The 41639-nt window shown below is 41.0% G+C and carries 39 protein-coding genes and 3 other annotated features (1 of these 42 running past the window's edge); of the genes, 35 read left to right on the top strand and 4 right to left on the bottom strand.

Annotation, left to right across the window (positions count from 1 at the left end; all coding sequences use genetic code 11):
• From GJS40_RS07245 to ytxC, 23 genes are all read left to right on the top strand, one after another.
• Window positions 1–224 carry the 3' end of an NAD(P)-dependent malic enzyme gene (locus GJS40_RS07245; protein WP_270897215.1) on the top strand. Its footprint begins 1039 nt before the window's first position, so only the last 224 of its 1263 coding nucleotides appear in the window; the start codon falls outside the window, past its left edge; the stop codon is at window positions 222–224.
• A 45-nt stretch (window positions 225–269) separates the two neighbouring features.
• Entirely contained in the window at window positions 270–1148 is an 879-nt protein-coding gene (gene accD / locus GJS40_RS07250; RefSeq protein WP_270897216.1) for an acetyl-CoA carboxylase, carboxyltransferase subunit beta, read from the top strand.
• Window positions 1141–2097, top strand: a complete 957-nt coding sequence (gene accA / locus GJS40_RS07255; RefSeq protein ID WP_270897217.1) for an acetyl-CoA carboxylase carboxyl transferase subunit alpha — start codon at window positions 1141–1143, stop codon at window positions 2095–2097. The genes accD and accA overlap by 8 nt, the downstream gene beginning before the upstream one ends.
• Window positions 2098–2187: 90 nt before the next feature.
• The gene (gene pfkA / locus GJS40_RS07260) at window positions 2188–3147 is read left to right on the top strand and encodes a 6-phosphofructokinase (RefSeq protein WP_270897218.1); all 960 of its coding nucleotides are present in this window, start codon (window positions 2188–2190) and stop codon (window positions 3145–3147) included.
• A gap of 212 nt (window positions 3148–3359) precedes the next feature.
• The gene (pyk, locus tag GJS40_RS07265; RefSeq protein WP_270897219.1) at window positions 3360–5114 is read left to right on the top strand and encodes a pyruvate kinase; all 1755 of its coding nucleotides are present in this window, start codon (window positions 3360–3362) and stop codon (window positions 5112–5114) included.
• Window positions 5115–5175: 61 nt separating this feature from the next.
• Window positions 5176–5571, top strand: a complete 396-nt coding sequence (locus GJS40_RS07270) for an FxsA family protein (RefSeq protein WP_270897220.1) — start codon at window positions 5176–5178, stop codon at window positions 5569–5571.
• A gap of 714 nt (window positions 5572–6285) precedes the next feature.
• Window positions 6286–7401, top strand: coding sequence for a citrate synthase (citZ, locus tag GJS40_RS07275; RefSeq protein WP_270897221.1), 1116 nt, complete (start codon window positions 6286–6288; stop codon window positions 7399–7401).
• 232 nt (window positions 7402–7633) lie between these two features.
• The gene (icd, locus tag GJS40_RS07280; RefSeq protein ID WP_270897222.1) at window positions 7634–8902 is read left to right on the top strand and encodes an NADP-dependent isocitrate dehydrogenase; all 1269 of its coding nucleotides are present in this window, start codon (window positions 7634–7636) and stop codon (window positions 8900–8902) included.
• A gap of 27 nt (window positions 8903–8929) precedes the next feature.
• On the top strand, window positions 8930–9874 hold the full coding sequence (gene mdh / locus GJS40_RS07285; protein WP_270897223.1) for a malate dehydrogenase: 945 nt from the start codon (window positions 8930–8932) through the stop codon (window positions 9872–9874).
• Between the two features lie 157 nt (window positions 9875–10031).
• Entirely contained in the window at window positions 10032–10736 is a 705-nt protein-coding gene (locus tag GJS40_RS07290) for a response regulator transcription factor (protein WP_270897224.1), read from the top strand.
• Entirely contained in the window at window positions 10733–12409 is a 1677-nt protein-coding gene (pnpS, locus tag GJS40_RS07295; protein ID WP_270897225.1) for a two-component system histidine kinase PnpS, read from the top strand. Before GJS40_RS07290 ends, pnpS begins: the two co-directional genes overlap by 4 nt.
• A gap of 71 nt (window positions 12410–12480) precedes the next feature.
• The gene (hflK, locus tag GJS40_RS07300; RefSeq protein ID WP_270897226.1) at window positions 12481–13500 is read left to right on the top strand and encodes an FtsH protease activity modulator HflK; all 1020 of its coding nucleotides are present in this window, start codon (window positions 12481–12483) and stop codon (window positions 13498–13500) included.
• Window positions 13490–14422 carry a protease modulator HflC gene (gene hflC / locus GJS40_RS07305; protein WP_270897227.1) on the top strand — a complete coding sequence of 311 codons (933 nt, stop codon included), beginning with the start codon at window positions 13490–13492 and terminating at the stop codon, window positions 14420–14422. The genes hflK and hflC overlap by 11 nt, the downstream gene beginning before the upstream one ends.
• Window positions 14423–14524: 102 nt before the next feature.
• Window positions 14525–17149: a DNA polymerase I gene (polA, locus tag GJS40_RS07310; protein WP_270897228.1), complete on the top strand. Its 2625-nt coding sequence runs from the start codon at window positions 14525–14527 to the stop codon at window positions 17147–17149.
• 18 nt (window positions 17150–17167) lie between these two features.
• The gene (mutM, locus tag GJS40_RS07315) at window positions 17168–17995 is read left to right on the top strand and encodes a DNA-formamidopyrimidine glycosylase (protein WP_270897229.1); all 828 of its coding nucleotides are present in this window, start codon (window positions 17168–17170) and stop codon (window positions 17993–17995) included.
• 59 nt (window positions 17996–18054) lie between these two features.
• A complete protein-coding gene (gene ytaF / locus GJS40_RS07320; protein ID WP_270897230.1) occupies window positions 18055–18666 on the top strand; it encodes a sporulation membrane protein YtaF in 612 nt (203 codons plus the stop codon).
• 71 nt (window positions 18667–18737) lie between these two features.
• The gene (coaE, locus tag GJS40_RS07325; RefSeq protein WP_270897231.1) at window positions 18738–19331 is read left to right on the top strand and encodes a dephospho-CoA kinase; all 594 of its coding nucleotides are present in this window, start codon (window positions 18738–18740) and stop codon (window positions 19329–19331) included.
• A 126-nt stretch (window positions 19332–19457) separates the two neighbouring features.
• The gene (locus GJS40_RS07330; RefSeq protein ID WP_270897232.1) at window positions 19458–20477 is read left to right on the top strand and encodes a glyceraldehyde-3-phosphate dehydrogenase; all 1020 of its coding nucleotides are present in this window, start codon (window positions 19458–19460) and stop codon (window positions 20475–20477) included.
• 708 nt (window positions 20478–21185) lie between these two features.
• Window positions 21186–21653: a transcriptional regulator NrdR gene (gene nrdR, locus GJS40_RS07335; RefSeq protein ID WP_270897233.1), complete on the top strand. Its 468-nt coding sequence runs from the start codon at window positions 21186–21188 to the stop codon at window positions 21651–21653.
• A 75-nt stretch (window positions 21654–21728) separates the two neighbouring features.
• Window positions 21729–23132 (top strand): replication initiation and membrane attachment family protein, encoded by a 1404-nt coding sequence (locus GJS40_RS07340; RefSeq protein ID WP_270897234.1) that lies wholly within the window; start codon window positions 21729–21731, stop codon window positions 23130–23132.
• 13 nt (window positions 23133–23145) lie between these two features.
• Entirely contained in the window at window positions 23146–24081 is a 936-nt protein-coding gene (gene dnaI / locus GJS40_RS07345; protein WP_270897235.1) for a primosomal protein DnaI, read from the top strand.
• Window positions 24082–24279: 198 nt separating this feature from the next.
• Window positions 24280–25389 carry a cyclic dehypoxanthinyl futalosine synthase gene (mqnC, locus tag GJS40_RS07350; protein ID WP_270897236.1) on the top strand — a complete coding sequence of 370 codons (1110 nt, stop codon included), beginning with the start codon at window positions 24280–24282 and terminating at the stop codon, window positions 25387–25389.
• A 153-nt stretch (window positions 25390–25542) separates the two neighbouring features.
• Window positions 25543–26394, top strand: coding sequence for a putative sporulation protein YtxC (ytxC, locus tag GJS40_RS07355; protein WP_270897237.1), 852 nt, complete (start codon window positions 25543–25545; stop codon window positions 26392–26394).
• A gap of 44 nt (window positions 26395–26438) precedes the next feature.
• Here ytxC and GJS40_RS07360 read toward each other — a convergent pair whose 3' ends face one another.
• A complete protein-coding gene (locus GJS40_RS07360; protein ID WP_270897238.1) occupies window positions 26439–26936 on the bottom strand; it encodes a YusW family protein in 498 nt (165 codons plus the stop codon).
• Window positions 26937–27169: 233 nt separating this feature from the next.
• Here GJS40_RS07360 and GJS40_RS07365 point away from each other — a divergent pair, with 233 nt between their 5' ends.
• From GJS40_RS07365 to rplT, 7 genes are all read left to right on the top strand, one after another.
• The gene (locus GJS40_RS07365; RefSeq protein ID WP_270897239.1) at window positions 27170–28180 is read left to right on the top strand and encodes a quinone oxidoreductase family protein; all 1011 of its coding nucleotides are present in this window, start codon (window positions 27170–27172) and stop codon (window positions 28178–28180) included.
• Between the two features lie 180 nt (window positions 28181–28360).
• Window positions 28361–28708 (top strand): bacillithiol system redox-active protein YtxJ, encoded by a 348-nt coding sequence (ytxJ, locus tag GJS40_RS07370; protein WP_270897240.1) that lies wholly within the window; start codon window positions 28361–28363, stop codon window positions 28706–28708.
• Between the two features lie 10 nt (window positions 28709–28718).
• A complete protein-coding gene (locus GJS40_RS07375) occupies window positions 28719–29270 on the top strand; it encodes an O-acetyl-ADP-ribose deacetylase (RefSeq protein ID WP_270897241.1) in 552 nt (183 codons plus the stop codon).
• Window positions 29271–29326: 56 nt separating this feature from the next.
• Window positions 29327–29555: a binding site (T-box leader), on the top strand.
• A gap of 51 nt (window positions 29556–29606) precedes the next feature.
• Window positions 29607–31553 carry a threonine--tRNA ligase gene (gene thrS, locus GJS40_RS07380; RefSeq protein ID WP_270897242.1) on the top strand — a complete coding sequence of 649 codons (1947 nt, stop codon included), beginning with the start codon at window positions 29607–29609 and terminating at the stop codon, window positions 31551–31553.
• A gap of 366 nt (window positions 31554–31919) precedes the next feature.
• Window positions 31920–32051 (top strand) — a sequence feature (ribosomal protein L20 leader region).
• An 87-nt stretch (window positions 32052–32138) separates the two neighbouring features.
• The gene (infC, locus tag GJS40_RS07385; protein ID WP_270897243.1) at window positions 32139–32660 is read left to right on the top strand and encodes a translation initiation factor IF-3; all 522 of its coding nucleotides are present in this window, start codon (window positions 32139–32141) and stop codon (window positions 32658–32660) included.
• Window positions 32661–32690: 30 nt separating this feature from the next.
• Window positions 32691–32891, top strand: a complete 201-nt coding sequence (gene rpmI, locus GJS40_RS07390) for a 50S ribosomal protein L35 (protein WP_270897244.1) — start codon at window positions 32691–32693, stop codon at window positions 32889–32891.
• 33 nt (window positions 32892–32924) lie between these two features.
• Entirely contained in the window at window positions 32925–33281 is a 357-nt protein-coding gene (gene rplT / locus GJS40_RS07395) for a 50S ribosomal protein L20 (RefSeq protein WP_270897245.1), read from the top strand.
• A gap of 265 nt (window positions 33282–33546) precedes the next feature.
• On the opposite strand, the gene GJS40_RS07400 is transcribed toward rplT, so the two are convergent.
• Window positions 33547–33957: a sigma-w pathway protein ysdB gene (locus tag GJS40_RS07400; RefSeq protein ID WP_270897246.1), complete on the bottom strand. Its 411-nt coding sequence runs from the start codon at window positions 33955–33957 to the stop codon at window positions 33547–33549.
• Window positions 33958–34045: 88 nt separating this feature from the next.
• On the opposite strand from GJS40_RS07400, the gene GJS40_RS07405 reads away from it, so the two are divergent.
• Together GJS40_RS07405 and GJS40_RS07410 are read left to right on the top strand one after the other, a co-directional pair.
• A complete protein-coding gene (locus tag GJS40_RS07405) occupies window positions 34046–34537 on the top strand; it encodes a dUTP diphosphatase (RefSeq protein WP_377902109.1) in 492 nt (163 codons plus the stop codon).
• A 73-nt stretch (window positions 34538–34610) separates the two neighbouring features.
• Window positions 34611–35687, top strand: coding sequence for a M42 family metallopeptidase (locus tag GJS40_RS07410; protein ID WP_270897248.1), 1077 nt, complete (start codon window positions 34611–34613; stop codon window positions 35685–35687).
• Between the two features lie 266 nt (window positions 35688–35953).
• Here the strand turns inward: GJS40_RS07410 and sspI are convergent, their stop codons facing one another.
• Window positions 35954–36163: a small acid-soluble spore protein SspI gene (sspI, locus tag GJS40_RS07415; RefSeq protein WP_270897249.1), complete on the bottom strand. Its 210-nt coding sequence runs from the start codon at window positions 36161–36163 to the stop codon at window positions 35954–35956.
• Between the two features lie 150 nt (window positions 36164–36313).
• Here sspI and GJS40_RS07420 point away from each other — a divergent pair, with 150 nt between their 5' ends.
• The 3 genes from GJS40_RS07420 (at window position 36314) to pheT (ending at window position 40890) form a co-directional block, all read left to right on the top strand.
• The gene (locus tag GJS40_RS07420) at window positions 36314–37078 is read left to right on the top strand and encodes a TrmH family RNA methyltransferase (protein WP_270897250.1); all 765 of its coding nucleotides are present in this window, start codon (window positions 36314–36316) and stop codon (window positions 37076–37078) included.
• A gap of 71 nt (window positions 37079–37149) precedes the next feature.
• Window positions 37150–37372: a binding site (T-box leader), on the top strand.
• Window positions 37373–37425: 53 nt separating this feature from the next.
• A complete protein-coding gene (pheS, locus tag GJS40_RS07425; protein ID WP_270897251.1) occupies window positions 37426–38460 on the top strand; it encodes a phenylalanine--tRNA ligase subunit alpha in 1035 nt (344 codons plus the stop codon).
• A 12-nt stretch (window positions 38461–38472) separates the two neighbouring features.
• A complete protein-coding gene (gene pheT / locus GJS40_RS07430; RefSeq protein WP_270897252.1) occupies window positions 38473–40890 on the top strand; it encodes a phenylalanine--tRNA ligase subunit beta in 2418 nt (805 codons plus the stop codon).
• A gap of 62 nt (window positions 40891–40952) precedes the next feature.
• On the opposite strand, the gene GJS40_RS07435 is transcribed toward pheT, so the two are convergent.
• Window positions 40953–41129: a hypothetical protein gene (locus tag GJS40_RS07435; protein WP_270897253.1), complete on the bottom strand. Its 177-nt coding sequence runs from the start codon at window positions 41127–41129 to the stop codon at window positions 40953–40955.
• Window positions 41130–41639: the final 510 nt, after the last annotated feature.

Below are 41639 nucleotides of genomic sequence, written 5' to 3' on the forward strand. Positions count from 1 at the left end.
TTAATGAGGAAATGAAAAAAGCAGCGGTACACGCGATTGCCGATTTAATTGATGAAAAAGATTTAACAGAAGATTATGTGATTCCCTCTCCGTTTGATGCAAGGGTAGCTCCAGCGGTAGCGAAAGCAGTAGCAAAAGCTGCGATGGAAACCGGAGTTGCTCGAAAAGAAGTTGATCCAGAAGAAGTAGCTGCAAAAACGAAGAAACTCGCGGTGATTGATTAAATAAATCAAACGAAGCGACTATGATGAAGTAAAGAAGGTGTGCTCGTGTTAAAAGATTTTTTTAGTAGAAGGAGAAGATACGCGACAATCCCCTCTGAACGAAAACAACAAGTAAATACAAAGGAAGGGGTGATGACAAAATGCCCCGAATGTAAAACGATCATGTATACGAAAGAATTACAAAAGCATCACAACGTCTGTTTTCGTTGCGATCATCATTTACCAATGACTGCATATGAGCGTATTCATTCTCTTATAGAAGAAGACACATTTGTGGAATACGATCGAAATCTTATTTCAGGAGACCCTCTTTCCTTTCCGGAATATAAAGAGAAGTTAGCGACAGATAGAGAGAAAACGAATCTCAATGAAGCAGTTGTCACTGGAGAAGGAAAGTTAGACGGCATCCCGATTGTTATCGGTGTCATGGATGGTCGTTTTCGCATGGGAAGTATGGGGGTCGCTGTAGGGGAAAAAATCACTCGAGCAATTGAAAAAGCGATTGAGAAAGAACGCCCTTTTATTCTTTTTTCTGCTTCTGGTGGAGCGCGCATGCAAGAAGGAATGTTAAGCTTAATGCAAATGGCAAAAACAAGTGCTGCTTTGCATCGGCTTGACGAGGCAGGTTTGTTATTTATTTCAGTCATGACTCATCCGACCACAGGGGGCGTCTCAGCAAGTTTTGCATCATTAGGAGATTACAATTTTGCCGAACCGAAAGCTCTCATCGGCTTTGCGGGAAGACGCATTATTGAACAGACCATTCGTCAAGAGTTACCAGAGAACTTTCAAACAGCCGAGTTTTTGCTGGAACACGGTCAGCTCGATCGGGTTGTTCACCGCCATGAAATGAAATCGACTTTAAAAACAGTTCTTCGCATCCATGGTTATCACCGAGAAGAAGGAGGGGAAGAACTTGTCTAATCACCTCTCATTTGAGAAGCCATTGGTGGAACTTCGGGAAAAAATTGCAGAATTAAAATCGTTTGCGAAAGAAAAAGGAATTGACTTAAGTGAAGAAATCCAGACGTTAGAAGGCCGTCTTGCTCAGCTGGAAGAAGATATTTACGGCAACCTTCATCCGTGGCAAAGAGTACAAATTGCCCGATTTTCCGAGCGACCTACCACTCTTGATTACATCGAGCATTTATTTAACGACTTTTTAGAAATGCACGGGGATCGGTTATTTGCGGACGATCCTGCTATTGTGGGAGGCATTGCTTTATATAAAGGGAACCCGGTCACGGTCATTGGTCATCAACGGGGGAAAGACACGAAAGATAATATTTATCGCAATTTCGGCATGCCCCATCCCGAAGGTTATCGTAAAGCGTTACGTCTCATGAAACAAGCAGAAAAATTTTCCCGCCCTGTCATCTGTTTTATTGATACGAAAGGGGCATATCCAGGAAAAGCGGCAGAAGAAAGAGGTCAAAGTGAAGCAATCGCAAGAAATCTTCGTGAAATGGCAGGCTTAAAAGTTCCGATTGTTAGCATCGTTATCGGAGAAGGTGGAAGCGGGGGCGCGCTTGCTTTAGGAGTGGGAAATTACATCCATATGCTCGAAAATTCTACGTATTCGGTCATCTCTCCGGAAGGTGCAGCAGCACTTTTATGGAAAGATGCGAGCTATGCGAAACAAGCAGCGGAAACGATGCAAATCACTGCCCCGGATTTAAAAAAATTAGGGGTGGTTGATACGGTGATTGAAGAAGTGCGTGGCGGTGCTCATAAAGATGTTAAAAAACAAGCGATGCTGATTGATCAAGTATTGGAAGAGTCTTTACATACATTAACTCGGAAATCGGCATCTGAATTGGTAAAAGAACGATACGAAAAATATAAAGAAATTGGAGAGATTATTACTTTATAGGAATGTCAGCGAATACTTTCTGTTGCAATGACAGGAAGTATTTTCTTTTACTTAAAATTTGAATGAAAAATAATAAAGGGGGAGTCCAGGTTGAAAAAAATTGCTGTGTTAACCAGTGGGGGCGATGCACCAGGAATGAACGCGGCCATTCGTGCTGTCGTTCGAAAAGCAATTTATCATGGTGTGGAAGTAATCGGGATCGAGTATGGATATAATGGGTTGATTCAAAATCAACAACGAACGGTTAATATTGGAGATGTTGGGGATATGATTCACCGCGGGGGCACGATGTTGTACACCGCTCGTTCGGAAGCATTTAAAACGGAAACGGGGAGACAAGAAGCGCTGCAACATTTGCAAAACGAAGGAATTGAAGGATTGGTTGTTATTGGAGGAGATGGATCTTTTCGTGGAGCAAATGAACTACATCGGCTTGGGTTTCCAACAGTTGGAGTACCGGCCACGATTGATAATGACATTCCCGGAACGGATTTTACCATTGGTTTTGATACCGCCCTTCATACGATTATTGAAGCGATTGATAAAATCCGCGATACAGCCACTTCCCACGAAAGAACCTATGTGATTGAAGTAATGGGGCGTGACGCGGGTGACCTTGCTTTGTGGGCGGCTGTAGCCGGAGGTGCCGAGTCGGTCATCATCCCAGAGAAAGAATGGGACTTAGATGACATTACGAGCCGTTTATTACGAGGGTATGAACGTGGAAAAAAACATAGTATTATTTTAATCGCAGAAGGTGCCGGGAGCGGTTTGACGTTAGGTAAAGAAATAGAGAAAAAAACGGGCTTAGAAACTCGTGTTACCGTTCTTGGCCATGTCCAAAGAGGCGGCGCTCCGACAGTAAATGATAGAGTATTAGCTAGCCGTCTTGGTGCTCATGCCGTTTCGCTTCTCTTAGATGGAAAGAGTGGTGTCATGACCGGCATTGAACATCATCGCGTCGTGACTCACCCATTTTCTCATCAGTTTGATACGAAACAAATGAGTCATAACGAACTCTACGAACTTTCCCAACAACTATCTATTTAATCAACTGAACCGGCTATTCTCAAAGAGTAGCCGGTTTAGATGTCTCAAATAAGGTTATTTTTCGTCTCCATGTGTTACAATAAATGGAGACATCCTATTTCATTCGTTTACTTCAAAACAATATGAAAAATAAATAAAGTATGTGTAAAATTGGAACGATATCACGAAAAAACGGGTATATATTGGAAGTATGAAGTAGGGAGGCTTGAAAATTGCGAAGAACAAAAATTGTTTGTACTATTGGACCAGCCAGTGAATCTTTATCAATGTTGAAGCAATTAATGGAAGCGGGAATGAATGTCGCCCGTTTAAATTTTTCTCATGGGGATTATGAAGAACATAAACGACGCATTGAAACAATTCGGCAAGCGGAAAAAGAAACAGGAAAGAAAGTCGGTATTTTGTTAGATACAAAAGGTCCGGAAATTCGTACGCACAAAATGAAAAACGGAAAGATTTATCTGCAAAAAAATCAAGAATTAATGATAACTGGCGAAGAAGTCGAAGGAACGGAAGAAAAAATTTCCGTGACTTATAAGGATTTAGCCAAAGATGTTCAACTCGGGGATAAAATTCTTTTAGATGATGGACTCATTGAATTAGAAGTCATAGATATTCTCGGTACAGATATAAAGACGAAAGTGTTGAATCATGGAGAGTTATCCGATCGTAAAGGAGTAAACGTCCCAAATGTGTCGTTAAATCTTCCCGGCATGACGGAAAAAGATGCGTCGGATATACGCTTTGGAATTGAACAAGGAATTGATTTTATCGCTGCCTCTTTCGTGCGAAGAAGTGCCGATGTCTTGGAAATAAGAGAATTACTCGAACAGTTAGGAGCCGAGGATATTCAAATTATTCCTAAAATCGAGAATCAAGAAGGAATTAATAACATCGATGCCATTTTAGAAGTGTCAGACGGACTGATGGTGGCAAGGGGGGATTTAGGAGTCGAGATACCGGCAGAAGAAGTTCCCCTTGTTCAAAAACAACTCATTCAACAATGTAACGCTCACGCCAAACCTGTCATTACCGCAACGCAAATGCTTGATTCCATGACCCGCAACCCACGTCCGACCCGAGCAGAAGCAAGCGATGTCTTTAATGCTATTATTGATGGGACCGACGCCATTATGTTATCGGGCGAAACAGCCATCGGTCACTATCCATTAGAAACCGTAAAAACGATGAGCAATATCGCAAAAAAAGCCGAGTCTGCTTTGAAATATGAAAATATTTATATGAAAAGATCAAAAGAAAGTAAGCGTTCCATTACGAATTCAATTAGTCAAGCAGTTTCGCACACCGCTTATGATTTGAACGCTGCTGCCATTTTAACAGCGACAGAAAGTGGTTACACTGCCAAAGTCGTTTCGCAGTACCGTCCGGACTCTCCGATTATTGCCGTCACAAGCCAAGAAAAAGTACTACGCCGCTTATCTATCGTTTGGGGAGTCACTCCACTTCTTGGTATTTCCGCAAAAACAACCGATGAAATGTTAGACAATGCTGTGCAAACCTCCTTGAAATCTGGTCTCGTGCGTCACGGGGATCTTGTGATTATCACTGCCGGTGTACCAGTTGGAGAAACAGGAACGACAAATATTATGAAAGTCCATGTGATTGGTGAAATTATCGGAAAAGGACAAGGAATCGGAAGAAAAACGGCAACAGGGAAAGTCGTACTTGCCAAAACAGCAGAAGAAGCAAATGAAAAGATGGGACAAGGAAATATTTTAGTCACTTATGGTACCGATAAAGACATGATTTCTGCTTTTGAGAAAGCTGCAGCAGTGATTACGGAAGAAGGAGGACTTACTTCTCACGCCGCTGTCGTCGGTTTAAGTTTAGGCATCCCGGTCATTGTTGGAGTTTCAGGCGCCATGGAAAAACTAAAAGACGGAGAAGAAGTCACCGTCGATGGAATCCGTGGTGACATATACCGTGGTCACGCAAGCGTGTTATAAAGATAACCGTAGCTGCTTCAAAGGGAAGCAGCTTATCCCTTTTACGGAAAGGAGAGGCAACATGGGAAAATGGCTTATCCCTTTATTCATTGTTGTACCGTTACTTGAAGTGGTCTTTTTTATCGTTTCGGGTAACACAATTGGTATTTGGCCAACGATTTTATTGATTGTTTTGACCGGAGTTGTTGGAATATGGTTAGCAAAAAAAGAAGGAACACAGGTCCTGATGACAGCACGTCTGAAAATACAAAACGGGGAAGTTCCTCAAGGAATTGTATTGGATGGTATTTGCATTCTAGGTGGCGGGATTTTATTAATCATACCGGGATTTATTACCGATGTCCTCGGTTTTTTACTTCTCTTGCCAAGCTCGAGAAAATTGTTTAAACGAGGTTTAGAAAATCTATTTCGTTACATGATAAAGACAAGGAACATCATATATATTCATCGAAGGTAAACGTTGTTACATGACAGAAAAGACTATTGTATGATAGGATAGGAAGCGAAGTCTATGTGGGAGGATGAACGTATTTTTAATATTTTAACGATATTCATCATCTTGTTAGCGCTCGGTTTGATTGGGAAAACCAATCGGTGGTCATTGTAGTTGTGATTTTTTGTGATACTAGAGATAAAGTGTTTTCATTTTTTACAAAATGATTACGAGAAGATTTATTTCTCTTTCGTCCCGATGGTAACGGGGAAATTAGGTTAAATACAACTAGGTGAAGCGCTTACATCATTTTATCCGTTTTTTCTCTTCCTTTTAAGGTGGTTGTCGCCTAGGTTGCAAAAGGTGGGGTAGGACGATAACGAACGGATCCCCATATGACAACAGCGTGAGAAGTTTGGGACCATTTCTTTCGTGAAGAAGCAAGTTGGTCCTTTCATAGTTTAGAAAAGAAAACGATGGACAAGGACTCTACATGTGAGTGAAACAAGAAGATATTTCTTTTTTTCTGTCACGTGATGTTCACAAATCAGTAAAAAATGTTTATAATGAAGAAGGCTTCGCAATCCGTCCTACATAGATTCCTGAAAGAAAAGCCATACAGATGGTGCCATTTTGCTACCAACTTGGTGGCGACATGCGTATGAAACAGACTGAGCGTTCTAGTTATGTCTGTTAAGCATGTTTTCAAACATATTTCTGTGAAAAGGAGAGGTTGATATGAGCACAGCTCGTGGTTTGGAAGGAGTAGTTGCAACGACGTCCAGTGTCAGTTCTATTATCGACGATGTTTTGACGTATCAAGGGTACAACATTGATGACTTAGCAGAAAACGCTTCATTTGAAGAAGTCATTTTCCTTTTGTGGAATGGCCGTTTACCGAAGCAAGAAGAGTTGGACCAGCTAACACAAGATTTAGCGGATAATATGGATGTTCCACAAGAAATTTTTGATTACATGAAAGCTTATCCAATTGACAAAGTACATCCAATGGCAGCGCTTCGCACAGCTATTTCTCAATTAGCACTTTATGACGAAGAAGCAGATGACATGTCTGAGGAAGCAAACAAAAGAAAGGCGATTCGCATTCAAGCAAAAATACCAGCAATCGTAACAGGCTTTAGCCGTATTCGGGAAGGAAAAGAACCAGTTGCTCCGAAAAAAGATTTGAGCTTCGCTGCGAACTTTTTGTACATGCTAAAGGGAGAAACACCGGACGACATTTCTGTTACTGCTTTCAATAAAGCACTCGTATTGCATGCTGATCACGAGTTGAATGCTTCTACCTTTACGTCCCGTGTGTGTGTTGCCACACTATCTGATGTATACTCCGGGATTACTGCCGCAATCGGAGCGTTGAAAGGGCCATTACACGGTGGCGCCAATGAACGCGTGATGAAAATGCTTACGGAAATTGGAGATGTTGATGGAGTTGAGCCATATCTCCGCAAAGCATTTGAAAATAAAGAAAAAATTATGGGATTCGGTCATCGTGTCTATAAAAAAGGTGATCCACGTGCGAAACATTTGCGTGAAATGTCCCGTCAACTCACTGAAATTACCGGGGAAACAAAATGGTACGAAATGTCTATCAAAATGGAAGAGATTGTCGTAAAAGAGAAAGGACTTCCACCAAACGTTGATTTTTACTCTGCTTCTGTGTATCATAGCCTAGGGATTGATCATGATTTATTCACGCCAATTTTTGCAACGAGCCGTACTTCTGGTTGGTTAGCACACATTTTAGAACAATATAGTGACAACCGCTTAATCCGCCCACGTGCTGAATATGTCGGTCCCGAAAAACAAACATACGTACCAATCAATGAAAGATAAATCATGATGAAAAAGCCGACATGGCTACCACTAATATGATGTTTATGTTCAAAAAGAACGGAGCAAGGAACTGATGGAGATTCTCTTCATTGGTTCCTCTCCTCATGCCAATCCCCTCGATCGAAACCAAACCTTCTTCCAAAAAAATGCTGCAATGCATGTAGAACAAATGATTCCCATTTCCTTTTTGAACATTAAATATGTTTTAAATACTTAGCAGGAGGTTATAAATATGTCTACTGGTGAAAAAATTACTACAACAAATGGTGTCTTGAACGTTCCGGATCAACCGATTATCCCTTTTATTGAAGGAGATGGAACGGGTCCTGATATTTGGGCAGCTGCCAGTCGTGTGTTGGATGCCGCAGTCGAAAAAGCATACAATGGGAAGAAAAAAATTCAGTGGAAAGAAATTCTCGTTGGTGAGAAAGCGTATAATGAAACAGGAGAATGGCTGCCAAACGAATCTTTAGAAGCAATTCGCGAGTATTTGATCGCGATTAAAGGTCCACTTACAACTCCAATCGGTGGAGGGATTCGTTCGTTAAACGTAGCACTTCGTCAAAAATTAGATCTATTCACTTGCCTTCGACCTGTACGTCACTTTACCGGAGTGCCTTCTCCAGTGAAGCGACCGGAAGACGTAAACATGGTTATTTTCCGTGAAAATACGGAAGATATTTATGCAGGAATTGAATATAAAGAAGGCACGGACGAAGTGAAAAAAGTCATCAAATTCCTGCAAGAGGAAATGGGTGTGAACAACATTCGCTTCCCGGAAACCTCCGGAATCGGAATTAAGCCGGTGTCAAAAGAAGGTACCGAACGTCTCGTTCGAGCAGCCATTCAATATGCCCTTCAAGAAGGTAGAAAAAGTGTGACGCTCGTTCATAAAGGAAACATTATGAAGTTTACTGAAGGAGCGTTTAAAAACTGGGGGTATGACCTAGCGGAACGGGAATTTGGAGATAAAGTATTTACATGGAATGAGTACGATGAAATCGTTGAAAAAGAAGGTCGCGATGCTGCAAATGCTGCACAAGCGAAAGCGGAAGAAGAAGGAAAACTCATCATTAAAGATGCGATTGCAGATATTTTCTTGCAACAAATTTTAACTCGTCCGAAAGAGTTCGACGTGGTGGCTACAATGAACTTGAACGGGGACTATATTTCCGACGCGCTTGCTGCGCAAGTTGGCGGAATTGGAATTGCTCCGGGAGCAAACATTAACTATGAAACGGGACATGCCATCTTTGAAGCAACTCACGGCACTGCACCAAAATATGCCGGTTTAGACAAAGTGAACCCATCTTCTGTCATTTTATCTGGAGAACTGATGCTTCGTCATCTCGGTTGGAATGAAGCAGCGGACTTAATCATTGCTTCCATGGACAAAACGATTGCAAGCAAAGTAGTGACTTATGACTTCGCTCGTTTGATGGAAGGTGCACAAGAAGTAAAATGCTCTGAATTTGCTGATGAACTCATTAAAAATATGTAATGATAGATGAAATCGGGGGGCTATAGAGTGACAATTACACGGCGGAAAATTTCTGTAATTGGTGGAGGTTTCACCGGTTCCACAACAGCGTTTATGTTGGCGCAAAAAGAGCTTGGGGATATCGTTCTAGTTGATATTCCAGACAACGAAAACCCAACAAAAGGGAAAGCATTGGATATGTTAGAGGCAACTCCCGTGATGGGTTCCGATGTACAAGTAATTGGAACGGCCAATTATGAAGATACGAAAGACTCTGATGTCGTCATCATTACAGCAGGCATTGCGAGAAAACCGGGAATGAGTCGAGATGATCTTGTAACAACCAATGCGAAAATTATGAAATCAGTCACGAAAGAAATAGTGAAACATTCGCCAAATTGTTATATCATCGTGCTAACAAATCCAGCGGATGCGATGACTTATACCGTTTATAAAGAATCCGGTTTTCCTAAACACCGCGTGATGGGACAGTCAGGTATATTAGATACCGCTCGTTTTCGAACCTTTGTCGCCCAAGAGTTACATGTGTCGGTAGAAGATGTCCAAGGGTTCGTCTTAGGTGGTCATGGGGACGATATGGTGCCACTGATCCGCTACTCCAATGTAGGAGGAGTACCGCTCTCAAAACTTCTTTCTGATGAACAAATAGAGGCAATCGTGGAACGTACGAGAAAAGGGGGCGGAGAGATTGTGCAATTGCTTGGAAATGGCAGTGCTTATTATGCCCCGGCAGCATCCCTTACAGAAATGACCGAAGCTATTTTAAAAAATAAAAGACGCATTCTTCCGTCTATCGCCTATTTAGAAGGAGAGTATCACTTCCATGATCTCTATCTAGGTGTTCCGACAATTTTAGGCGGTAAAGGGGTAGAAAAAGTCATTGAACTAGACTTGACCGATGAAGAAAAAAAGGCGCTTGAGAAATCAGCAGCGTCGGTTCGAGAAGTAATGAAAGCACTCCCGAAAGAATGATAACATCATCTAGAAAAGAGATTGTCCAAGAGGGCAATCTCTTTTTCGGTGCAAAAATTTCTTATTTACCTTCCATGATTTTGTGAAGAGATAATTGTGTAGTCATGTTATAGTTAATATGTACCCTTGATAACTTTCTTTAGGATGGTGGAAAGTCATGACACAAAAATTTTTGGTGGTTGAAGATGAAGAGTCTATTGCGACCCTCATTAAATACAACCTAGAACAAGCCGGCTATGAGGTAGAGGTAGCAGAGGATGGCGAAATAGCGATAGACAAATTTAAAAATAAACCGTTTGATTTTGTTATGTTAGACATCATGTTACCAAAAGTGGACGGCATTGAAGTGTGCCGGGAAATTCGACAACAGAGTCGTCACGTGCCCATTTTAATGTTGACCGCTAAAGACGACGAATTTGATAAAGTACTCGGACTGGAATTAGGTGCAGATGATTATATGACAAAACCGTTTAGCCCAAGAGAACTGATGGCACGTGTAAGAGCAATATTACGAAGAGTGAGTGAAGACCAACAACCAAAGGAAGAAGAAATCAAGAAAATAGAAATCGGCGCATTGACGATTTATCCCGAAAACTATGAAGCCTATTTAAATGGTGAACCGATTGACTTAACCCCGAAAGAATTTGAATTGCTTCTATACTTAGTGAACGGAAAAGGGAAAGTAATAACTCGGGATCAATTATTAAATGCGGTATGGAACTATGAATTTGTTGGGGACACTCGCATTGTCGACGTACACATTAGTCATTTACGCGATAAAATTGAACCAAACACAAAAAAACCGACGTACATTAAAACGGTGCGGGGACTCGGGTATAAATTTGAGGGACCTTCCGCATGAATCGCTTTCAGACACGCTTGTTCATCGGATTTTTACTTGTCACGCTATTTGTATTAACAACACTCGGATTAATAGTTGGGCAATTAGTGGCAAGCTATTACAAAGATACGTTAACAGAGCGTCTGGAGCGGGAATTGACACTTAGTGCCGCCGTGTTGGAAACATTAGAACGTAATGAATGGGAATCATTTTTAAAGGAATTATCCACTCGGCTGGATGTTCAAGTGCAAATGAATATCCAAGAAGAAGCGCTCATTGTTGATCCGGAAGAAGGGATTGTTTCGACATTTCCAGAAGAGCAAGAAGATTTACTATTGTTGGAGGAATCATTTTGGAATGACACAGGCTCATTACAATTTGCATTACCAGTGGAGCAGCAGTTAGAGGATTTCCATCGCTACATGTGGATTTTTATCTTTATTAGCTTTTCTCTAGCTTTTTTCATCATTGCAATGATGAGTTATCGCATCACGTTAGAATTAACTCGCCCGATTAGTCATGTGACAAACGTAGCGAATGAACTGGCAAAAGGAAATTTTAAAGTCCGGACCTACGATAGAAGAAAAGATGAAATTGGTCAATTAATGCGTTCCATGAATATGTTAGCGTACAATTTAGATCAAATTACAACCCATTCCCAAATTCAACAGGAACGTCTCGAAGCGCTAATTCAACACATGGGGAGCGGCTTAATCTTTATCAGTGAACGTGGGGACATTGCGGTGATTAACCAATATTGTAAAGATATTTTTAACACGGATACAGATCAGTGGCTGAACGAATTGTATCATCAAGTCATTCCGGAAAAGCCAGTGAACGATCTAATTCAACAAATTTTCTTTACAGAACAAAAAATACGTAAACAGATTCAGTTTCAGCAACGTATTCCCGATAAACATTATGAAGTGTATGGTGCACCGGTTGTAGGAGATAATCATGAGTTGCGAGGAGTGGTTCTTGTCTTACACGATATTACAGAGTTAAAACGATTAGAAAATATTCGCAGAGACTTTGTCGCCAATGTATCCCATGAATTAAAGACGCCCATGACTTCTTTAAAAGGCTTTACAGAAACATTACTAGACGGTGCCATGGACGATGAAAAAGCACGGAAGCAATTTTTACAAATTATTTGGAAAGAAAGTGATCGTCTTTCCCATCTCATTGATGATTTACTACATCTTTCCAAATTAGAAAGAGAAGATTTGGAGTTGGAGTGGCAAGAGATTCAAGTGACAGAAATTGCAAAAGAAGTCATTGAACTATTACGCTCAAAAGCAGAAGAAAAAAGTATTACTTTAACTACGACTTTCCAACCTGAGCTAACAATGATTGGTGATCCCCTTCGATTTCGACAAATACTCATTAATTTAGTCAGTAATGCGATCAATTACACTTCTCCCCATGGCCAAGTATGGGTGGAGGTGATGGAAAAAGAAAATCAAGTGGTCATGATCGTTAAGGATAACGGCATTGGCATTAGTGAAGAAGAAATCCCAAGAATTTTTGAACGTTTTTATCGAGTGGACAAAGCACGTAGTCGGAATTCTGGTGGAACGGGTTTAGGACTCGCAATTGTCAAACATATCGTGGAGGCTTTTGAAGGTGATATTCAAGTAGACAGTGAAAAAGGGAAAGGGACAATATTTATTGTGAAGCTTCCGCAACGTTAAATGAAGTGATGGATAGATAGAAAAGATTTAGACGCTTTATCATAAAGAGAGATGGAAGAGGAGGAGACGTTTTGTTGTCAATAAGACAAGTGATACTCGGTTTCGTTTCATTCATTGGTATTGTTATTTTGGCTTTATTTCTTCTTACGGGCTGGTATACAGTTTCAGAATCGGAACAAGCAGCACTCATCACCTTTGGTCGAGTGGATGAAACTGTTACCGAGCCGGGTTTGAAATTTAAACTTCCTTGGCCGATTCAAAAAGCAGAAGTGCTTCCCGCCTCTACGAATAGTTTAAGAGTCGGATATGAAACGACAGAAGATGGAGAAGTGGCGGAATATAACGATGAAGCAAAGATGATTACGGGAGATGAAAACATTTTATTCGTTGATTTAGTCGTTCAGTGGAGAATCACTGATCCGGAACAATATTTGTTTAATGCAGACGATCCTGAAAATATTTTATATCAAGCATCGTCAGCGTCTCTTCGTGGTGTCATCGGGAATTCGGAAGTAGATGACGTTTTAACGGACCAAAGAGCTGAAATTGAAGGAACTGTGCTGGAGTCCTTAACAGCATTACTGGAAGATTATCAGATTGGAATCACTGTGTTAGATGTAAAATTACAAAACGTAGAACTTCCAACCGATGAAGTGCGCAAAGCGTTTACAGCGGTCACGGACGCCCGGGAAGAACGATTAACGAAAATTAATGAAGCGAATAAATATCGCAATCAACAAATTAACGAAGCAGAAGGGGAAAAAGATGCGATTATTTCCCGAGCAGAAGGACAACGGGCGGAAAGAATTGAAAGAGCCCGGGGGGAAGCTGCACGGTTTAATGCGTTGTATGATGAATATATAAATAATCCAGATGTGACAAGACAACGCCTCGTATTAGAAACCCTCCAAGATGTTTTGCCGGATACGGAGCTATATATTATTGATAGTCAGCAAGACACCGTAAACTATTTACCAATTCGTCCATTGGAACGCCAAGCGGGAGAAGCTGCCGTACGGGATAAAGACAACAACAATAATCAAGAAAATGACCAAAGCGATGATAACGGAGGTGAGAATAGTGGCCGATGATAACGTATTAAATATGAATGACAGACGCTCCCGTCCCCCGTGGACAAAATGGATTCGAACAGGCCTTATTCTCGTTGTTCTATTATTTATCCTTCTTGTTGGAATCATGAATGTTTTTATCGTGAAACAAGGGGAATATAAAGTCGTTTCACAATTTGGGGAAGTGGTACGTATTATTGACTCCCCGGGCTTAAATGCAAAAGTGCCATTCATTCAGCAAGTATCCTCTTTGCCAAAATATCAAATGAGTTATGACATTACTTCCGCTGAAATTAATACCCTTGATAAAAAACGTGTATTAATTGACAATTATGCGGTGTGGAGAATTAGTAATCCTCATGACATGATTGCTAATGCTCGCACCGTTGAAAATGCGGAATCAATTATGGCAAACTTTATTAACTCTGTCATTCGTTCGGAACTCGGACGTTTAGAATTCGAACAAATTATTAACGAAGAAGATTCCGCACGAGGAGACATTAATGCAATGGTCACTGAGCGTGTGAACAGTCTACTGGCGGAAGGAAGTTACGGAATAGAAGTGACGGATATTCGCATGAAAAGAACGGATCTTCCAGAAGATAATGAACAAGCAGTGTACCGTCGCATGATTTCCGAAAGAGAATCGACTGCACAAGAATATTTATCAGAAGGAGATGCGGAAGCAAATCGAATTCGTGCCAACACGGATCGGGAAGTGACAGAAATGCTATCGCAAGCAGAAGCGGATGCTGAAGAAATTATCGGGGAAGGAGAAGCAGAAGCAGCAGCGATTTACAACAGTTCCTTCGGTCGGGATCCGGAGTTTTATGAGTTGTACAAAACGTTGCAAACATATCAACAAACCATTGGGGAAGATACTGTCATCGTGTTACCATCAGATTCCCCGTACGCTCGAATATTAATGGGATATGTTGACTAATCCAATACGATGTGTAAAAGGGTGACTTCTCTGTGACGATCAGAGGGGCTACCCTTTTTCACCAATCAGAAGATGAAAAAATAGGAAGAGAGGGGCTTTTTTGTGAAAAAGCTAGTGTTGATTGACGGGAACAGTATTGCTTATCGCGCTTTTTATGCGCTTCCTTTGCTTCATAATGAGAAAGGTGTCTATACAAATGCTGTATACGGATTTACAACGATGCTGTTAAAAGTGTTGGAAGAAGAGAAGCCAACGCATTTACTTGTAGCTTTTGATGCAGGTAAAACAACGTTTCGACATGACACGTATGAAGCATATAAATCAGGTCGTCAAAAAACTCCATCCGAATTATCCGAACAATTTCCACTGATTCGTGAGCTGTTAGATGTTTTTCAAATCGCTCACACAGAAGTGGATCATTATGAAGCAGATGATATTATCGGCACATTGTCGAAGCGAGCGGAAGAAGAAGGCTGGCAAGTCCATATTTATTCAGGAGATAAAGATTTGTTACAACTTGTTTCTGAAAAAACAAAAGTGATTTTAACAAAAAAAGGAATTACCACTGTAGAAACTTATGATGAACAAACAGTAATGGATAAATATGGAATTACACCTGCCCAAATTCCTGACATGAAAGGATTAATGGGAGATGCTTCCGATAATATTCCAGGAGTGCCGGGCATTGGTGAAAAAACGGCATTAAAATTGTTAAAAGAGTATCCAACCGTCGAAGAAGTGTTAGCATCCATTGACCAAATTTCTGGTAAAAAAATGAAGGAGCGATTAAAAGAACATCGGGAACAAGCTTTAATGAGTAAAAAATTAGCGATTATTTCCCGGGAAACACCAATGGATGTGACATTAGACGGTTTAAAAAGAGAACCTTATGATCCGAAGGCAGTGACCGATTTGTTGAAAGAACTAGATTTTCGTTCTCTTTTGAAACAATTTGATGAAGATGAAACAGGAGAAGAAAATTTAGAAGAAGTGACTTTTGAAACGGTAAAAGAAGTAACCGAAGAGATGCTCATGTCTCCATCTGCTTTGGTCGTCGAAGTGCCTGATGATAATTATCATGATAGTGACATTTGGGGAATTGCGGTAGTGAATCATCGGGGAAAATACTACATTCCAACAGACGTTGCATTACATTCTGATGTCTTCAAGCAGTGGGCGTCGGATGAAACGAAAGAGAAATACATTTTTGATGCAAAACGAGCTGTTGTTGCACTCGGTTGGAAAGGGGTCTCTTTAAAAGGAGTGACCCATGATATGCTCATCGCCTCCTATCTGATAGATCCTTCCGCTTCCTCTCATAGCGCTGCTGACATTGCGTTAAGGAAAAATAAAAAAATTGTTCAAACCGATGAATTTATATACGGAAAAGGAGCAAAAAGAGTTCGTCCTTCTGAAGAGGTGTTAGGGGAACATCTTGTTCGTAAAGGAGTTGCACTGTTCACGTTAAAAGACAGTTTGGAAGAAGAGTTACAAAAAAATCAACAAGATAAATTATTCCAAAAATTAGAAATGCCTTTATCTCTTATTCTTGGCAAAATGGAAATAACAGGAATTCGTGTAGATCCTGCTCAATTAAATAAAATGGGGGAAGAGTTACAAAAGACATTGTCTGATTTAGAGGAAGAAATTTATGAATTAGCGGGAACTACTTTCAATATTAATTCACCGAAACAATTGGGGTCGATTTTATTTGAAAAGTTAAATCTGCCTGTTATCAAAAAAACAAAAACAGGATATTCCACATCGGCAGACGTATTGGAAAAGTTGTCTGACCGTCATGAAATCATTCCAAAATTACTGCATTATCGACAAGTAATGAAATTGCAATCGACCTATATTGAAGGATTATTGAAAGTGATTCACCCTAAAACGAAAAAAATTCATACGATGTTTAATCAAGCGATCACGCAAACCGGCCGCCTCAGTTCGACGGAACCAAACTTACAAAATATACCAATTCGTTTGGAGGAAGGGAGAAAGATTCGCCAAGCCTTCACACCGTCAGAGCCTGATTGGTACATTCTTGCTGCAGACTATTCCCAAATTGAGTTAAGAGTACTCGCTCACATTGCCGAAGACGACAAGCTCATTCAAGCATTTCAAGACAACATGGATATCCATACGAAAACAGCAATGGATGTTTTCGGTGTAGAAAAAGAAGAAGTGACTAGCAATATGAGACGGAGCGCCAAAGCGGTCAACTTCGGGATTATTTACGGCATTTCCGACTATGGTCTTTCCCAAAGCCTAGGTATTACGAGAAAAGAAGCGGAACAGTTTATCAATAAATATTTAGATAGTTACCCAAAAGTAAAAGAATATATGGATACGATTAAAGAAGAAGCGCGACAAAAAGGGTATGTGACCACCTTGCTTCACCGTCGTCGCTATTTACCGGAAATTACGAGTAAAAACTTTAACCGCCGTAGTTTTGCAGAGCGAACGGCCATGAATACTCCAATTCAAGGAACCGCAGCCGATATTATTAAGCAAGCAATGGTCGATGTAAACGATGCATTGATTGAAAAAAATTTGAAGAGTCGTTTGCTTTTACAAGTACATGACGAATTAATTTTTGAAGTACCAGAAGAAGAATTGGAAGAAATGATCACCCTCGTTCCTTCCGTGATGGAAAAAACGATCCAACTCAAAGTGCCTTTACAAGTGGACGTTGCTTATGGAAAAACGTGGTATGATGCAAAATGATGAGGAGAGAAAGAAACGATGCCTGAATTACCGGAAGTGGAGACGATCCGAAAAACATTAGCAATGCAAACGATTGGAAAAGAAATTGAAGCGGTAGAAGTATATTGGCCCCGAATTATTCAAGAACCGGCAGACCCCGATGCGTTTTGTTTACAATTACAAAATCAAACGATTCATCACATTGGAAGGCGGGGAAAATTTCTCATTTTTTATTTGGATGACGTAGCACTCGTTTCTCATTTGCGGATGGAAGGAAAATATGAATGCGGTCCAATCGAAGAACGAGATAAACATACCCACGTACGCTTTTTCTTAAAGAGCGGAGAAGAATTGCGTTATAAAGATGTGAGAAAGTTCGGGACGATGCATTTGTTTCCTAAAGGTGAAGAACAGAAAGCATTACCGCTATCTCAGCTCGGGCCGGAACCGTATCAAGACCCTGCCTTCACACCAACCTATTTAAGAGAAATTTGTCAAAAGACTACTCGTCATATTAAAACCGTGTTACTCGACCAAAAAGCAATTGCTGGATTAGGGAATATTTACGTCGATGAAGCGCTGTATCAGGCAAAAATTCGCCCGGACCGAACCGCTGCTTCCCTATCCAATGAGGAAGTACGCATGTTACATGAAAAGATTGTAACGACGATTGAAAACGCGGTACAAAAAGGCGGAAGTACGGTTCGTTCCTATGTAAATGGTCGTGGAGAAGCAGGGAAATTTCAATTAGAGCTGCTTGTATATGGCAGAAAAGGTCAACCTTGTTATCAGTGTGGCAAAGAAATTGTCAGAACAGTAGTAGCGAACCGCGGTACTCATTATTGTCCCGTTTGTCAAAGTAAGTAACACCTATCACGCTCCTTCCATATATTATTCAGAGATATTGCTAGGGAAGGAGCACTTCCATGATAGAAATTTTCTCTTTAAGCATATTGACGTTTGTGGTGAGCGTAGACAGTTTTGGTGCTGGTTTAGCATATGGACTAAGAAAGTTGCAACTGCCTTTTCTTTTGCTTCTATTGATTAGTGTATGTTCCGGTACTTCTATTTTTATCGGTGGAATGATTGCCGGCACGATTGCCCTTTATTTCCCGCCGGTGATGACAGAGTCTTTAGGAGGAATTATTTTAATTTTGCTCGGTTGTTGGTCAATATACCAATCGCGTAAAAATAAACCGTTGAAAGAGGATAAAAAAGATGACTTGATTTCAACCATTGTCCTTGTGATGAACCATCCGGACGAAGCGGATTTAGACAAATCCGGAACAATTAGTGTCAAGGAGTCGATGTTACTTGGAGTTGCACTGTCATTGGATGCATTAGCAGCTGGTGTCAGCGCGCAATTTTTAGCACTTTCTACTTTATCTCTTTCTATCATGGTCGGAATCATGTGTGGGATTTTTCTACTTCTAGGAATGAAATTAGGTGTAAAGTTGGCCACATACAAAGTGATGCAAAAGCTTTCCTTCTTACCTGGCGCTTTATTTATAGCATTGGGGACATGGAATTTGCTTTAACGGGAGAAGGGTGTCCGTCATTTTGCTCTTCTCTTTGTTAAAGACAGACAAGCAAAAAAAGGAGGGATCACATGATTATTGGTCTTACAGGTGGGATTGCTAGTGGTAAAAGTTTTATTGCAAATGAATTAGAAAAAAAAGGTTTTCCCGTGATTGATGCGGATAAAGTAGCGCGAGAAGTGGTGGAGCCTGGAGAAGATGCATTTCATCAAATTGTAGAGACATTCGGTAAAGAAGTCGTTGGTGAGGATGGGACGTTGCTGCGAAAAAAATTAGGAAAAATGATTTTTGCAGATGAAGAAAAACGTCAAGCTTTAAACAATATTGTTCATCCAGCCATTCGGAAGAGAATGATACATAAAAAAGAACAGTTAGAAAAAGAAGGGGCGGAGGTAATTGTACTTGATATTCCGCTTCTTGTTGAAAACAAATCGTTTCATGTAGTAGATAAAGTTCTCCTCGTTTACGTAGACGAAGACGTGCAGAAAGAGCGGCTGATGGAAAGAGACAAACAGGGAGAAGAAGATGCGAACAACCGCATTGCTTCCCAGATGCCGTTAAAAGAAAAGAAAGCATTTGCGGATGCAATTATCGATAATAACGGAACGAAAGAAGAGTCGATTCGCCAATTAAATGAAATCTTAAAAAAATGGAATCTCGAATAAATAGACAAGTTTTGATAAAAATAAGGACAAAATATAAAATAATAGTACCGAATTGCGTAAATGTGATATACTATATAATAAGAAAACGGTGGTTAGTATATCACAAATAGCAGGGAGGCTTTCCTTATGGGAGTAAAAGTAGCAATAAACGGATTTGGTCGAATCGGCCGCATGGTATTTCGTAAAGCAATGTTGGATAACGCATTTGACGTAGTAGCAGTGAATGCCAGTTATCCTGCGGAGACGCTCGCTCATCTTGTGAAATATGATACCGTTCACGGTTTATTTGATAAAGAAGTGGAAGGAAAAGATAACGCACTTTATGTGGATGGCAAAAAAGTGCTTTTAACGAATGATAGAGATCCACGCAATCTTCCGTGGAGCGAACTAGGGATTGATATCGTTATAGAAGCAACCGGAAAGTTTAACGATAGAGAAAAAGCGAATTACCATATCGAAGCGGGAGCAAAGAAAGTGGTGCTTACTGCTCCAGGTAAAAATGAAGATGTCACCATTGTGATGGGAGTAAATGAAGAGGATTATCAACCGGAAAAGCATCACATTATTTCAAACGCATCGTGTACGACAAATTGCCTTGCTCCGGTTGCGAAAGTACTTGATGAGTCTTTCGGTATTGTCAAAGGTTTAATGACAACCGTGCATGCTTATACGAACGACCAAAAAAATATTGATAATCCGCACAAAGACTTGCGTCGTGCAAGAGCCTGTGGACAATCCATCATCCCAACTTCCACTGGTGCAGCAAAAGCATTATCGAAAGTGTTGCCACAATTGGAAGGAAAAATGAATGGCATGGCATTGAGAGTTCCGACTCCTAACGTATCCCTCGTTGACCTTGTCGTGACAACGGAGAAAAAAGTAAATGCAGAAGAAGTAAATGAAGCATTAAAAGAAGCATCTGAGACGGAACTCAAAGGAATTCTTGGCTTTAATGAAGAACCGCTTGTTTCCATCGACTACAACGGGAATGAACATTCTTCCGTTATTGACGGATTATCGACAATGGTAGTAGAAGACAACCAAGTAAAAGTACTTGCTTGGTATGACAACGAGTGGGGGTATTCTTGTCGCGTCGTCGATTTAGTACAACATGTGGCAAAGTCCATTCCAGTAACAAATGCATAAGGTGCTCACGAAGCTTGGTCTGTAACAAATGATGAAACCAATTTTTCATCACATAAATGAAAAAAAGTGTCGTATGAAATCGTGCGACACACTTTTTTCGTACAATCTGATCAGGAGTGTTCTCAGAAGGGTTAATAATTAGAGATAAATAGGTGATTTGGAGCGCTTTGATGCTTCATGCGCATGCGATCAATTTCACTTTAGAAAAGAAGATAAATCGTTCCATGAACGTTTCATGCGACACTTATTTTTGTAAAACAGCGATGAAAGTGTCGTATGAAGGCTAAAAAATGGAAGAAATTAGGATAAACACAGGCCCCAAATGTTTCATACGACCTGTTTTTATGAGAACGATACAATGAAGTGTTGTAAAAAAGGTTCATGCGACTAATTATCGCATCAAATTTCTACCGAACGGTCTCATGACGTTTTCGGGTAGAATCAGCATTCGGATTTTTGGAGGCTGATGAAATGAGCGCTGTGCTTCCGGTGAAGAAACTTAAGGAAATATACCGCCAGAAACAATGACCAACATAGAAGAAGGGAAAAATGGTTTCAAGCAAATTTTAGTGCTTGGAACCATTTTTTTAGTTTGAAGAATACATGCCAAAGCGAGTTTTTCTAACAGTTTTAAAACGGCTCCATTAATGGTATGATAAATTACATAAAAGATGTCCGATTTTTTGTGGAATAGTGGAGATGATAGCGATGCGTTGTCCTGCCTGTCAATCACAAGTAACGCGAGTATTGGATTCAAGACCCAGTAATGAAGGAAGATCTATCCGTAGACGTCGTGAATGCGACAACTGTAAGCATCGATTTACCACCTTTGAAATCGTGGAAGAGATCCCTTTAATTGTTGTGAAAAAAGATGGGACGAGAGAAGAGTTCAGCCGAGAAAAAATATTGCGCGGCTTAATCCGTGCATGTGAAAAACGCCCGGTTGCCCTTGAAACGTTAGAAAATATCGTCAATGAAGTGGAAAAACAATTACGCAGTGAAGGAAAATCAGAAATCAAAAGTAAAGATGTCGGTGAATTAGTGATGGAACGTCTTTCAAAGGTAGACGATGTTGCTTACGTGCGCTTTGCCTCCGTCTATCGGCAATTTAAAGATATTAATGTGTTTATCAATGAGTTAAAAGAACTGATTAAAACAGACAATGGAGAACAATGAAAAGAGCTTTCGGGCAATTGCTCAAGCTCTTTTTCCGATTATGATTAGACCATCATCATTGAGGGGGAGCTGTTTGTGAAACCACATTGGACAGAATTGTTACCGATTGATCGTTTTTCTGTACGAGTGGAAACCCCATTAGGAGAACGAGATTATAAATCCTTAACTTTACTCTATCAACCGTTGATTGGCGCAACGGCTGTCTCTCTTTATTTATCCCTCTTAAATAAAGTAGAAAAAGACGCCTATGCTTCAAGGGAAGGAACACATCATGAATTAATGGTCATGTTACATACCAACTTGCAGGAGATTTATCAGGCACGACGCATTCTAGAAGGAATCGGATTGTTGCGTACGTTTGAACGAAAAGAAGACACTTCCACACTATTTATCTATCAATTACAATTACCACTATCACCGGCTAATTTTTTTCAAGACGATGTATTAAGCGTGTTTTTGTATAATAAATTAGGCAGGAACCAATATCTTGAGTTACGCAACCGCTTTTTAATAGAATCCATTGATCTCGAACAATTCCATGAAGTAACCGCTTCTTTCAACGACGTGTTTACATCCCTTCATCCGTCCGAAATGCGACAATTACATGGAATAACAGACGTACAAGGAGAATGGGCGTACGAACGAAGGGAAGCAACGATTCATTTTGATGAAGAAACATTTGACTTTTCTCTTTTGTTAGCCGCTCTTCCGGAATTTATTGATGAGAAAGCAGTGAAGGAGAAAAAAGTGAAAAACTCGATCCTTCGTCTTGCTTTTGTATATCAAATTTCGCCCTTAGAAATGAGTCGTCTGATCCAGCAATCTTACACAGAGAATGATCAAATAGATACGGAAGAATTGAAAAGACGAGCGCAAGATTGGTACCGATTTGAAATAGGAAATGAGCCTCCAGCCCTTGGTTTGCGGACCCAACCGAAAGAATTACGCACGATGGATGGAAAAAAACCAACTACGAGTGAAGAAGAGATGATGATTTATTTTGAACGGACTTCTCCGCTCACTTTTTTAGAAAGTGTCTCCAACGGCGCTCAAGCCCCTCCGTCGGATATAAAATTGGCAGAGGCGTTACTCTTTGACTATCAATTACCACCGGGCGTTGTCAATGTATTACTGGACTATGTCCTTCAAACGAATAATATGAAACTGGCTTCAAACTTGGTCCACAAAATCGCCGGTCATTGGTCGCGAAAAAAAATACAAACAGTGCAAGAAGCGATGGAACTGGCAAAAGAAGAATATCGCAAACGAAAAAAATACGACGAACAAAAACAAAACAATTCGCAAAAAACGGTCTCCTTCCGTCAGCAAGCCCCTTACGTACGAAAGGATAAATTACCGAAATGGCTCGAGGAGGAAAACAAGAAGGAAACCTCTTCCATGGAAGAAGATACGGACTTACAGAAAGAACGACAACAATTTGAAGAATTATTACGACGTCGGAAAGCAAGGATGCAATAGGAGGTGACAAAAAATGGATTCCATCGATGCATCGCTTCATCATTTTATGAATAAAAAAGAATGGCAAGAACGATTTGAAAAAGTAAAAAAAGAAGTGCTTATGGACAAGCGGATTCAATCGTTTTTAAAAGAACATTCTGCTTGGAATGAAGATACATTAGACCGTGACTTGATGAAACTATATGAGTATAAAAAGGAACGAGAAAACTGTGATTTCTGTCCGGGACTAAAACGTTGCCCTAATATGATGAAAGGATATCAACCAGTGATCGCAGTAGAAAATGACCAACTTCTGATTCGGTATCAATCTTGCACGTTAAAACGTCAAGAAGAAGAAAGAAAAAAGCAACAATCGTTAATGAAAAGTATGTATATCCCGAAAGAAATTTTAGAAGCAACCTTTGATTCCATTGATCAAGACCATAAAAGTCGACTCGCCGCCAGCAATAAGTGTCTCCAATTTGCGATGGAAGCAAATCCCGGAAAAGATGGCAAAGGCCTTTATTTATGTGGAAAATTCGGTGTCGGAAAGACATATATGATGGGGGCGATCGTGAATGAACTAGCTGCCCGTAACATTCCGTCAATGATTGTCTATGTCCCGGACTTTTTCAGAGAGTTGAAGCAGTCGGTAACAGACGGAACGGTGCAGGAAAAAATTGATTATGTCAAAAAAATGGATGTGCTTATTTTAGATGATATTGGAGCGGAAACGATTTCCGCATGGATTCGAGATGATGTGTTAGGAGTTATTCTTCAATATCGCATGATGGAAAAGCTCCCAACTTTGTATACATCCAATTATGATTATGATGAATTAGAAGAACATCTCTCCTACTCACAAAAAGGCGGGATTGAACGATTAAAAGCGAAAAGGATCATGGAACGCATTCGTCATTTAACTACGTTCGTTTTCGTTGATGGAAAAAACCGCCGGGAATCATTATAAAAAAATGATTCTTTTCGTGCAGTCGAGGATAAGTGTCTTGAAGCGTTAAACCCAATAGAATAGCAGGCATGACATGAACGTTCCCGTGAATCACTTGACACATGCATGTGAATATTTTGGTAGGTATCGCATGGGAAGTTATGATACGATAAAGATGACTAATTCGTATCCCATTTACATGTATAGGGGGATTTTACAGTGAGTATCGATCCAATTTTAGACAAAGCGCTCCGTGGAGAGCGATTAACAATGGAAGATGCGGTCCGTTTATATGAAAGTGACGAAATCGAAAAAATGGGGTGGGCTGCCAATGAAGTGATGAAAAAGTGGCATCCTGAACCTATTACGACTTTTGTGATCGGCCGAAATGTAAACTATACAAACGTGTGCGATACATATTGCACGTTTTGCGCATTTTATCGTCGCCCGGGATCGGATGAAGGGTATGTCCTTTCGAATGAAGAGATTTTCCAAAAAATACAAGAAACGGTGGATGTAGACGGAACCGAGATTTTAATGCAAGGTGGTACCAACCCGAACCTTCCGTTTAGTTATTACACGGATTTATTACGTGCGATTAAAGAGCGCTTTCCAAACATTACAATGCACTCTTTTTCACCTGCAGAAATTTATAAAATGGTAGAAGTATCCGGTTTATCACTCGAAGAAGTGTTAACCGAACTGCACGAAGCGGGGTTAGATTCGCTCCCGGGTGGCGGTGCGGAAATTTTAACCGAAGCGACGCGTAAAAAAGTAAGCCGGTTGAAATGTACCGCGGAGGAATGGTTAGAATGTATGAAGATGGCGAAAAAAGTTGGCATGCACGGTACCGCCACGATGGTGATTGGTTTAACGGAAACAATTGAAGAGCGGGCGGAACATTTACAACGTATTCGTGATACCCAAGACGAAGCGAACTGTTTTCTAGCATTCATTTCTTGGACTTTTCAACAGGAAAATACGAGTCTACGAGGAGAAATAATTTCTCCGGAAGGATACTTAAAAAATGTTGCCATTTCTCGTTTGTTTCTTGATAATATCCCGAACTTCCAGTCTTCTTGGGTAACCATGGGACCGGAAGTAGGGAAAAAATCGTTAGAATTTGGTTGTAACGATTTTGGAAGTACCATGATAGAAGAAAACGTCGTCTCAGCGGCTGGTACCACCCATAAAGTCAATACCAATCAAATTATTCAACTCATTCGGGAAGCTGGGAAAATACCAGCACAACGGGATACGAAATATAACATTCTTCGCCGTTTTGATGGGGATTCGAAGGTGCAAAAAGACTTTATTATGCAAAACTAATAAACAATGAGAGTTACCCATTTGTACCACTTTTTGGGTAACTCTCTTTTTTTTGGTCGTTCTGTCGGCATTTTTTTCTTCTTTATCCATACATATGTAGAGAGAGAAGATGAATGCGTGCGTAGTGACGTTCGGGTGAGGAGGAATGTAGGGTTGTTTTCTATCGATTTTGCTAATATGGAAGATACAAATAATGTGATGGATACGATATCCAATGACCAACACAAATGGGAGAGAAAAGGACTAGACACGGGAAAAGTGATGCAAAAAAAGGGGAAGTTTTTTTGGGATTTTCAAGGAACCGAAACAGAATGGAAGGAGGGAATCATCCCCTATTTAGCTTCCGTCCTTTCGGATTATATGACGGATCATCAAGAATTAAAATGGATTAAAAATTATATTGAAGACACTTTTTATTACAAAGATGAATCGGAAGCTATTACTGATATTGCCCAAACATTGCTTGAAGGAGAAAAGAAAGGAGTTTTACGCACGCCTCTTTTTGACAAAAGAAAACATTTCGTTTACAACGAACTTAAAAAAGAAATAGAAGAAAAAAAGCACATCCAATGGCAACCGCTTTTAACCTTTCGTCTCGGAACCTATCATCAATTGCTGATGGAAGCAGCTTCGAAAGCCATTGATGAATATAAGTGGGAACAAGAATATCAAACGATGGTGGAATCTTGTCGTCATCATTTAAAGCATGCAGAGGAGCAAATGAATATTCTCCATCTCCTATTGAAAGAGAAGCCCTTATTTGTGGACGAACATGGACATCCTATTGATGAGTGGACGAGGCTTCATCAGTTAGAGCATTCCCTTGTGTTCGAAAAAGAACTTCCTTTTGAATACATGGTTATCAGTCCCACCGTAAGTCTTTCTCCGCGTCGCCTGCATGTCTATTCCGATGAAGAAAATGGGACGGTGCAAACGTTAGAAATGATTTTCCAAGAAAAAATGACACTTCATCCTGTGAAAGAATGGCCATTATATGAAAAGTAAAAAACAGAAAAAAGCAGTTCGTTGCTTTTTTCTGTTTTTACCCGTTAAGAACGTGTTTCTTCGTATTCTTTTTCTGTTCCGGTGGTAAAGTCAACTTCTAACTCAAATTTTTCGAAGTTGTCTTCTAACTGAAAGCTTTCTAATACTTCTGCAATCACTTCTTCATTCGGTGTGTCCTCATCGAAAGTCAAACGATGAAAGATCGGCTCGAGCTCACTAAGTGCTTCTTCACCTTGTTTTTTCGCTTGATTTAAATCATCATCAATTTCCACTTCGATACGGTCACCGTCTTTTTCAAAATCCACTTCGTAAGAAACGGCATTTTCATAAATGACTTCTAAATAAAACTGGTCAAAAGGTACAGAGATGTCTGCAGTTCCATTACTATTTCTTTCCTCTTCTTCCGGTGTTGCTTGATCAATCGTTGCATCTGAAGAGGATTGGTTCATCTCTTCTTCCGTATCAGGTTCGTTTTCCCCGCAAGCGATAAGGACACTAAGTAAACATGCACTCATTGTAATTAATATGGCACGTGTCATCATGTCATCCCTCCTCTTTTCATTGTTCCCAAACGGACGCGATTTCACGCATTACTTTCCATAGAAGAATGGACTACGACAAAAACGTTGTTCAGTTTCGCGAGCACTTTCGAAAAGTGCTACATTTTGGTGTCACATTGAAAAATTTTACATAACGTTTCGGTATCGCTTATAATGATAATATTGACTATTTTCTGATAGTCTCTTTTTTAAAAATATTTGGTAGGAGGTTTGAAATGATGAAGGCAATTCTCGTAAAAGAGACAGGTGGACCAGATAAGGCAGAATACGTAGACGTAGATGTTCCTTCTCCGGGGAAAGGAGAAGTATTAATTCGATTAAAAAACGCAGCACTAAACCGTCGTGATTTCTTTATTACCCATGGTCTGTATCCAGGCATGAACCTTCCTGCGATTTTAGGTTCAGATGGTGCTGGGATTGTAGAAGAAGTAGGAGAAGGTGTTTCTAATGTGTCGGTTGGCGATGAAGTCATTATGAATCCCGGGCTTCAGTGGGGAGAAAATGAAGCTTATGGAAACAAAGACTTTCACATACTGGGCATGCCCACTGATGGAACATACGCACAATATGTAAAAATTACGAGTGAAAATGTGTACCAAAAGCCTTCTCATTTAAGCTGGGAAGAAGCAGCAGCCCTCCCGCTAGCAGGACTCACTGCTTACCGTGCCCTTTTTACAAGAGGGGAATTAAAAGAAGGAGAAAATGTTCTCGTTCCCGGTATTGGTAGCGGTGTGTCTCAATTTGTGATGCAAATGGCACTGGCGAAAGGTGCAAACGTGTACGTGACTTCCAGTAGTGAGGAGAAAATCGCACGTGCCAAAGAACTTGGAGCCAGTGGCGGAGTCAATTACCAAGAAAAAGATTGGACGAAGCAATTGAAAAAATTAATCAATGGCTTCGACTTAATTGTGGACGGAGTCGGTGGGGATAATTTTAACCAATTATTAAGTGTCGTCGCAAATGGCGGACGCATTGTAAATTACGGTGCGACGGCTGGTCCGGTACCAGAGCTCGTTCTTCCGAAAATGTTCTTTAAAAATATGGACATTCGTGGCACCACGATGGGAAGTCCGCGAGATTTTCAAAAGATGTTAGATTTGTTTGAAGAGCATTCTCTACACCCAGTAGTGGACAAAACGTTCGCATTAGAAGACGCGGCCGAAGCGTTAAAATATATGGAAAAAGGAAATAATTTCGGAAAAATTGTCCTTGAAATTCCGCAATAATCCCTCCTTTTTTTGTTAAACTGAGCGCTTGCTCAAAAGAAGCGTGTCCTAAACGAATCGTAGGGCACGCTTCATTTTTCACAATGAACCTTTGGGTATCATATATGACATCAGCAGAATCTGACGTCTAAACGTGTTATACTAATAAGAAAAGCATTGACTGAAGAGGAGTGAGTGAGAATGAATACATATACAGAACTTACAACCATTGCTCAATGGGAGGACGTATTGGAACAAACAAATACGCATCCGGCCTTTGTTTTTAAACATAGCACCAGTTGTCCAATTAGCGCCGAAGCTCATGAAGCATATCAAACATATGTAGCACAAAATAAGGAGATTCCTACCTATTTAGTAAAAGTCATCGAGACTCGTGACGTTTCCAATGCCATTGAAGCGGACACACGCATAAAACATGAATCACCTCAACTGCTACTACTTTCTAACAAAGAAGTCGTGTGGCATGCCTCTCACTACGACATTAAAGAAGATGCGATTTTAACAGCAAGTGAAACAGTAAAAAAGTGAGGTGGAGAACATGAAAGTAGAGATTAACGGTAACATATTGGAATTTAAAAAAGGAGATATTACAACGGTACAAGCGGATGCGATTGTCAATGCTGCCAACGGTACCCTGTTAGGTGGGGGAGGAGTGGACGGTGCGATTCACCGTGCTGCTGGAAAAGAGTTACTTCAGGAATGCAAACGGATTCGCGAAGAACAACTTCATGGCGAAGAACTCCCTTCTGGTGATGCGGTGATGACGAAAGGATATAACCTTCCGGCGGATTACGTCATTCATACCGTTGGGCCGGTGTGGGAAGGAGGAGAGCATAAAGAAGCAGAGAGACTTTCTAACTGCTATAAAAACTCTCTTGCTCTCATGCGGGAACACCAGTTACAACATATCGCTTTCCCATCCATATCTACCGGGGCTTACCGGTTCCCAATTGAACTAGCAGCCGCTGTTGCGATCGAAACTGTCGTGGAATATTTAAAGAAAGAGCGGGTTGGAAAAGTCACTTTTGTCTTATTTTCAGAAGAAGACAAAGAAATATATCAAACCACATACGAAAATATTTATGGCTAAACGAATATTGGTTGATTTTCTCATTCGTTCTTTCTATAATAACAACAGAATATTGTATAAATGCATGGATAAGGACATGGGAAACATCCCCTTTTTCTACAGAGAGGAAAGTGTCAGCTGAGAGCTTTCTGAAAAAGCGTGTTTCTTACCCCCTTGGAGCAGCAGTAGGGAACGAATGCTAGTAACTACTGCCGGAGTCGCCCCACGTTACGGTGGCAAACGAGATGCAAAGGCATGATTGTCTTTGTAACAAGGGTGGAACCGCGGAATCTATTCGCCCCTTCTTTATAAGAAGGGGTGTTTTTTATTGTTTATTTTACGAAGGAGGAATGTTCAATGAGTGGAGCAGTGGAAATTACTTTTCCAGATGGAAATAAAAAATCTTTTGAAGACGGAGTAACAGCTGAAGAAATCGCCGCTTCCATTAGTCCAGGATTAAAAAAACAAGCCATAGCTGCTAAAATTGACGGAAAACCGGTTGATTTGCGTACTCCTCTTCATGAAGGCGGTACGATTGAAATTTTGACGTTGAAAAATGAAGAAGGGTTGGAAATTTTACGGCATAGTACGGCTCACTTAATGGCCCAGGCGATCAAACGTTTATATAAAGATGTGAAGCTCGGTGTCGGCCCTGTGATTGAAAATGGATTTTATTATGACATCGATATGCCGCACCAACTCACTCCAGAAGATTTACCGAAAATCGAAAAAGAAATGCAAAAAATTATTGATGAAAATCTTGAAATCGTCCGAAAAGAAGTGAGCCGAGAAGAAGCAATCGAACGATATAAAGAAATCGGCGACGATTTGAAACTGGAATTAATTGATGATATTCCGGAAGACGAAACAGTATCTATTTACGAACAAGGAGAATTTTTTGATTTATGTCGAGGTGTACACGTGCCAAGTACCGGAAAATTAAAGAAGTTTAAACTATTAAGCATTTCCGGTGCGTATTGGCGCGGCGATAGTAACAACAAAATGTTACAACGGATTTACGGAACCGCTTTTCCAAAACAAGGCGAGCTCGAAGAATATTTAAAAATGCGGGAAGAAGCAAAAGAGCGGGATCATCGTAAAATCGGAAAGGAATTAGAGATTTTCACTCTCAATCAAAAAGTAGGACAAGGCCTTCCGATTTGGCTGCCAAAAGGGGCAACGATTCGCCGGACCATTGAACGATACATCGTCGATTTAGAAGAACGCCTTGGCTACGACCACGTTTATACACCGGTGTTAGGCAGTTCCGAGTTATATAAAACGTCCGGGCATTGGGACCATTATCAAGAAGATATGTTCCCACCGATGGAAATGGACAATGAAACGTTCGTGATTCGTCCGATGAACTGTCCGCACCATATGATGGTGTACAAAAACTCCATGCACAGCTACCGTGACTTACCTGTGCGAGTTGCAGAGCTTGGCCTGATGCACCGTTATGAAAAATCCGGCGCTTTAGCAGGGTTGCAACGGGTTCGCGCCATGACGTTAAACGATGCTCATATTTTCGCCCGTCCAGATCAATTAAAAGAAGAATTTGTACGAGTAGTGGAACTCATTCAAAGTGTGTATAAAGACTTTGGCTTTGAAGATTATTACTTCCGCTTATCTTACCGTGATCCGGAAGATAAAGAAAAATACGTAGATAACGATGCGATGTGGGAAAAAGCACAATCGATGTTAAAAGAAGCGATGGATGACATGGGGGTAGACTATGTGGAAGCTGAGGGAGAAGCTGCTTTTTACGGACCAAAATTAGACGTACAAGTAAAAACAGCGCTCGGTAAAGACGAAACATTGTCTACCGTCCAACTCGACTTCCATTTACCGGAGCGATTTGACCTAACGTATATTGGAAAAGATGGAAAAGAACATCGTCCGGTCGTCATCCACCGAGGCATTGTATCTACAATGGAACGTTTCGTCGCTTTCTTGTTAGAAGAACATAAAGGAGCATTGCCAGTATGGCTCGCACCGGTACAAGCAAAAATTATTCCAGTGTCATTAGAAGCACATATGGAATATGCTCGAAAAGTGGAAGACGAATTGAGAAAAGCCGGTGTGCGCGTAGAAGTAGACGTACGCGATGAAAAACTCGGCTACAAAATTCGCGAAGCCCAAACGAAAAAAATCCCGTACATGCTCGTTCTCGGAGACAAAGAAATCGAACAAGAAGCAGTGAACGTGCGCCGTTACGGCCAAAAAGATTCAGAAACAGTAGGACTCTCTTCCTTCGTTCAAATGATTACGGAGAAAATCAATACACGCTCATTAGAACTGTAATTGCATAGATCATTTGTTTTGAGGATGGAATGACGTGTGGGAAATGACTTAACAAAGACGATTCCTTATTTTAAGATGGAACGTGACGCTAGAAACGAGTCATAGCTCGTACTGCTGGAGAGAAGTTATAGCTCGTTTATGACGCGTTTTCATTGCTACTTTGATGGTGGAAACATGCCATAGAAATTTCATGAGCCCCTTTCGTCAGAAAAGCGTCTCATTTTGGAGCTAGTGAGATGATTCAATCAAACGGTCATCTGATGATTATCCGCGAGACGCTTGATGGAGGAGAAACATTCTTTAAAATAAGTTGACAAATGTATGTGTGACATGATAGTGTATGTAAGGTAAAGTAACATTCGAAACCAAAGCAAGTAGAAGCGCCCGCTTCTCACCTGATCGACGCGACAAGTTGTTGGCAGGTTTGTGGTGATATGGAATTTGTATTCGTTTGATCACGAGTGGGCGCAATCCGTGTGCCCACTTTTTTGTGTCAGATTCACCAACCGTATTGTGCGGGAGAGCTACAGATGTCTGCTTCGGGTTCGTAAATTTATTTGGAGGTGTCTTATTATCCGTAAAGACATGAAGGTTAACGAGGGAATCCGTGCGCGGGAAGTTCGTTTGATTGATGCGAATGGGGACCAACTAGGAGTAAAATCAAAGAACGAAGCGCTGGATTTGGCAAAAAAGGCAAATCTTGATTTGGTGTTAGTTGCTCCGAATGCAAAGCCTCCGGTGTGCCGTATTATGGACTACGGGAAATACCGCTATGAACAGCAAAAGAAAGAAAAAGAGGCTCGCAAAAAGCAAAAAGTAATTAACGTCAAAGAAGTGCGCCTTAGCCCGAACATCGAGGAGCATGACTTTAACACAAAGCTTCGTAGTGCTCGTAAATTCCTTAATAAAGGAGATAAAGTGAAAGCAGCGATTCGTTTTCGCGGTCGAATGATCACCCACTCTGACATCGGTAAAGATGTGTTAGAACGATTAGCGGATGAGTTAAAAGATATTGCGACGGTGGAGACGAAACCGAAGATGGAAGGAAGAAGCATGTTTTTAATGCTTGCCCCGAAATCAGAGAAAGAAAAAGAAGGAAAAAAGTAGACGGATAAAATGTAACGAGGAGGACTTTTTATGCCAAAAATGAAAACGCACCGCGGCGCAGCGAAACGTTTCAAAAAAACAGCGTCCGGTAAGTTAAAGCGCAGTCATGCGTACACAAGCCACTTGTTTGCTAACAAATCAACGAAACAAAAACGGAAACTTCGCAAGCAAGGAATGGTGGATAACTCAGACTTTAAACGTATTAAAGATTTAATGCCTTATAAAAACTAATGACCGTAATGTAATGCGAAGGAGGGATAGACGATGGCAAGAGTAAAAGGTGGTTATGTCACACGTCGTCGTCGGAAAAAAGTTTTAAAATTAGCGAAAGGGTATCGCGGATCGAAGCATAGCCTGTTTAAAACGGCCAATCAACAAGTGATGAAGTCACTTCAATATGCATATCGTGATCGCCGTCAAAGAAAACGTGATTTCCGTAAGCTATGGATCACAAGAATTAATGCTGCGGCGCGAATGAATGGTCTCTCTTACAGCCGTCTCATGCACGGTTTAAAACAGGCAAATATCCAAGTGAATCGCAAAATGCTCGCTGACCTTGCAGTGAATGATGAAAAAGCCTTTGCTGAACTTGCTGAAAAAGCAAAAGCGAGCTTGAAATAATGACGAAAAACGAACCGGACGGCTTATCACCGGTTCGTTTTTTCGTTATGTTTCATCGGCTTTCTCCGCTTTTCTCTGTCTAGCTTCAGTAACTAGGCCTCTTGGATGCAGGAACTTTGCTAAAATCGTGCCTGTTCTAGGCATAACGCAGAGGTCAACACGTCCTGCGCCTGTGATTACTCGGCGCAAAAGAAAACAGAGAAGTATTGCAGTGTAGATTTTGTGTGCAACGCAGAAGTCAGTACATCCTGTACAAGTCCAGTGCTTATCGCTCGTGTTCAGTTGCCTCCGCTTTTCGTTCATCAATAAATTCTTTGATGGGGGGTTTCCATTCGATGGTGGCTTCGGGGTAGTGTTGGTGTATTTCTTTTTCCAAAAAGATAAAATCTTTAATGTGGAGTCCTTTTAATTTGTCTTTTTGCTTTACCCATATGGAGACAGAGACGACGTCGAATGCTTGGTCTGTCGTACCTAAAAATTTTTCTCCTTCAAACATGACGCCTTTGTACGTAATAAAAAAGTTTTTGCGGACGTCTTTTGGGTCGTCAAAAAAATAAAACTGCTTTTTTTCATGAGCAAGTTCGAGTTTTCGTTTCGGATTTAAAATGTATTTTACGATTGTATATATTAAAATAATAAGTGCGACGAAAATTAGAACACGCAGTAGTAATGCCATGTGAACTTCCTCCTTACGTGAGTGGATAACGAACATGGTATTGTTACTTCTATTTTAAACGAAAATGAGAGAGAAGGGAAAAGATATTATCCAAATGGAACGGTTATTTTCAGTGCAACGAAAACTAGATGAGCGAATTGAACGAGAGCATCAATTAGAGAACAAAGATTTATTTTCGGATAAAGTGTTAGCTTTTATGACGGAAGTGGGAGAGCTGGCAAATGAAACACGTTGTTTCAAATTTTGGAGTCGGAAACCCCCTTCGGAAAAAGAGATAATATTAGAAGAATATGTAGATGGCATTCATTTCTTGTTGTCATTAGGACTGGAATGTGGTTTTGAAGAAATACCTCCTTTTCCAAATGAAGAAAGAGAAGAAACGCCTTTACAATTGCACTTTTTACATGTGTTTCAATGCGCTTCGCAATTTCACGAGTCCCCAAACAGAGAAACATACCATCATTTGTTTGCAGAATACTTAAAACTTGGAGAAGGAATTGGGTTTACAAAAGACGAAGTAGAACGGGCGTACTACGAAAAAAACGAAATCAATCATCAACGCCAAACGGAAGGATATTAATTTTTTTGTATTAGAAAAACATAACGGATATACTACAAAGTGGAAAGATCGTTATTTGAAGGAGGAAAAAATGATGGATGAGACAGTACAAATGTTAAAGGAACTGACTGATGCGAATGGGATTCCGGGAAATGAAAAAGAACCGCGCGAAGTGATGAAAAAGTATATTACGCCATATGCTGATGAAATCAGTTACGATAATCTCGGGAGTTTCATTGCGAAAAAAACTGGCAAAGCTGGCGGGCCAAAAATTATGATTACTGGGCACTTAGACGAAATTGGCTTCATGATAACTCGCATTGATGATAACGGATTTTTAAAATTTGAAACCGTTGGCGGCTGGTGGAGCCAAGTGATGCTGGCCCAACGCGTTACCGTCATGACGCGAAAAGGGAATATTGTCGGAGTGATCGGTTCAAAACCACCACATATTTTACCGCCGGAACAGCGGAAGAAGCCCGTAGAAGTAAAGGATATGTTTATTGATATTGGTGCTTCCAGTAAAGAAGAAGCGGAAAGTTTTGGCGTCCGTCCAGGGGATGCAGTGACACCAATCTGTGACTTTACGGTGATGAAGAATGAAAAAATTATGATGGCGAAAGCGTGGGACAATCGTATTGGATGTGCCATTGCCATTGAGGTGATGAAACGTTTAAAAGACGAAAACCATGACAACGTCGTCTACGGTGTAGGTGCGGTCCAAGAGGAAGTAGGACTTCGCGGGGCAAAAACGGCAGCACATAAGATAGAGCCGGATATTGGTTTTGCGGTGGATGTAGGTATCGCAGGGGATACGCCGGGTATTTCAGCGAATGATGCCACTGCGAAGATTGGAGAAGGACCACAAATTATGATTTATGACCGCTCCATGGTTTCTCACAAAGGTCTTCGTGATTTTGTGACAGATATTGCGGATGAACATGAGATTCCTTATCAATTTGAAGCGATGAGCGGTGGTGGAACGGACGCCGGGTCGATTCATTTATCCGGAGATGGGGCACCTTCATTGGCTATTACAGTCCCGACCCGCTACATCCATACCCATGCATCTATCCTGCACCGTGATGATTTTGAACATGCCGTACAACTCATTACAGAAGTAGTGAAAAGATTAGACGAAGAAACGGTTCGGAAAATTACATTTGAATAAATTTTAGGATAAAGCGGTCAGAACCCCCTATATGCAAGCGAGCGAGTTTTCAATAGGAATGAGTCCGTGGCACGAGGAAGCGTGGAAACAAAGCTAGCAGGTATTCGCTTTGTTTCCAGTTCAAACGGAAGCAACATGAATACTTACCTCGCAGGCTTTTCTTCCGTGCTTCCCATTTTTTTCGTAATTACATGTAACGTCTTGGACAAGCGACAAATCTTGTTGCCTCGCCTCAAACGGCATTTTGGAGACGATGTTGTTGTACGTCACGCTTGTAAACCGGAAGAAATTTCTTGGACTACTTTATCTTTGTCACTGTCATTTGCGTGTTGCCAAAACACTTCAAATAATACGCCAAGCCCTGGTAACATTTTTTCTTCTCCACTTTCAACAGCATCTTGAATGGTTGCTTCCAGTTGCTCTGGAGTGTGATTAGAGACGTTTTGTAAAATCGCTTCTCGTAATTGGAATGACATGTCATCTCCTCCTTATACATCATGTGAAAATTCAGGTCAGCCTGTTTGTTTCATATGATCCGTTTTACATTTTCAAGGGAGCACGGGTTGTTTGTAGTATGGGACATGTCGATCGAAAATATGTACAACATTTAAAGGATAGGGAATAAGATGAAACGGATTGAATCGGTAAAAAATTCATTTGTGAAGAAAATGAAACAGTTATATCAACGGAAGCATCGAGAGAAAGAAGGGCTTTTTCTGGCGGAAGGATTTCATCTCGTAGAAGAGGCATTCAACGCCAATATTCGTATTGACCAATTCATTGTTCAAGAAGGGACAAATCTGCCATCTCGTATTCCATTTTCGGGTTTTGAATTAACGATTGTCTCAAAAGAAGTGATGAAGGAGTTAAGTAGTACAGAAACGCCACAAGGGATCATTGCTGTTTGTCATTTGCCTGAGGAAGAAAAGATTACAATCGAAAAAGGAAAAAAATATTTGCTCGTAGATGGGGTGCAAGATCCCGGAAATGTTGGTACGCTTATTCGAACAGCTGATGCCGTAGGATTACAAGCAGTACTACTCGGAAGCGGAACGGTCGATCCGTATAATGAGAAAGTGATTCGTGCATCACAAGGATCATTATTTCATTTACCCGTCATAAAAGGAGACATTGGTGAATGGATGAAAACTTTACAAGCAAAAGGAATTCCTATTTTTGGCACAGCGATTGAAAAAGGGACATCTTACACCGCCATCGAACGTCAAAAAGAATTTGCTTTAATTGTTGGAAATGAAGGACGAGGGGTAAACAAAGAATGGTTAAATAAAAGTGACCAAATCATTTATGTCCCTATTTATGGTAACGCGGAATCATTAAATGTATCTGTTGCCACCGGAATTTTACTTTACCACTTAAACGACGTCCGCTAAGTATGCAAATCATCATTTGCAAACCGACAAAATATTTCTTATACTAGTTTACGTATACAATGAAATAAACGAAAAAAGCGAGGAAAGAGAGTAGTAAGTCTATCCGCGTTGCTATGCAGGGAGGAAATGTCATAGACTGGAAGCATTTCTATAGCAGACAGACTGAATTCGCTCTGGAGCTGACACTGTAACACAAGGTTTACTTGTAAAAGTGTTCCGGATCATCCGTTATGTAAATGAAGTGAACTGTGAAAACAGTTAACAAGGGTGGTACCGCGAACCTTCGTCCCTTATTTAGGGATGAAGGTTTTTTTATTGTGTGAGAGAGAAAGGGAGGTTTTTAAAGTATGATTGATCAACTGGAGCAAATAAAACGTGAAGCGTTAGCAGAAATAAAACAAGTGGATTCGCCAAAGGATTTGGATACTGTCCGTGTGAAATATTTAGGGAAAAAAGGTTCCATTACGACGGTACTTCGCGGAATGGGCAAATTGTCTGCGGAGGAAAGACCGAAAGTTGGGCAAAAGGCAAATGAAGTTCGCGAAGAAATCCAAGCTTCTTTAGACAAAATGTTCGCGGAACTGGAGGAGCGAGCATTAGCGGAACAGTTAGAAAAGGAACGCATTGATGTCACTTTGCCAGGACGAAAAGTACATATGGGAGCGCGCCATCCGTTAACGGCAGTGGTAGAAGAAATTGAAGATATTTTTATCGGACTCGGTTTCCAAGTAACGGAAGGTCCGGAAGTAGAGACGGATTACTACAACTTTGAAGCGTTAAATTTACCGCCGGAACATCCGGCGCGGGAAATGCAAGATTCCTTCTATGTAACCGAAGATATTTTGCTCCGCACCCACACGTCACCGGTACAAGCCCGGACGATGGAAAAACATGAAGGAAAAGGTCCGGTGAAAATTGTCTGCCCGGGAAAAGTGTATCGCCGAGACGATGATGATGCGACGCACTCTCATCAATTCATGCAAATTGAAGGATTGTACGTAGATGAAAACGTGCGAATGAGTGATTTAAAAGGGACGCTTGAAACTTTTGTGAAAGAATATTTTGGGGCAGATAGAAGCATCCGCTTGCGCCCAAGCTTTTTCCCATTTACAGAACCATCAGTGGAAGTAGACGTTTCTTGCGGCTCTTGCGGAGGAGATGGCTGCCGCGTTTGTAAACAGACGGGATGGATTGAAGTATTAGGAGCGGGAATGGTACATCCACGCGTGTTAGAAATGAGCGGTTTTGACTCGAAAAAATATAGCGGTTTCGCGTTTGGGATGGGAGTCGAACGTTTTGCTTTACTGAAATACGGAATTGATGACATTCGTCATTTTTATACGAACGATCTTCGTTTCTTAGAGCAATTTACTTGGGAATAAGGAGGGGTCTTCATGCTCGTATCATACAATTGGTTAAAGAATTACGTAGAGATTGATGATTTAACAGTGGAAGAATTAAGTGAAAAATTGACCCGGGGTGGAGTGGAAGTGGATGCGATTCATCCTCGGGGAGAAAAGATTTCTCATCTTGTCGTCGGCTTGGTGGAAAAAGTAACCCCACATCCAAATGCAGATAAATTACGCGTTTGTCAAGTGAATATCGGGGAAACCGTGTCCCAAATTGTATGCGGGGCACCGAACGTAGCGGAAGGACAAAAAGTAGTCGTTGCAAAACCAGGAGCAGTGCTTCCGGGAGACGTACAAATAAAAGCGACGACAATTCGAGGAGAAACGTCAGAAGGAATGATCTGTTCTCTCGATGAGTTAGGAATTGAACAAAAATTAATTTCAAAAGAGTGGCAAGACGGAATTTATGTATTGCCAGAAGAAATAGAAGTCGGAACGGATGCAGCAAAAGTGCTCGGCTTAGATGACACGGTGCTAGAATTAGACTTAACGCCAAACCGTGCCGACTGTTTAAGTATGATTGGAGTTGCTTACGAAGTAGCAGCACTTCTAGGTAGAGAAGTTCGTCTTCCAGAGCGCACATTTACAGAAACGAATGAAAAAACGTCCGACTACATACGTGTCGAAATTCAACAAAAGGAAGACAACCCGTTTTACTACGCTCGCGTCATAAAAAATGTGACGATTGGTCCGTCTCCTCAGTGGATGCAAAACTATCTCACTGCTGCTGGAATTCGACCAATTAATAACGTCGTAGACATCACAAACTTTGTTCTAATGGAGTACGGTCAACCGTTGCACGCATTCGATTACGATCGGTTCGGTTCTAAAGAAGTCGTTGTTCGCCGCGCCCATGACGAAGAGAAAATCACGACTTTAGACGGCGAAGAACGGGTGTTGTCGCCGGAGCATTTAGCGATTACGAACGGAAAAGAACCAGTCGCTTTAGCAGGAGTCATGGGTGGCGCTTTTTCTGAAGTACAAGAAGATACGACAACCGTATTGTTAGAAGCGGCTTATTTTTCTCCGATTCGCGTACGCCGTGCCTCTCATGCTTTCGGTCTTCGCAGTGAAGCGAGTCAACGGTATGAAAAAGGAATTGATCCATTCCGAGTGGAAGAAGCGGCGGAAAGAGCCCTTTCCTTACTGGAAAAATATGCAGGGGGAGAAGTGTTACAAGGAGTTGTAGCCCAAGATTATCGTGTACAAGAAAAGCGCACGGTAACATCGACGACAGACCGATTGAATCAAATTTTAGGTACGAACATTGCGACGTCTGAAATTCTTTCCATCTTTGAACGCCTTCGTTTTGAAGTGACGGAAGAAGACGAAGCGTTTACTATTCACGTACCGACGCGTCGTTTAGATATTTCCATTGAAGAAGATATCGCAGAAGAAGTTGCCCGGTTGTATGGTTATAATAAAATCCCAACGACACTTCCAATAAGTAAGACGACTCCGGGAGCCCTCACTGCAGAACAAAAGGCCCGTCGCCAAGTTCGTCGTTATTTAGAAGCGAGTGGCTTTAGCGAAGCATTGACGTATTCCCTCACGAGCCCGGAAAAAACGACTCGTTTTCTATTAGAAGAAGTGCCTGAAACCGTTCGTTTGTCGATGCCAATGAGTGAGGAACGAAGCGTGTTGCGCACGAGTTTAATTCCACACTTACTCGATGCAATTCAGCATAACTTAAACCGTCAAGTACGCGATGTCGCTTTATTTGAAATCGGGGATATATTTATCGCACAAAAAGAAAATGACCTACCAACGGAGAAAATGCTACTCGGCCTTGCGATGACCGGAACGTGGGAGTCTCATCGTTGGCAAGGAGAGGAAAAGAAAGTCGATTTTTATGTCATCAAAGGGGTGTTAGAAGGTCTATTTGCGAGCCTCGGTATTTCAGAAGAAGTGACGTATTCTCCTTCTGAACGTCCAGATATGCATCCGGGAAGAAGTGCAGACATTCATTGGAATGGAGAATTCATTGGAATTGTTGGTCAAATCCACCCACTAACAGCAAAAGAATGGGACGTGAAAGAAACGTATGTTGCTCAAATTTATCTTGGGCATTTATTAGAAAAAGAAAAAGAAGTTCGTCTATATGAACCGCTCCCTCGCTATCCATCCATTACTCGGGACATCGCTTTAGTTGTGGACAAAGATATTTCCGCAGGGGATGTAAAAGCAGTCATTGCGAGCGCTGGTGGTGAGCTATTAAAACAGATTACTTTATTTGACGTGTATGAGGGAGAACATTTAGAAGAAGGAAAAAAATCCCTCGCTTTCTCACTCGTCTACTTGGATCCAAATCGCACGTTAACCGACGAAGAAGTGACAACCGTGCATGAAAGTGTATTACAAGAATTAGAAACAAAACTTCATGCCACATTGCGGGATAAATAAAGGTCCGAAGAGGTTGTCTTAAAGTCTTGAAAAATAAATCGAGAGTTTCTTTCAACAATCATTTAGCGCTGAAACGGTGCCATACATCGTGCATGGATTGCTTTCACAATGGTGTTTGGATTGAAACGGTGCCATGATCCGTTCATCGCTTGTTTCCACAAACTATTTTTGAATGAAACGGTGGCATGAGCGATCCATGGCTTGCTTCCACAAGCAATACTTTGATGAAACGATGGCATGACCCATCCACGACTTACTTCCATCAACAATTTGGTGTTGGAAACATGCCTATTCGGTCAAGAGGCGTTTCCAGAAGCAATTTTTGATGAAGGGGTAACAAAAAATGTCCAAAAAGTCACCAATCATGACTTTTTGGACAGCTCCATGAAATAAATGACCCACTGCATCTTGGAGATGATGCTGTGGGTCATTTCCAGTGCGCCCAGCATGGGTTATAACTTGGTGGTGAAAGTCCACTACAGGCTTGGCAGTAGGAACTGTTAGCTGAAGGCAAGGGTGTCCGTGGTGACGCGGAATCTGAAGGAAGCTGGAGGCAAATTCCCGAACTGACGAACAGGAACTGCATACAAGGCTGACTTGGAATGGATGAGTTTGCTGAACAAAACAAAGTCCAATACTGCCCGAGTTCCATACAGTAAATGCAGCAGTTACATGGGAGGAAGGTTATAACTCTTACCTGGGGAGGTCTCACAAGGGTTATTCAATTAACAATTGCCTTAGTGATAAGG

Source organism: Aliibacillus thermotolerans, from assembly GCF_027853235.1.
GTDB lineage: Bacteria > Bacillota > Bacilli > Bacillales > Marinococcaceae > Aliibacillus > Aliibacillus thermotolerans.

Coding starts and splice junctions, on each gene's coding strand:
- dnaI (WP_270897235.1), top strand. CDS start 23,146: ATGGATTCCATCGATGCATCGCTTCATCATTTTATGAATAAAAAAGAA.
- GJS40_RS07420 (WP_270897250.1), top strand. CDS start 36,314: ATGAAACGGATTGAATCGGTAAAAAATTCATTTGTGAAGAAAATGAAA.
- rpmI (WP_270897244.1), top strand. CDS start 32,691: ATGCCAAAAATGAAAACGCACCGCGGCGCAGCGAAACGTTTCAAAAAA.
- icd (WP_270897222.1), top strand. CDS start 7,634: ATGTCTACTGGTGAAAAAATTACTACAACAAATGGTGTCTTGAACGTT.
- GJS40_RS07435 (WP_270897253.1), bottom strand. CDS start 41,129: ATGCCATCGTTTCATCAAAGTATTGCTTGTGGAAGCAAGCCATGGATC.
- GJS40_RS07330 (WP_270897232.1), top strand. CDS start 19,458: ATGGGAGTAAAAGTAGCAATAAACGGATTTGGTCGAATCGGCCGCATG.
- GJS40_RS07270 (WP_270897220.1), top strand. CDS start 5,176: ATGGGAAAATGGCTTATCCCTTTATTCATTGTTGTACCGTTACTTGAA.
- GJS40_RS07375 (WP_270897241.1), top strand. CDS start 28,719: ATGAAAGTAGAGATTAACGGTAACATATTGGAATTTAAAAAAGGAGAT.
- mutM (WP_270897229.1), top strand. CDS start 17,168: ATGCCTGAATTACCGGAAGTGGAGACGATCCGAAAAACATTAGCAATG.
- pheS (WP_270897251.1), top strand. CDS start 37,426: ATGATTGATCAACTGGAGCAAATAAAACGTGAAGCGTTAGCAGAAATA.
- GJS40_RS07400 (WP_270897246.1), bottom strand. CDS start 33,957: ATGGCATTACTACTGCGTGTTCTAATTTTCGTCGCACTTATTATTTTA.
- infC (WP_270897243.1), top strand. CDS start 32,139: ATGAAGGTTAACGAGGGAATCCGTGCGCGGGAAGTTCGTTTGATTGAT.
- rplT (WP_270897245.1), top strand. CDS start 32,925: ATGGCAAGAGTAAAAGGTGGTTATGTCACACGTCGTCGTCGGAAAAAA.
- GJS40_RS07365 (WP_270897239.1), top strand. CDS start 27,170: ATGATGAAGGCAATTCTCGTAAAAGAGACAGGTGGACCAGATAAGGCA.
- GJS40_RS07290 (WP_270897224.1), top strand. CDS start 10,032: ATGACACAAAAATTTTTGGTGGTTGAAGATGAAGAGTCTATTGCGACC.
- GJS40_RS07410 (WP_270897248.1), top strand. CDS start 34,611: ATGGATGAGACAGTACAAATGTTAAAGGAACTGACTGATGCGAATGGG.
- citZ (WP_270897221.1), top strand. CDS start 6,286: ATGAGCACAGCTCGTGGTTTGGAAGGAGTAGTTGCAACGACGTCCAGT.
- ytxJ (WP_270897240.1), top strand. CDS start 28,361: ATGAATACATATACAGAACTTACAACCATTGCTCAATGGGAGGACGTA.
- pheT (WP_270897252.1), top strand. CDS start 38,473: ATGCTCGTATCATACAATTGGTTAAAGAATTACGTAGAGATTGATGAT.
- thrS (WP_270897242.1), top strand. CDS start 29,607: ATGAGTGGAGCAGTGGAAATTACTTTTCCAGATGGAAATAAAAAATCT.
- GJS40_RS07360 (WP_270897238.1), bottom strand. CDS start 26,936: ATGATGACACGTGCCATATTAATTACAATGAGTGCATGTTTACTTAGT.
- coaE (WP_270897231.1), top strand. CDS start 18,738: ATGATTATTGGTCTTACAGGTGGGATTGCTAGTGGTAAAAGTTTTATT.
- ytaF (WP_270897230.1), top strand. CDS start 18,055: ATGATAGAAATTTTCTCTTTAAGCATATTGACGTTTGTGGTGAGCGTA.
- sspI (WP_270897249.1), bottom strand. CDS start 36,163: ATGTCATTCCAATTACGAGAAGCGATTTTACAAAACGTCTCTAATCAC.
- pnpS (WP_270897225.1), top strand. CDS start 10,733: ATGAATCGCTTTCAGACACGCTTGTTCATCGGATTTTTACTTGTCACG.
- nrdR (WP_270897233.1), top strand. CDS start 21,186: ATGCGTTGTCCTGCCTGTCAATCACAAGTAACGCGAGTATTGGATTCA.